This is a genomic window from Pseudomonas sp. P8_229, assembly GCF_034008635.1.
In the GTDB taxonomy this organism is placed as follows: domain Bacteria; phylum Pseudomonadota; class Gammaproteobacteria; order Pseudomonadales; family Pseudomonadaceae; genus Aquipseudomonas.
Genome location: NZ_CP125378.1, coordinates 5,721,516 through 5,779,186, shown reverse-complemented (window position 1 = coordinate 5,779,186; position 57,671 = coordinate 5,721,516). Strand labels below are relative to the sequence as shown.

Sequence of the window (57,671 nt, the reverse complement as noted above, 5' to 3'; positions counted from 1 at the left end):
ACACGGTTTGTTACTGCGGAATAGACAGCAGAAAGTGTGCCACAGGAATCGCGGGGAATCTGTAACGGGTTGAAATGTTTTTGGAATCAAAGGGATGCGGGAAATGCGAGGAATGGTGTTACGTGGAGGTACTGACGGGCTGCGCTACCTTAGGCTACAGATCGCGAGTAGCAGGTTCCCAGTTGGAGCACGGATGTGCGGATTCGGTGCAATGCGATTGAAGTTCGGGTTTGTCTCATAGGTCATCTAGCGAAACCTTAAAAAAGTGATCATTTTCTCGCTCCTCACAAAGCGTGATCAGCTCCTGATCCTTCAGGTTATCCATCATCGCTTCATACTCCTTTTCAGGCGCGCAATAGAAAACAGGCTCGATTCGATGAAGGACTACAACAGGTTCACTGTCACCAGTGGCGACGGTGGCAATGGGATTTCGTTTCAATTCAGAAATACTCGCTACGACATAAAGAACGATGTCCCACCTCCGCTTTGGGATGAGTCAAAAAAGGTATCACGTCCCGACACTCCACATTTCCGGGTTTCGTGTCGGGTCGGTCTTTCATAAAAGTGGGAAAAATCTCGTGAATCCACGGACCACCTGTAATTTCTGACAGTAGACCCGGTCTGCACCCTCCTTTAACGTCATCGAACCTTCGAGGTCGTTGAAAAGGAGTTCTCAATGAGCGCTGCCAATACCATTTCCAATCTGGCCCCGGTCTACCGCAAAGCCCTGAAAACCTGGCGCCCGGTGATCCTGTATTTCGCCAATGAACATTGCCCCGCCTGCGAGTTCGCCGGGCCGATTTTTCGTCAGATTGCCGAGCCGTACCGGCATCGCGCCAATATCTACATGCTTAACACCAGTGAGTCGCCGCGCCATCCGCTGGTCACCGGCACGCCGACGGTGCTGTTCTACCAGGACGGCAGGCTGGTGAAAAAACTCAAGGGGATTGGCACGGAGGAGACACTGGCGGCGGACTTTGCCCGGCATATTGGCAGGACCAAGGCACCAGTGGTGCAGCAAAAACCACGACATGACTTGGGCTGGCTTCGTCGCACCTTGTGTAATCTTTGCACCATCCCCCGTGCGCAGTCACTTCGACACCGCTCAATATCCATGTAGGAGGTGCGGCACGCAGCAGCTCCACAGGGGAGAACCGTATTTAAGCGGTATTACGCACCAGCAACACCCGCGTCACCCGCCGCTCCTCAACGGCTTTGACGGTCATCTGCCAGCCTTCGTACTGCAGCCGATCGCCAATTATCGGCAAGCGATCCAGCAGGCTCATCACCAGCCCGGCCAAGGTCTGATAGTCCTCGGTCGGCTCGGCACCAAACCCCGTGCGCTGGCGAACACGCGTCAGGTTCAATGCGCCGTTGACCACATACCCACCCTGCTCTTCGATCACGTCCGGGCCTTCGATTTCGCTGGCATCCGGCAACTCGCCAGCGATCGATTCGAGAATGTCGGTCATGGTCAGCACGCCGACAAAGTCACCGAACTCGTTGACCACGAAAGCAATGTGGGTCGACGCCGCGCGCATCTGCTCCAGCGCATTGAGGATCGAGTAGCTGTCGAGCAGGTTGATGGTCTTGCGCGCCAGGTGCTCCAGATTTGGCTCGGTACCGGCGAGGTACTCCTTGAGCAGCTCCTTCTTGTGCACGAAGCCCAGCGGTTCATCCACCGCACCGTTGCGAATCAGCGGCAAACGCGAGTAGGAAGAATGCATCAGGCGCGTGCGAATCGTTTCGGCGTCGTCGGCCAGATCGATGGTGTCGACGTCGGCACGTACGGTCATCAGGTTCCGGATCGGCCGCTCGGCCAGTTGCAACACGCCGCTGATCATTACGCGCTCACGACGGTCGAACAGCTCCGCACTTGGCGCTTCGCCATCGTCCAGCAAATCGGAAATCTCCTCGCCCACCTCCTCCGCCTCCAGCTTGCGCCCACCCAGCAGACGCATCACCGCGTGGGCCGTGCGCTCACGCATTGGCCGCAGGCCTTGCATCGAGCGTTTGCGACGAGCGCGGGCGATCTGGTTGAACACCTCGATCAGGATCGAGAAACCAATGGCCGCGTAGAGATAGCCTTTCGGGATATGGAAGCCCAGGCCTTCGGCCGTCAGGGCGAAACCGATCATCATCAGGAAGCCCAGACACAGCATGATCACCGTCGGGTGCGCGTTGACGAAGCGGGTCAGCGGCTTGCTGGCCACGATCATCAGGCCGATGGAAATGATCACCGCGATCATCATCACCGCCAGTTCATCAACCATGCCGACTGCGGTGATGACCGCGTCCAGCGAGAACACCGCGTCGAGGACCACGATCTGCGCCACGATCGGCCAGAACAATGCGTAAGCAGCGTTGGTCGAGCGCTGGCCGACATGCCCTTCAAGCCGTTCGTGCAGTTCCATGGTGGCCTTGAACAACAGGAACACACCACCGAACAGCATGATCAGGTCACGGCCGGAGAAGCTCTTGCCGAACACCTCGAACAACGGCTGCGTGAGGGTCACCAGCCAGGAAATACTCGCCAACAGGCCCAGGCGCATGATCAAAGCCAGCGACAGGCCGATGATGCGCGCACGATCGCGTTGATGCGGCGGCAGTTTGTCCGCCAGGATCGCGATGAACACCAGGTTGTCGATACCCAGCACCAGTTCCAGCACAATCAAGGTCAACAAGCCTAACCAGGCCGTGGGATCCGCTAACCACTCCATAAAATGTCTCGATCTCTCTTCAGTGAATTCAGGCTGCCGGACACGGCAAAGCGCAACGCGAAGGCTCTGGAGCCGCGTTGACAACGATAGTCGGGAGTCGGAAGACCGGATGCTGCGAATGCGTCAAGACCGCGCCATGGCGCGAGGAGAAGGTACGACTGGGAGGCTCCGAAAGGGTGTTCATGCAAATCCTGAATGAAAAATGGCCTTGGAGCGTACAGGCTGAAGTACCTGCTCCCCCAGAGAGAAATCATTTCAAAATCTGTATTAGTTGGAGAAATACGGCGTTCAGACCTAATCATCGCTAGTCGACCAGCGCTCACTGAGCGAAAGCGAGATCAAGCAAGTGATGCGCTTCAGGGGGGCGGATGGCTCAACGAACAAGCCATCGACCGTGGAAGCCAACCGAAAATTTCGGCGACCTGCACACCGGGTCTGGATCAGATGTACATCAGTCGCCGTACTCGCCAGTATCGAGGAGTGATGCATGCTCTCTACTCATGATCCGTGACGATGGATTGCAGTAATGGGTTGATACCCCGCGTGTCAGCCTTCAAAGGAGTAGCGCTGGATAATTGCAGCGTATTTTTTTACCCGATGTTTCGGGTTGCTCTTCTCTTTCAAATTCAGGTCGACATAGACCGCCACAATAGCCTCAAAGCGGTCGTATTCCGCGACGTTTACATTGGTGGACTGGAGGTTGACCAGCGTACCTATCTCGCTCATTTCGATACCATCTGACCTCCTCATGAGGTTCTGGAGCAGATTCGAGAAATAACGTGGTGTCGCCATCGAAATAGCCAATAACGTGAGCAGCGCTTTGTATTCACTCTCTTCAAGCGCCTTCAGATCTTCTGATTTGTGGCTGGCTTTGATCACTCGATAGACATTCAAAAAACGAAGTGCGCGACGCGGTGAGGAACCTATGTATGGAGCAAGTTTTTGCAGTGCTTCTGACTCAGCCAGAGTCATGTTCAACGTTTCCGTCGGAACCTCTTCAGCGCTTTCAGGAACGACCACGGGCGGCTGGCCCGGCGTTGGCAGGACGATACTGGCAGACCCGCTGCCTTTTATCCTGTCCAACTGGCTCTGCAAAAACTGTTCACTCGAAGCACTGTCCATCGGGCGCATCCAATAAGGAATCTGGAAGATCTTCTCCAGATAGTCAGAGACCGAGGCCGTCTCCAGCTGTTCGCCAGCCCCTGCCATCAAATTCGGATAATGCTGGAGCAGTGCCTTGCGTACCCACCGAACATCCACAGCTACCAACACTACAAACAACGGAAAGGTCAGCAGTAAATGCACAGCTTGCAAGACCTCGACGACCTTATCCGGCGGGCAGCGATCCAGATCGTCGATGTACAACGCAATACGTTTGAAGGATTGGACTTCGACAGGCTCGTGCGTCGCCGCAGCATTGAGCTTCTGTCTGTCCTCATCATCCAACAGCGACTTGTTGTCATCCAGAAACTTGTCCATTTTCGCCTTGAATGCCGCTCGTTCGGCTTCGACCGACGCCTTGAGGCTGCCCCCCTCGGCCACATTGAAGGCCAGCTCTTCAAAGTCCTTTCGCACCGTGGCAATCAGCCCGAGATGTTGCGCGTAGTCGCCATCGGTCGCCCGGGCTCTCACGAACTTCTTCAAGCGTCCGGCACCGGTGCCTTGAGAAAAGTCGTGAGTCGCATGCGCCAAATGTTCGCTGGTGGCCTGAACCAGAGCCTTGGCCTCATCAACATCAGCATTCATCCGTGCCAGGTGTTGCTGGGCCTCATCGAGTGTTTTTTCCTGCCCTGCGAGGCGTTGCCTGATGACTTTATCCAGAGCCTCCTTTCCCGCTTCCAGATGAGTCAACGCGCCGTGAACCTTCCCCCAGACCCAGCGCAAGCGCGCGGTCACGGCTACGACTACACAACTCAACAACGTCAGACTTTCGTGCAGGTTTTCCAGAAAAGGTAATTGCCTTTTCAGTAACGCCATCCCTTCTGTCGCGATCCAGGGCAACGCCAGAATGACCAGCGCGAAGATGCCTACGCTCCACCAGTCCAGCAGTTGATTCTTATATCCTCCAGCCAACAACTTTGCCTTCCCGGCCTCGTCGTAAAGCGCGTTGGATACGTCTTGAAAGCCCTTCCCACCCTTGGCCAGGACATCGATCCCGAGTACCTTTGCAGCGTTCTCTAATTCAACTTTCGCGTCTTGAATTTCTTTATCATCATTGTTGGCGCCGAGCACCTTGCTCACCGCAGCAAGATAGACCGAGGGCGATCTGGCCGTATTCGCTTGAGCCACCTCCAGTTCGTTACGGGCCTTGAGCAACTGCTCCGAAGCAGCACGCTGGTCGCGGCGACGGCGAACCAGTTCCTGAGCGGCATCCAGCGTCAACATTCGCGAAGTCGACAGATGCTCCAGCAGTGGGTCAGGCGCTTGGGGATTGTGCTTTGTGTACCAGCGATCCAGTTCAGTAAACAAGTGACTGACCAGACTGGCCCACAGATTGGTTTCCGCGTAATGCCAAGCATTGAAGCGAATCTGCACAACATCGGTGTGAAAAGCCTTTGAGCCGGCCTCGGGAGCCTGAGGACTTGCCTTGCCCTCGCTCAGACGCTCAATGTGCTGATAGATCAAACGCATGAAAAATGACTTGCCGCTGCCCCAGTTGCCAAATAATCCGATTGCCAGCGGTGGCGTGAAATCCTTGGCAACGGCCAGGCGCGCAAAGGCTTTCGCTTCATCGTTGGCACCCAGACGATCATCGAGATCAGCTGCCCACGGGTCATCGTTTTGGGTGATAGCGATGGAAGTTGCAGCTCTTTTCACCTGGCCCGCCTCAAAGGCTCTCGCCAGCTCTGCCGCTTTTAACGTGTCCAGATCTTGCACGCTCGGTAGAGGACCTGTGGGTTTTGTGCCGGTTCTCTTCGAAGCGTTTTTACGTGATTTGCTAGTCTGCTGTTCCAGACTTTCAGGCTGCGGACGCTCTGGTTGCAAGAGTTCCTCCATCGTCTGTGAGGCTGGTGAGTTCACCGGAATACCCGTGCTGACGTCCCGCTTTTCAAATTCATTTTCCGTTCTGTCCATGACGCACTCCGGCTCGTATGACCAATGTAAAAAACAGACTTGAGGGTACGACCGACCTACCTGAATCTCACTAGCGCCCGGCAAAACGCAACCGCGACAACTGCCGCAAATCCCCCTCGACGTAGTAATCGTTGGTCCAGCTGTCATCCACCGCCAGCGGACTCACCTGCTTCAGCTCCAGTTTTTTCGCGAAATAGCGAAAGCGGTAATGCTCGTAGAACCGCAGCAATTCCAGACCATAGCGGTCGGCCAGGTCAGTGTCGCCACGAATGATCAGGAAGTTCTCGTCATTGCCATTGCTGGCCGAGGTGCTGAGGTTGTGGCTGCCGCTGATGATGGTCGGCGCGTCTGTGGTGAAGTCGGTAATCACGGCTTTGGTGTGCACCAGCAGGTTGCCCTTCTGGCCTTTCATGTTTTCCTTCAACCAGCCTTCCAGCCCGGTGTTGAGCAAAGCCGTGGCGGCGAATTCGGCCGTACGGTCGGCGTGAAAACCCGTGATGCTGCTGGCGGTGTTTTGCAGGCCGTAGCGCAGGATATCGTCATGGGGCTTGCCGAGCAGCGCGTTGAGAATCGCGTCCGGCAAGCTGAACGCCGTGACGAACAGCACATCCTTTTTGGCTGCCTCGATGATCTCGACGAACTCGCGCAGATCGGCCCCGCCGCTGCGTGGCGAGAACCCGGCGAACAGCGGTTGCGTGGGGTCCATCGGATTGTGTTCAGTAATCCAGGTGCGCGTGGCGCCGACGTCCGCGGGGTTCGCCCAGACCTCTTCGAACGTTTGCAGATAACGCGTGGCAATCGTCACGTCGTCGAGGGTATGCACCACGTTGGCCTGACGATACACGCCATTGGCGGTGAAATTGGTGCTGCCGCACAGCACCGCTTGCGGCTGACGCTGCCCGGCGCCATCGACACGGCTGAGGACAATGAACTTGTCATGGAAGATCTCGTGGGTGACCCGGCCGCGCTTGTTCGCCGCTGGCAATTTCGCCAGGTTGGTTTCGTTCAGGGTCGTATCGGGGTCTCCCGGTTGGGCGTGATACAGCACGCGCACTTGCACTCCTCGGGCGAACGCGGCGTTCACCGCATCGATGATCGCCTGCAACTGATACTCGTAGATCGCGATATCCAGCGCCCACTGAGCGTCCACCGCACGCTCGATGTACCCCAGCAAACGCTCCAGCAGGCCGTTCTCCAGCCACAGGCGCGCCGCGTCGGGCCAGGCTTCGATGGGCAGGTTCTTGTTGGCGCTGATCTGTGCGTCGAGGTCGGGAAACTTGCGCTGAAAGGCCTGGCTGGCGGCCACGGCGCGGTTGAAGATCACGCTCTGGTTGGCCGGGTGGCCGTCATCGGAAGTGATGCTCAGCTCCAGCGTTTCGCCCAGCTGCGGCGCGTCCGCCGTGCCATAGGCCAGGTGCACGCGATAGTGCATCGTCGTGCCCGGATTGACCGCGTAATCGGCCCAGCGGAATTTCTGCAACGGTGCCTTATCGCTGGGCGTGGCGTGATATTGGGGGAAGGTGTGAGTCTTGCCGGGAAATGTCAGGCTGTTGAACAGAAAGAGCCAGGGCTTGTCGCCCTGCTGCTTCTCGATGGCGAAACCGAGCAGGCCTTTGCGTCGGGGTTCGGCCAGATCCATGGCGAGCAACACGCCGTTGGTGCCGGCGTAGGCTTTGACGCGAAAATCGTCCTGAGGGTTGGCAACCAGTACCCGCATGATTCACTCCTTGTGATTGGGCTGGAGTGGAGCATAGAGCAGCGCTGCGAATTGTGGTCGGCAGATCTGCAACCGAGTGAACCTTTTCGCGAGCAGGCTCGCTCCCACAGGGGAAGCGCTGTTCACCAACCTTGTGGGAGCGAGCCTGCTCGCGAAGAGGCCCTTTCAGGCATCACAGATCATCGATATGCCGATACTGCGCATTCAGCGCCGCCGCAATTTGCTGCGCTCGAGCCAGGCGGATCGGCCCACGCTCGATGTCGATCAACAACCCCGGACACCCCAACGGCGGCAACGCTGGCAAGGCTTTCAAGCGCCCGTCCGTGACCACCAGCAATCGCTGCTGCTCGACGGGAAAGCGCTTTTGTCGCTGCACCAGCCACTGCTGCGCCTGCGCCAACGCCGCCAGCAACGGCGTGCCGCCGCTCGCCCCCAGCGCCTCCAGCCAAGAGCGCAACCCGCTCGACGCCTTCAAGCCCTGCACCTGCCATTTCGGCGCGCTGCCGCTGGCAGTCAGTAATGCCAGACGGGCGCGCTGTCGATAGGCGTCATCGAACAATTGCGCGAGCAAGCCTTTGGCATCGCTCAGCGCCTGATGACGACGAGTCGAGGCCGACGCGTCGACAATTACCAGCCACAGCTCATGGGCGGAGCGCGTGCGCAGTTGGAACTGCAAATCTTCCCGTGTTCGAGGTTGACCGTTGAGCAGCGTACCCGGCCAGTTCACTGAGCCGCTGCGCGCGGCGTGGCGCTGGCCCTGGCGTCCGTGGTCGAGTCGTCCGGCGCGGGGTCTGGCATTCGCCCCCGCGTCGGATCGGGGACGAATGCCAGTTACTTTTTTGGCCAGCTCGGCACTTCGCGGCGTGCGCCAGTAGCCAGCGCCGGAGCGGGCATATCACCCCACTGCCCCTGCCCTTCGCTCGGTTCGGCCTGGGTATTGGCCGAGTTCTGCGCGGGTGGCCGAGGGCTGGACGAAGGCGATTCACGACGGCGATGACGCAGCGCGAATTCCGCCACGGCGTCGATGTCTTGCTCGGCAATCGCTTCGGCGCCGCGCCACGCCGCATGGGCCCGGGCAGCGCGCAGCCAGACCAGATCGGCACGCAAGCCATCGACGCCGGCGGCAAAGCAACGCTCCGTGATCAGTGCCAAGGCCTCGTCGTCCAGTGGAATGCTCGGCAAGGCATTACGCGCCCGCTCGCAACGCTCACGCAGGGCTTGCTGCTGTGTTTCCCACAGCGCGCAGAACGCCTGCGGTTCGCTGTCAAAATCCAGTCGGCGGCGGATGATCTGCCCGCGTTCAGCCGGCGCGGTGTGACCGCTGAGGGCGACGTTCAGGCCGAAACGGTCAAGCAGTTGCGGACGCAGTTCGCCCTCTTCCGGGTTCATCGTGCCGATCAACACGAATCGCGCCGAATGCCGATGAGAAATACCGTCGCGCTCAATCAGGTTGGTGCCGCTGGCCGCCACATCGAGCAGCAGATCCACCAGATGATCGGGCAGCAGGTTCACTTCGTCGACGTACAGCACACCGCCGTCGGCCTTGGCCAGCACGCCGGGGGAAAACTGCGCACGCCCTTCACTCAGCGCGGCGTCGAGATCGAGGGTGCCGATCAGACGCTCTTCAGTGGCGCCCAGCGGCAGCGTGACAAACTGACCGCTTGCCAGCAGGTCGGCGAGGCCACGGGCCAGGGTCGACTTGGCCATGCCACGCGGGCCTTCAATCAGCACGCCACCGATTTTCGGGTCGATGGCGGTGAGGCACAGAGCGAGTTTCAGGTCATCGGCACCGACCACGGCGGAGAGCGGGAAATGCGGGGTGTCGGTCATCTTCAATACTCAGTCATGGTCGGTGATCTATCGAAAAACGTTGGGAGCTAACCTGATCCCCTGTGGGAGCGGGCTTGCTCGCGAAGGCGTCGTGTCAGTCGATATACCTTTCACTGATACACCGCTTTCGCGAGCAAGCCCGCTCCCACAGGGGAACCGCGTTAAGTGTCTTCTTCTATGTCCAGCAGCAGGTTTTCGAGGGCCTCTTTATACACGCCGGGCTCCTGCCACATTCCGCGCTGTTGCGCTTCCAGCATGCGCTCGGTCATGTCGCGCAGGGCATGCGGATTGTGCTCGCGGACAAAGTCGCGGGTCGCCGGGTCGAGCAAATAAGCGTCGGCCAGCAACGCATACTGATGATCGTCGATCAGTTGCGTGGTGGCATCGAAGGCGAACAGGTTGTCGACCGTCGCCGCCAGTTCGAACGCGCCTTTATAGCCGTGACGTTTGACCCCGTCGATCCATTTCGGATTGGCCGCGCGCGAGCGGATCACCCGGTTCAGTTCCTCTTTCAGGGTGCGGATTTTCGGCAGATCCGGCTGGCTGTGATCGCCGTGATAACTGGCCGCCGCCTCTCCGCGCAGGGTTTCCACCGCCGCGAGCATGCCGCCCTGGAACTGGTAGTAGTCGTTGGAGTCGAGCAAGTCATGCTCGCGGTTGTCCTGATTCTGCAACACCGCTTGCACCTGGCTCAGGCGCTGAACGAACTGTTCGCGGGCAGCGGTGCCCTCGTCCGCACCGCCGTAAGCGTAGGCGCCCCAGTTCAGATAGACCTCGGCCAGATCCTCGCGACTCTGCCACAGGCGCCCGTCGATGGCGCCCTGCACGCCCGCTCCGTACGCTCCGGGTTTGGCCCCGAAGATCCGCCAACCGGCCTGCCGCCGCGCCGCGTCTTCATCCAATCCCGATTGCAGCAGAGCCTCGCGCTCGGCGCGCACTTTCGCCGCCAGCGGATTGAGATCGTCCGGTTCGTCCAGCGCCGCCACCGCTTGCACGGCGGCGTCGAACAGGCGGATCAGGTTGGCAAAGGCATCGCGGAAGAACCCGGAGACCCGCAGCGTGACATCGACCCGTGGCCGGTCCAGCAGGCTCAGCGGCAGGATCTCGAAGTCATCGACCCGCTGACTGCCGGTGGCCCACACCGGACGCACGCCCATCAAGGCCATGGCCTGGGCGATGTCGTCACCGCCGGTGCGCATGGTCGCCGTGCCCCACACCGACAGGCCGAGCTGACGCAGGTGATCGCCGTGATCTTGCAGATGCCGCTCGAGAATCAGCGTGGCGGACTGGAAACCAATGCGCCACGCGGTGGTGGTCGGCAGGTTGCGCACGTCCACCGAGTAGAAGTTGCGCCCGGTGGGCAGCACGTCGAGACGACCACGGCTGGGGGCGCCGCTTGGGCCGGCGGGCACGAAGCGGCCGTTCAGGGCATCGAGCAGGCCGCGCATTTCGGCAGGGCCGCAGGCGTCGAGGCGCGGGGCGACGACTTCGCGCAGGTGCTCAATGATCGCACTGACTTCCACCCAACGCGGTCCCTGTAGGAGTGAGCCTGCTCGCGATAGCAGTGTGTCATTCAACACTGAATGGCCTGACTTGACGCCATCGCGAGCAGGCTCACTCCTACAGGGGTCGTGGAGTGTCAGGGCGATCAGTTGAGTGGCGAACAGCTCGAGGCGTTCGCGGGTATCGCCGGCGGTGCGCCAGATTTCGTCGCTGACGGCTTGTAGCTCCTGCGGACGCGGGCCGAGCCACGGATCAGACAACGCGCAATCCAGCGGATCAAACCCCAGCTCAAAGGCTTTGGCCAACGCCCGCAACAAACTCGACTGCGCGCCCTTGCCATCGCCACGCGGAATGCGCAGCAACGCCAGCAGCGTGTCGATGCGCAAACGCCCGGTCGGCGATTCGCCGAAAATGTGCAGGCCGTCGCGAATCTGCGATTCCTTCAGATCACACAGATAGGTGTCCAGACGCGGCAGCCAGATCGCTGCGTCGGCGTCGCTGTCCAGGCCGGCGTCGAGCTGCAGTTCGCGGTCGATCTGCGTCTCGCGCACCAGTTGCAGGATGTCGCGCTGCAGCTCGCGGGCGCGGCGTGGGTCGAGCAACTGGGCTTCGTAATATTCGTCGGCCAGCAGTTCCAGATTGCGCAGCGGGCCGTAGGTTTCGGCGCGGGTCAGCGGCGGCATCAGGTGGTCGATGATCACCGCTTGCGTGCGCCGTTTGGCCTGGGCGCCCTCGCCCGGGTCATTGACGATAAACGGATAGATGTTCGGCAGCGGCCCGAGCAGCGCGTCCGGCCAGCAGTGTTCCGAGAGGCCGACGCCCTTGCCCGGCAGCCATTCGAGGTTGCCGTGCTTGCCGACGTGAACCACCGCGTGCGCTCCGTAGGTGTTGCGCAGCCAGAAATAGAACGCCAGATAGCCGTGGGGCGGCACCAGATCCGGGTCGTGATACACCGCACTCGGATCAACCTGATAACCGCGTGCCGGTTGAATACCGACGAAGGTCAGGCCAAAGCGCAGACCGGCGATCATCATCCGCCCGTCGCGGCACATCGGGTCGTTCTGCGGCGCGCCCCAGCGCTCCGCCACGGCGGTCCGATTGGCTTCGGGCAGCGCATTGAACATCGCCAGATAAGCGTCCATCCCCAAGCTTTGCTGGCACGGACGCAGGTCGATGCTGTCGAGATCATTGCTGACGCCGCCGAGCAATTGCTGGATCAACGCGGTGCCGCTGTCCGGCAGCGGTGCCGTCAGCGGAAAACCTTCAGCCTGCAACGCCCGCAAGATATTCAACGCCGCCGCCGGCGTGTCGAGGCCGACGCCATTGCCGATGCGACCGTCGCGGGTCGGGTAATTGGCGAGAATCAGCGCGATGCGTTTTTGCGCATTCGGCAGCCGCGCCAGATCACTCCAGCGCCGGGCCAGTTCGGCGACGAAATCCATGCGCTCGGGTTGCGCCCGGTAGCAGACCACGTCGGACTGACTGCGCTCGCTGCGCCAGGCCAGATCCTTGAAGCTGATCGGCCGGCTGATGATGCGTCCATCGAGTTCCGGCAAGGCGATGTGCATCGCCAGATCGCGCGGGCCGAGACCTTGCTCGCTGTCGCGCCAACCCGGCTCGTTGTCCTGGGCGCAGATCGCCTGGATCACCGCAATATTGCGCCGGAACGGCCGCAGATGCGGGGCTTCCGGGCTGGATTGAGCGAACCCGGTGGTGTTGAGAATCACCGCCGCTTCGACCGCGTCCAGCCAATTCTCGACCACGCTCAGGCAACCCGGCTCTTTCAGGCTGGCGACCGCGATAGGTAGCGGATTGAGCCCCGTTGCCTGCAAGCGCTGGCAGAACACATCGATGAACGCGGTGTTGGCTGCCTGCAAATGCGAGCGGTAGAACAACACCGCCGCGACCGGTCGATCGGGCAGCCATTCGGCTTGCCAGTCGCTCAGTGCGGCGGTGTTTTTCTGTGGGTGGTAAATCGCCGTGCGCGGCAGCGCTTGCGGCTCGCCCCAGGCGTAGTCCCGTGCCAGCCAGCGGTTGGCCAGACAATAGAAGAAGTCCAGCGCATTGCCCATGCCGCCCTGACGCAGGAACTGCCAGAGGCGGTCGCGATCTTCGGCGGGCACGGTGCTCAAGTCGCTGAGTTCCGGGTCGGGACGATCATCGCCCGGCACCAGAATCACCTGCACACCGCGCTCGGACAACTCCACCAAACGCTCGACGCCATAACGCCAATAGGCGATGCCGCCGTGCAACGAAATCAGGATCACCTTGGCGTGACGCAGCACTTCGTCGACGTACAGATCGACTGAGGCGTGATTCTGCACCTGCATGGGATTGGCCAGGCGCAGGCTCGGGTAATCCTCGGGCAGCTGCTGCGCGGCTTCGGCGAGCAGCGCCAGGCTGGAGTCGCCGCTGCACAGGATCACCAGCTCGGCGGGGGTTTGTCCAAGGTCGGCAATGTTGTCATCCGACACGAAACCGCCGGGCTGGGTCCTGAGCAGGTGCATGGCTTAAACGCTGAGCGCGGCGCGCAGTTGCGCTTCGAGTTGCACGGCGTCGAGCTCCTGACCGATCAGCACCAGACGGGTGACACGCGCTTCATCGGCGCCCCACTGACGGTCGAAGTGTTTGTCGAAACGCGTGCCCACGCCCTGGATCAACAGACGCATCGGCTTGTTCGGAATCGCCGCGAAGCCCTTCACGCGCAGGATGCCGTGCTGGACCACCAGTTGCGTCAGCGCGTCGAGCAACAGACTTTCGTCGGCTTGCGGCAGTTCGATGGAGATCGAATCGAAGGCGTCGTGATCGTGGTCATCGTGGTCGTCATCACCGTCGTGGTGGTGATCGTGATGACTGTGACGGCTGTCGATGTGTTCTTCAGAGCCGGCACCGAGGCCGATCAGCACGTCCAGCGGCAGACGGCCGTTGCTGGCTTCGATGATTTTTACTGCTGGCGGCAGTTCTTCGGCGACTTCAGCGCGTACACGAGCCAGATCTTCCGGGCTGGTCTGGTCGGCCTTGTTGAGGATCACCAGATCGGCGCTGGCCAGTTGGTCAGCGAACAGTTCGTGCAGCGGCGACTCGTGATCCAGGTTCGGGTCGAGTTTGCGCTGGGCGTCGACCTGATCCGGGAACGCAGCGAAGGTGCCGGCGGCTACGGCCGGGCTGTCGACCACGGTGATCACCGCGTCGACGGTGCAGGCGCTACGGATTTCCGGCCACTGGAAAGCCTGAACCAGCGGTTTTGGCAGGGCCAGACCGGAAGTCTCGATCAGGATGTGATCGAGATCACCGCGACGGGCGACCAGTTCGCGCATCACCGGGAAGAATTCTTCCTGAACGGTGCAGCACAGGCAGCCGTTGGCCAGCTCGTAAACGCGGCCGGTGGCCTCTTCTTCGGTGCAGCCGATGGTGCATTGTTTGAGGATTTCACCGTCGATGCCCAGCTCGCCAAACTCGTTGACGATCACCGCGATACGGCGGCCCTGTGCGTTGTCGAGCATGTGCCGCAGCAAGGTGGTTTTGCCCGAGCCGAGGAAACCGGTGACGATGGTGACGGGGAGTTTGGCCAGTGTTTTCATCGGATGCCCTTTGGCAAGGTGGCGGGCATACGGGACGAGATCCGCTGCGAGCGTGTGCGCGGAAGAATTCGCCACCGGATCACCCCGCCCGGTTGTAGTGAGAAATCTGTCACGAGGCAGGTCTCCTGGCTGACGGTGTTCAGGCGCTGGGCCTGGCGTTTGCTGCGCCTTCCCGCTGGCACCTTGGCAGGGCTGGCAGTGGCGTGGCAGCGAACATCACCGTTCACAGTTGCGGGGGCAGCCGCGGCTTTGACCGCGTTCCCTTCTTAGCTTCGGCGTGGGCCGAAGAACCTCGAAAGCGCAAGGCTACGCATCGGGTGGTGACCGGTCAATGTTTGGATTGGGGGCATATCCGTTGTTGCGGTAACGGCCCTCTAATGGTTCCGCCCCTACGGCGGGTCACTTTTGACAAACGCCCGGAATGCCGGCCCAGTCAAAAGTAACCAAAAAGTCTTGCCCCGGCGTACGGCACTTCGCTGAGGCTCAGTGTTCCCTCGCTACGGCGTCCATCAGGGGGCATCGCCTACGGTTTGCTTCGCTGCACCTCCTCTCGATGTGTTTGGCTACGCCGCATGGCGCTGCGCGCCTACCCCCTGATGGACACCTTCGCTCGGCCTGCCGATGGGGCTTTGAGATCAAAGGCAACATCAAAAGCCAGATCCAGATCCAGATCCAGATCCAGATCCAGATCCAGATCAAAAGACCACAGCCTTCGGCAGTTTCTACAGGGGATTGGGTGTGTTCAGTTGGAGTTAATTGGCTGGCAGACCGCTTTCGCGAGCAAGTCGAATCGTCGCACCGCCGCTCCCACAGTGGGATCGGGTGTGCTCAGTTAAAGATTGGTCGGCTGTCAGGCCGCCATCGCTGGCAGGCCAGCTCCCACAATTTTAATTCGTGCACACCCATGCGGCGAAGCCGCCCCACTCAACACGATGAGCGTTAGCTCGAGTAAAGCTTTTGATCTCAAGGCCCGTCGGCAGGCTGAGTGGAGGGATTGATCCGGGGGTGGGAGCGCAGCGACCGTTTGGCGTAGCCAAACACATCGAGAGGAGGTGCAGCGAAGCAAACCGGAGGCGATGCCCCACGGATCAATCCCGGAGCGAAGGAACCCGAGCCACAGCGAGGGCCGAACGTCAGGGTAAAGCCTTTTTGGTTACTTTTTCGGCGTCTGGAAAAAGTGACCCGCCGTAAGGGCGGAACCCTAAGCGGCCGTTACCGCAGCACCGGATCCACCCACAAAATTGACTAAATTCCCCAACCCATGGTCTCCTACACAACTTGTTACGGGTGCCCTTCACAGGGTGAAACGGGAAACCGGTGAATCATGTGCTTTACTCAAAGCCATGTCAGTCCGGTGCTGCCCCCGCAACGGTAAGCGAGCGAAGCGTCAGATCCACTGTGCCAGTGCGGCATGGGAAGGTGATGCTTGCAGGTCGGCCTGACGCCAACCCCTCGTGAGCCCGGAGACCGGCCCGCAACATACAGTGCGCATTGTGCGTCGCTGAACATAACAAACCCGCGGTGGGCGGGCGCTGTTCGAACCTCTGCGTGCCCGACTCGCAGGGGTCTTCATGCGCTCTATTCACCTGCTGACACTCCAGAGGGAAGCGCCATGTCGATCATCAGCAGCACCGGCAGCAACACCGACAAAATCTCCAGCACCGCCACGTTGAGCCAACGCCTGACCGCGGCGATCTTCGCCTCGATCCTGGGGGCCAGCCTCGTCTACTTCGCCGGTTTCTCGCACATCGAAGCGGTGCACAACGCCGCGCACGATACCCGCCACAGCGCCGCGTTCCCGTGCCACTGAGACCTGCCGACATGATCAAGCGTATTGCGCAAACCGCAGGTTTTACCGGCCTGCTGGCCGCCATGCTCCTCACCCTGCTGCAAAGCTTCTGGGTCTCGCCGCTGATTCTGCAAGCGGAAACCTTCGAGAAAGCCGAACCCGTCGCCGCTCATGAACATGCCGAAGGTGCCATGGCCGGCCACACCCACGACGCACAAGCCTGGGAGCCGGAAGACGGCTGGCAGCGTGTGGTCTCGACCACCGGCGGTAATCTGGTGGTGGCGGTCGGTTTCGCCCTGATGCTCGCGGGCCTGTACACCCTGCGTGCACCGACCAAAACCTCGCAGGGCCTGCTCTGGGGGCTGGCCGGTTATGCGACCTTCGTCCTCGCCCCAACCCTGGGCCTGCCGCCGGAACTGCCGGGCACCGCTGCGGCCGATCTGGCTTCACGGCAGATGTGGTGGATCGGCACAGCCGCCTCTACCGCTGTCGGCCTGGCCCTGATCGTGTTCAGCCGTCACTGGCTGATGAAGCTGCTGGGCGTGGCGATCCTGGCCGTGCCACACGTGATCGGCGCTCCGCAACCGGAGGTGCATTCGATGCTCGCCCCGCAAGCGTTGGAAGCGCAGTTCAAAATCGCTTCGCAGTTGACCAACGTGGCGTTCTGGCTGGCCCTGGGCCTGATCAGCGCCTGGTTGTTCCGCCGCAAAAGCGATGGCCTTTACCAGGCATGACCAATGACGGCGCAGCGCCGACCTTCGTGGTCGGCCTGGGCTGCCAGCGCGGCTGCCCGGCCAGTACGCTGCGCGCGTTACTTGACCAGGTCTTGCAGGCGCATCGCATTGAGCTGGCAGCGGTCAAGGCCCTGGCCAGTATCGACTTGAAGCGCGATGAACCGGGTTTACAGGAACTCGCGGCCCAACTGGCACTGCCGCTGTTGTATTTCAGCAGTGAAGAACTGGCCAGTTATCAGCAACGCCTGAGTCATCACTCACAGATCGCCTACGAGCGCACCGGTTGTTACGGCGTGGCGGAAAGTGCCGCGTTGGCCCTCGCTGAACAACTGATTCAGGCACCGGCAAAACTGCTGATTTCCCGGCAAAAATACGCCCAGGCCACGTTGGCATTGGCCGGCTCCGCGTAAAATCCCGATAATCCCCCTCTTTGATCATGAGCAATCTTCATCTGAAGCCTTGCCCTGCCCCGTTTTTCACAGGATGTCTTCATGACCGTCTACTTCATCGGCGCCGGCCCCGGCGACCCGGAACTGATCACTGTCAAAGGCCAGCGGCTGATTCGCAGCTGTCCGCTGATCATCTACGCAGGCTCGCTCGTTCCGGCCGCTGTGCTGGAGGGGCATCAGGCCGAAACCGTGGTCAACAGCGCCGAATTGCACCTGGAGCAGATCATCGAATTGATCAAATCCGCCCACGCCAAGGGGCAGGATGTGGCGCGGGTGCATTCGGGTGATCCGAGCCTGTATGGCGCGATTGGCGAGCAGATTCGCTATCTGCGTGAGCTGAACATTCCGTTCGAGATCATCCCCGGCGTCACCGCTACGGCCGCCTGCGCGGCATTGCTCGGTGCAGAACTGACCCTGCCCGACGTGTCGCAAAGCGTGATCCTGACCCGCTACGCCGACAAGACCGCGATGCCCGCAGGCGAAGAACTCGGCAATCTGGCGCAGCACGGCGCGACCATGGCGATTCATCTGGGAGTCAATCACCTGGAGAAAATCATCGCCGAACTGCTGCCGCATTACGGCGCCGATTGCCCGATTGCGGTGATTCACCGGGCGACGTGGCCGGATCAGGACTGGGTGGTGGGAACACTGGAGGATATAGCCGTGAAGGTGGAGGCCAAGGGGTTTCGGCGCACGGCGTTGATTCTGGTTGGACGGGTGTTGGGCAGTGAGGTGTTCAGCGAATCATCGCTGTATCGCGCGGGGCATGCGCATCTCTACAGGCCCTGAGTCAGATGACTTTTGTGACTGGGTACAAAACCTTTGGCGAGGGGATTTATCCCCGATGGGGTGCGAAGCAGCCCAAAAAATGGAACTGCTACGCAGTTCATCGGGGATAAATCCCCTCACTACAAAGTACGGCGGCATAAAAAAACGGCGCTCACGGGGCGCCGTTTTTCATGTCCGCAGCGAACGCCTTAGTAGTAGGCGTTTTCTTTCTGCGTGTGGTCGGTCACGTCACGTACACCCTTGAGTTCCGGAATTCGCTCAAGCAAGGTGCGCTCGATACCTTCCTTCAGGGTCACGTCGGCCTGGCCGCAGCCCTGGCAACCGCCACCGAACTGCAGCACGGCAATGCCGTCCTCGACCACATCGATCAGACTGACCTGACCGCCGTGGCTGGCCAGCCCCGGGTTGATCTCGGTTTGCAGGTAATAGTTGATGCGCTCGTTGACCGGGCTGTCGGCGTTGACCATCGGCACTTTGGCGTTTGGCGCCTTGATGGTCAGTTGACCACCCATGCGGTCGGTGGCGTAGTCGACGACGGCATCGTCAAGGAACGCTTCGCTGAACGAGTCGATATAGGCGGTGAAGCTTTTCAGCCCCAGCGCGGTATCTTCAGGTTTTTCTTCGCCCGGCTTGCAGTAGGCAATGCAGGTTTCGGCGTACTGGGTGCCAGGCTGGGTAATGAAGACGCGGATGCCGATGCCCGGGGTGTTCTGCTTGGAGAGCAGATCGGCCAGGTAATCGTGGGCGGCGTCGGTAATGGTAATAGCGGTCATGGAAACTCCTCGCAGGCTTGGGCGCAGTTTACGCCAATCATCGCGCCGCACAAAGTCCTAGTATTTTTGTCGGGAAAGCTCAGCAATCGATTGATCAACAGGTTCGCCATCAATCCGCGCTTTAAGCCACTGATAGCAGCGTTTTTCCACCCATTCGTAGCTCATCCATGAGCCCACACCGATGGCCAGGGCGCAGACGATGAACATCAGATACGGGCTGATTCCATAATGTCGCGCGACAAAACCACCGGCCGACAGCACCAGCACGTGCATCAGGTACACCGAATACGAACAATCGCCCAGCAGCTTGAGCACCCGGCTGCGCTCGACATAACGCTCCAGCGCCATGCAGGCCATCACCAACACCGCACTCGGCACACCCCAGCTCAACAGCCTTGGCGCCGGCGTCAGGTGATAGATCGCCGTCAATGCGGCGCCAATTCCCAGCAGCGGCAGCCATAGGCCGGGGCCGATCCAGCCCCGGCGGTAGAGGATGCCGATGCCGATCCCCAGCAAGAACTCGTAAACGATGTCCGAACGATAGAACTCGCTGACCCAGCCAAACGCCTGGCACGTGGCAAACAGCAGCGCCGCGACCACCAGCAGGCGTACCTGCCAACGGAACACCAGCGCACAGGCGAACAGCACGTAGAACAGTATTTCGTAGTTGAGGGTCCAGCCGACGTTCAGCGTTGGGTAGATCCCGTAACCGCCAGGGTTCTGCGCCGGGATGAACAACAGCGACAGCAGCAGATGCCCGACGTCCAGTGTCTGATCCGGCAACAGCGGCCGGGCAACCCACACCAGCAGCGCCATCAGCAGCGTGTACAGCCAGTACGCCGGCACGATCCGCGACAGCCGATACAGCAGAAATTGTCCCGGCCGCAGGACCTTGTCCTCGGTGGACAAGAAGATCACCAGGCCGCTGATGACAAAAAAGATGTCGACCCCGACTGCGCCTTTGTCGATGAACAACTGGCCAATCGGGCCGCGCGCCTTGAAGTCGAAGAAAATCTGCATGAAGTGGTGACAGACCACCGTCCACGCGGCAAGCGCCCGCAGGGCCTGCACTGAAATCAACATTGAGTGCTCCTGCCCACGATTCCTGAGACACCGCTGAACCCTGTGGGAGCGGGCTTGCTCGCGAACGCGGTGTGTCAGGCGACATCCATTTCGAATGAGCTGACACCTTCGCGAGCAAGCCCGCTCCCACAGTTGAGATTTGCGGTGTTGCTAAAGGTTGGGACAGCAGGCCGGCCTCAAACGATCAAAGATTCTGGTAGCGGTTCATGTCCAGCACGCCCTCTTCCACCGGGTCGGTTTCGTGGATGTATTGGCTCAGGTCGTGGAAATAGAACCAGAATTGCGGATGACTGCGGCGAATTCCCCATCGTTCGACGATTTTCTCGAAACGGTTGGCGTCCTTGGCGTTTTCCATCGCATCGACAAACTCCGGTACTTGCTCGGCCGCAATGTTGAACATGAAGTTGGGGTAACTGCTGAGCACACCTGGATAAATGGTCAAGGTGTCCAGCCCCGGCTGATAGCGCAGCGATTCGCCCAACAGGAACGCCACGTTGCTGTGCGCGCGGTTGCGCAGCAGGCTGTAGACCTCGCGCTTGCCGCTGCGGGTTTCGATGCGCAGCATGGTGGCTTCCGGCAATTGATCGATCACTTTCAGACCGGCCGCCGGACGCGAGGTCAGGCGACTCAGCGCCTGCTCGGCGTTCTGCAGCGCCGGGTCGATATTCGGTCGCGAGCAGTAGGCGCCGTCACAACGGTTGATCGGATCCGGCCGCGCATTGAGGTCACCGTAACGCGCCAGCAACTGCATGGCGAAATCATATTTCGGGTCCTTCGAATCGAGTTTCAATGCGCTCGGCTTGTCGTCATCAATGGCCTCGTAATCGAGCCACATCTTGAACTGGCCGCTGCTCTGGTACCAATCGTCGAGATAATCCTCGCGGGAATCGGCCGGCATCAGGCGCAGGAAGTTCTGCTCGGCGCCGTTGCGGATCAGGTCGAAATACAGACGGGTCTGCGCCTGATGGGAGACGTTGCCGAACACATCGAAGTTGACCGCCAACTGGTAATAGGTGCGCTCCAGCAGCGGATAGTCGAACAGCCACATCGTCTGTGGCACTTCGCCGATCAGGCCTTTGGTCACCGAGGCGCTGTCGAAGTGGCGGAAGATGCTCAGCAGCGCGTTGTCGTTGCCGGCCCACAGGGTCGACCAGCTCGGCGGCGGTTGGTCGGCGTAGCTGTCGCGGCGCAGGGCTTCGTATTCATTACGCTTGTTACGGTAGTTGTGCCACAGACTCAGGACACTGCCGACGTCGTCGTTCTGCCCCGGCATCGCCAGCAGCGGCGTGGCCTGCCCGCGATAGTTGGGGTCGGTGATGTACAGGTCATGTTCCGGGGCCTGGAACAGTGCCCAGAAGTTGTCGCGGATCACGTCGGTCGCGATCTGCCCGCGGCACACCGGCCCGCGAATGAACGTGCGCACGAAGTATTCGGCGTTGTCGAGCATGAACTGGTAACGCGCCTGGGCCGGAATCGCCTCGAAGGTGGCGAACGGATTGGCCCGACTCTGCGGGCCGTAACCCGGCAGCGCATTGACCTGCCAGTTGCCGCTGTAGAACAGGCTCTTGACCCGCGCCATCTTCGCCGCGCTCAGCGGATAGGTGATGTGGGTCTTGTGCACGATCACCCCTTGCACCGGCCACAGGCGGTAATACACCTGAGTGCCCGGGTCATCGTTCGGGCGACGGGTGGCGATCAGGTCGATCGGCTGGCCCGTCGGCGTACGCGAACGCACCCACTGGAAGTAATGCCCCGGCTCGCCGTCCTTGAAGTAGATGTGCGCGAGAAACCAGTGCTCGAACAACCAGCGCCCGACCAGACTCTGCCGCGCTCCCGGGGTGTTGAGCAGGTTTTCCCACTGGACGATTTGCAGCGCCTCTTTGGCGCTCGGCGCCAGGCCTTGCTCGTCAATCGGCGCACCGGACGCCAGCCAGCGTTGCAACGTCTGGTATTGCTGATCGGTCAGGCCGGTCACCGCCAGCGGCATGCCTTCTTTCGGGTGGGCGCCGGCGTAGCCTTCAAACTCGGCGGGCATCGCGCACATGTTTTCCCGTTGCAGGCCGAGGGCGATCTCCTCCGGCAACCTGGCATTGGGGGTCAGCGGGGTTTTGTGTCCCAGCTCCAGCATCCGCGCCATCAGCGCGGCCTGACTGCCCTGGGCGTCGAGCACCGAATAGAAGCCCTTCTGCAGCCAGGCGCGTTTGCCGAAGGCGTCATAGAACAGTCGGGTGGTCGGTGCGGCCTGAGTGCGCTCACCGTCGTAGACCGGCATCTTGCTCGCGCCTCTGCCAGCACCTTCGCCGCTGCCCAGATTGAGCTGACAGGCGGAGTCGTAACACGCATGGCAGGCCACGCACTTCTCGGTGAAGATGGGTTGAATGTCACGGGCATATGAAATAGCGGGCGAAATCGAGAGCTCTTGCGCCACCGCGCCAAAGCTTAAGAACAGCAAGAAAATGCTGATGACGCGGTACGACATGCCCTTGATCCCGATCCTGAAAAAAACGCCGCGAGTCTACAGTATGACGCCCGCACCAACATGAACGATATTCATGCAAAAGCGCGACATGCTCCAAAACCGCACAGGTTTGTTATGATCCCGGCCCTTCGTAATGGTCTTTTCGAGTAGTCCAAATGTCCGATCGCAGCGTCCGCCTTCAAGCTCTCAAGCAAGCCCTCAAAGAGCGCATCCTGATTCTCGACGGCGGCATGGGCACGATGATCCAGAGCTACAAACTCGAGGAGCAGGATTATCGCGGCAAACGCTTCGCGGACTGGCCGAGTGACGTCAAGGGCAACAACGACCTGCTGGTGATCACCCGTCCGGACGTGATCGGCGGCATCGAGAAAGCTTACCTGGATGCCGGCGCCGACATCCTCGAAACCAACACTTTCAACGCCACGCGCATTTCCATGGCCGACTACGGCATGGAAGAACTGGCCTACGAGTTAAACGTAGAAGGCGCACGTCTGGCGCGCAAGGTGGCCGACGCCAAGACCGCCGAGAACCCGGACAAGCCGCGTTTCGTCGCCGGCGTGCTCGGCCCGACCAGCCGCACCTGTTCGCTGTCGCCGGACGTCAACAACCCCGGCTACCGCAACGTCACCTTCGATGAGCTGGTGGAGAACTACACCGAAGCCACCAAGGGCCTGATCGAGGGCGGCGCCGACCTGATCCTGATCGAAACCATTTTCGATACCCTCAACGCCAAAGCGGCGATCTTCGCCGTGCAAGGCGTGTTCGAAGAGCTCCACATCGAACTGCCGATCATGATTTCCGGGACCATCACCGACGCCTCCGGCCGGACCCTGTCGGGCCAGACCACCGAAGCGTTCTGGAACTCGGTGGCGCACGCCAAGCCAATCTCGGTCGGCCTCAACTGCGCGCTCGGCGCCAGCGAATTGCGTCCGTACCTGGAAGAGCTGTCGAACAAGGCCAGCACCCACGTTTCCGCGCACCCGAACGCCGGCCTGCCGAACGAATTCGGCGAGTACGACGAACTGCCGTCGGAAACCGCCAAGGTCATCGAAGAATTCGCCCAGAGCGGCTTCCTCAACATCGTCGGCGGTTGCTGCGGCACCACGCCGGGGCACATCGAAGCCATCGCCAAAGCTGTTGCCGGTTACGCACCGCGTGAAATCCCGGACATTCCCAAGGCTTGCCGCCTCTCGGGTCTGGAGCCGTTCACCATCGATCGCAGCTCGCTGTTCGTTAACGTTGGCGAGCGTACCAACATCACCGGTTCGGCCAAGTTCGCCCGCCTGATCCGCGAAGACAACTACACCGAAGCGCTGGAAGTCGCCCTGCAGCAGGTCGAAGCCGGCGCGCAGGTGATCGACATCAACATGGACGAAGGGATGCTCGATTCGAAGAAGGCCATGGTGACCTTCCTCAATCTGATCGCCGGCGAGCCGGACATCTCTCGCGTGCCGATCATGATCGACTCCTCGAAATGGGAAGTGATCGAAGCCGGCCTCAAGTGCATTCAGGGCAAGGGCATTGTCAACTCGATCAGCATGAAAGAAGGCGTCGAGCAGTTCATCCATCACGCCAAACTGTGCAAGCGCTACGGCGCCGCCGTGGTGGTGATGGCGTTTGACGAAGCCGGCCAGGCCGACACCGAAGCGCGCAAGAAAGAGATCTGCAAACGCTCCTACGACATTCTGGTCAACGAAGTCGGCTTCCCGCCGGAAGACATCATCTTCGACCCGAACATCTTCGCCGTCGCCACCGGCATCGAAGAACACAACAACTACGCTGTCGACTTCATCAACGCCTGCGCCTACATCCGCGACGAGCTGCCATACGCCCTGACCTCGGGCGGTGTGTCCAACGTGTCGTTCTCGTTCCGTGGCAACAACCCGGTGCGTGAGGCGATCCACTCGGTGTTCCTGCTGTACGCGATCCGTGCGGGCCTGACCATGGGTATCGTCAACGCCGGTCAGCTGGAAATCTACGACCAGATCCCGCAGGAACTGCGTGACGCCGTTGAAGACGTGATTCTCAACCGCACGCCGGAAGGCACCGACGCCCTCCTCGCCATCGCCGACAAGTACAAGGGCGACGGCAGCGTCAAGGAAGCCGAGACCGAAGAGTGGCGCAGCTGGGACGTCAACAAGCGTCTGGAGCATGCGCTGGTCAAGGGCATCACCACGCACATCGTCGAAGACACCGAAGAATCGCGCCTGTCGTTCGCACGTCCGATCGAAGTGATCGAAGGCCCGCTGATGTCCGGCATGAACATCGTCGGCGACCTGTTCGGCGCCGGCAAAATGTTCCTGCCGCAGGTGGTCAAATCCGCCCGCGTGATGAAACAGGCGGTGGCGCACCTGATCCCGTTCATCGAACTGGAAAAAGGCGACAAGCCCGAAGCCAAGGGCAAGATTCTCATGGCCACCGTTAAAGGCGACGTGCACGACATCGGCAAGAACATCGTCGGCGTGGTGCTGGGCTGTAACGGCTACGACATCGTCGACCTCGGCGTGATGGTCCCGGCAGAAAAAATCCTGCAAGTGGCCAAAGAGCAGAAATGCGACATCATCGGCCTGTCCGGCCTGATCACCCCGTCGCTGGACGAAATGGTCCACGTCGCCCGCGAAATGCAGCGTCAGGATTTCCACCTGCCGCTGATGATCGGTGGCGCGACCACCTCCAAAGCGCACACCGCGGTGAAGATCGAGCCGAAATACAGCAACGACGCCGTGGTCTACGTGACTGACGCTTCGCGTGCCGTGGGCGTAGCGACGCAGTTGCTGTCGAAAGAATTGAAGGCCGGCTTCGTCGAGAAGACCCGTCTGGAATACGTCGATGTACGCGAGCGCACCGCCAACCGCAGCGCGCGTACCGAACGTTTGAGTTACGCCGCAGCGATCGCCAAGAAGCCACAGTTTGACTGGGCGACATACCAGCCCGTCAAACCGACCTTCACCGGCGCGCGGGTGCTGGACAACATCGACCTCAACGTTCTGGCCGAGTACATCGACTGGACGCCGTTCTTCATCTCCTGGGATCTGGCCGGCAAATTCCCGCGCATCCTCGAAGACGAAGTGGTCGGTGAAGCCGCGACTTCACTGTACAAAGACGCGCAGGAAATGCTCGCCAAACTGATCGACGAGAAACTGATCAGCGCTCGCGCAGTGTTCGGTTTCTGGCCGGCCAACCAGGTGCATGACGACGACATCGAGCTGTACGGCGATGACGGCAAGCCATTGGCCAAACTGCATCACCTGCGCCAGCAGATCATCAAGACCGACGGCAAGCCGAACTTCTCCCTCGCCGACTTCGTTGCGCCGAAGGACAGCGAAGTGACCGACTATGTCGGTGGTTTCATCACCACCGCCGGCATCGGCGCCGAAGAAGTGGCCAAGGCTTATCAAGACGCTGGCGACGACTACAACTCGATCATGGTCAAGGCCCTCGCCGACCGTCTGGCCGAGGCTTGCGCCGAGTGGTTGCACCAGCAGGTGCGTAAAGAGCACTGGGGTTATGCCAAGGACGAAGTGCTGGACAACGAAGCGCTGATCAAAGAGCAGTACTCCGGTATCCGCCCTGCCCCGGGCTATCCGGCCTGCCCGGATCACACCGAGAAGGCCGCACTGTTCGCGCTGCTCGACCCTGAAGCTGCCGAAATGCGCGCTGGCCGCAGCGGCGTGTTCCTCACCGAACATTACGCAATGTTCCCGGCCGCAGCGGTCAGCGGCTGGTACTTTGCCCATCCGCAGGCGCAATACTTTGCCGTGGGCAAGGTCGACAAGGACCAGGTGCAGAGCTACACCTCGCGTAAAGGCCAGGAGTTGAGCGTGACCGAGCGTTGGCTGGCACCGAACCTCGGCTACGACAACTGATCCAACGGGTGGATCCCGGCGCCGGTTTGACCGGCGTCGGGAACTGCGCTTTCAGTTTCAGGCGTTGGACAGATGACTTGAAGAGCCCGGGACCGGCGTTTTTACAGCATTGATTGCATCGATTTCCTGCTGCGAAAGCTCGATCATCTTCACGTTGCGTTCGGCCGTACGATCGAACAACCGGGTCAAGTACTCTGGATCGTCGGCACTCAGTCCGTCATCTGCCCCGTCCTCGATCGATTGCAACGCATCCAGTTTCCTGAAGTCTTCGGGGTACTTCTCCTGAAGGTATTCCACCCAGTAATCGCGCTGAATCAAATCCTCCAGAAATTTGTCCGATCGTTCGGCGTTACTGACTTCCGTCCGCGCCTCGACCAGTTGTTGCGGGCTGACGCCCGACGCATACGTCATGTTTTTCGGCTGCCCCGGCAACTCCAGGCCGTCCTCCCAACCTGCGGTCAAACCGATTCGATAACCCAGGCGCATCTCGGCTTCATCGAAACCACTGCGGGCTGCCGCTTTTTTCGCCAATTCATCGACCTTGTCCAGGCGAAACAGTCGCCGCGACAGATTCAACAACACCCCACCTTTTGTGCCTGATCGACCTGACGGCAATTCAAGCAATGCGTTATGGGTGAACACCTTGGTTTCCAGACCACTGAAGGTCAGGATCCGTCCGTCAACGCAGGTGCCGTGGGTGGTCGAGCCGGCGAAGATGACTTCCCTGACCTCGGTGTCGGTCGCGGCGGCTTCCATGACGGTCCATACCCGTCGCGTCAGGTCAGCGTTGGCCACCCTGAATTCGCGCGTGTCCTGCAGTCGTTCCAGCAGATGGAAGAACGCCGCACTGTCCGGCTCGGCAGCCAGTTGTTCCCACAGCGCATCGCGAACCGCCAATTGTTCGGGCGCGAAATTGGCCAGCCATGGGGCTTTGTACTGCGCCTGCGACGGCTCGATCGGCACGATCTCGTCGGATTCAACGCTGTCAGTCGTTTCGGTCAGCCCGCCCGCGCCGTCGTCAACCATCTCTTCCAGATCAGCGCGTGAAAAACCCAGTACCCGGTGACGTTCACCCGCGGCCTGATAAGCCCTGAGTCGCTCAAGACTTTCCTCGGACAAATTGTAGTTGTCGGTCAAGTCCGTACCATTCATCAACGCCTCGTGGGTACCGTCCAGTGCGTCCTCCGGCAGTGTGCTGATGTCGTTGCGGCTCAGATTGAGCATGCGCAGATGCTCCGCCTGCAACGCACCTTCGGGCCAGATGAACAGATTGTTGTTGCGCAAATCGAGCGCTTCCAGTCGCCCGAAATAATTGACATCGAACGACTCCAGGTTGTTGTAACTCACATCCAGCCAGGTCAGATGTTCCAGACCGGAAAGGGCCTCATACAAGTGCTCGGAATCGTAGAAACGGTTACTGGAAAGCTCCAGCCGCTCCAGCGCAGACATGTTGCGCACCGATTGAGGTACAGCCTCCAGCTCATTGCCGCCAAGCTCCAGAGTCCGTAACTGAGTAAAGGCTGCGAGAAAACCGCTGGCGCCCTCGGCACTCAGCCTCGTCCCTGTCAGGTTGAGCGTGCGGACATGCGCAAAGTCGTCTGGTAGCGCCGGGATATCTCCCAATTGCAACCCGTGCAGATCCAGCACGGCTTGCGTCACACCTTGCAGGTTGGGCAACCTTGCCCGCCAACAGGTGAGGATTCGCCAGGCCGCCAGACTGCGGGTCTGCGAGGAGATGACCCAGTCTGTTCCACGGGTCTCGCGGGTGTAAAGCCAGCCATTCAGTTGGCGCACCAGCGTATCAAAAGTCTGGTTCCAGGCGCCGATTCGAGCACCCGTTTCAGCGTTGGTCGCTCCGCTGGCGCGCATCTGCTCAATCAACTGCGATGCTTGTTCGGCACTGAAGGCCGGCTGCATGCGCTGAAGACTGTTGATCATCAACGTCTCACCTTCGCCTGCCGCCGCGTGGGGATATGGCAGCAATTGCCTGGCAATCGAGAGTCCACTCTCCGCTGGAGGAAACGTCAGCGGGACCGGCTCATTGGCAAATGCTTGCAGCGCCCCCTCGGGCAGCCCGAAGTCAAACTCGATCCGCTGTTGCACAGCACGCAGCGCTGCCGTCGCGGCTGGCGTCAAAGGGTTACCGGTCAGATTGCTGTTGAGCACGGCATGGCTGTCCAGAAACGCTTGAGGCAGCGTGGTGATCTTGCTGTTGCGCAAGTCCACCCAGGTCAGCTGAGCGAGCGCTTCAGCACCCGCAGGCCAGGTTTGCAGATCCGTGCCTTGCAAGTTCAGCGCTTTCAAGCGCGTCATGCCAGCGACGGTCAGTCCGGTCAGAGGGTTGTTGTGCAAATCGAGATATTCAAGGGCCGGCATTGATTCCAGGCCTTGCTGCAACCGGGGCGTGTCCGTCAACAGATTATTGGAGAGATCCAACCGTGACAGCCTCGCAAGGCTACCCCGTTCAATCGGCAACTCATGCAGGGCGTTGTCGCTCAGGTCGAGCGTCTGCACCTCCCGAAAGGCCGCCAGGAAGCCGCGCAGTTGCAAGGCATCTACTCGCTGGCCCAACAGAAGCAAGGTACGTACATGTGAGAATGCATCGGCAGGCAATTGCGGAAGCTCGCTGAGCATCAACCCCGACAAGTCCAGCGTCGAGGCGGATACCGTTGAACCATAGCGTTTGAAAAGTCCCTTGCGCCAACTGGTTCTGATGGCATGCGTCGCGTTGGATCGCCCGATTATCTCCCTGATTGACTCTTGCGAGGCCATGCCCGTTTGCAACCAGTCAACAAGCTGCCTGTCGAGGGTTGCAAACTGCTCGCTCACGGTTTCGATGGCTGCGTATCGTTGCTGCTCGTCAGGCCACTGCTCAAAGAAGCGGTCGAAGATGCTCTGCGGCGACGCGCTCAAGCCTTCGCCCAGACGCTTCAATTCGCCTTTGCAGTAATCCCGGACCATCGCTTCGCGGTCAATAAGATGCTCGGGATGTGTCTTGACGTACTCATAGGCGACCTTGAAGTTTTCGCGGGAGAACTTCGACCAGTCAAGTGACAACCCCGACCACAACTTTTCGTGCCCCTCGAGCAGCCCTGCGGGCAAGGTGCTGATCCCGGTGTCCTTGAGGTTCAGGCGTTCGAGATCAGGCAGTTCAAGTACCCCGGCCGGCCATTCGAGCAAGGAATAGGCGACGATCTCCAGCTTGCGCAGTTTGTGCAACGGGCTGACGTCGAAGGCAATCGGCTGGTAACCCGACGAACAGACTGTCAGTTCCTCAATTCGGGCCAGCCTGCCCAACCGTGCCGGCATGTCAGCGGCAAACGGGACCGCGCTGTAAAGCGTCAGACTGGTCAGCCGCTCCATGCCCTGCAAGGCTTGCGGGACATTGCTGAACGTCTCGCTTGTCGCATTGATGGTCAGTTTCTCCAGATGCGGGAAAACGCCCAGCAGCACGTCGGCATTGGTATCGGTGATGCAGCGACCGCGTACATTCAGCTCACGTACGTGAGAAAAGTCTGCTGTCAGAAGCGGTAGTGCCTCATCACATACTAAGTCCAACTGGCCGAAACGTGGATGGACGTGCGCCAGCGGTGAAGTTCGCCAGCTCTGCTTGATGTTGTGCACGACGCTGGACTTGCCACCAATCATCGATTGCAGCGTGGGTTCCGGTGTCGGTTGGCCCTCCCATTCGGCCAGTGTCGCCTCAAGCGCTTGCCATTCGCGGGTACGCCTTTGCAGTAGCTCATAGATTTGTGCGTCGCTCTTGCCCGACGCCAGTTGCTGAAGAATGAACCCGCCCGCCTGCTGATCGGTGAGGGTTGGATAGACATTCTGCACCCGTGGCACCAGCAGCGGATTAACGCCCTGCCCGCGTCCACTGGCGTAATAACCGAGGCCATGCCCCGGCACGCGCAGTGCCGGTTTGAAGGGTTTGCTGACGCCATGGCGCTTGCCGGCCAACCGGGCCAGTTCAGAGCGATGTTGATGGGCATGGTCAATCACCAGTCGACGCAGAGAAGCACTCTGACTGACGTCGGCAAGCCCCAAGGCCTGGCGGGACTTGTCAGGCAAGGCATGCATGACCGAGGCGAAAAAGTTATCGCCCTGGCGAGGAATGCCGTTGAGTTCCTCTGCACGTTCGTTGAAGGCCTGATAGGAAGGCCCCCGTTTGACCAGATATTTGAGCGGGTGGGTGCTTTCATCGCCGAGACTATCGATCAACGGCCCATGGGTGCTGTTCTCGCGCACTTCCAGACGTACATCGGGCGACCAGCCAGGGAGTCTTTCCAGCACCCGAAAAGCCAGCCACCGGCTCTCGGCCGACGCCAGGTTTTCCATGTGCAGCCCGGCGACGGCATGATCGAAGCGCCTGCGCTGCGCGTAATCTCGCGACGCTTCCAGCAGCCTCAGAGGCACGCGCCTGCCACTGTCCAGACGCGCCAGCTCCTCGGCGTCTGCCTGCAGCAACACTCTGATGGCTGCCGGGCTGCCCAACCCGGGCGTCGCCCGTTGCAGTCTGGCAACCCGTGGTTCGTGCGAATGCGGCTCAGCATAGAGTTGCTCGAACATCGCCGGCTGACGGGTCTTCAGGAAATCCGCCAACTGCTTCCTGAATTCAACTGGTCGGGCTTCATTGACACGGGCCGCTTCAGCCCCCAGCAACCGGATAATCTCCGGCTCATCCAGCGTATCCAGAATACGCCCGGGCATCTGTTCACTCAGGACATCGGCGCGAGTGATCCGGATCGGTGCCTTGATACTGTCACCCGGCAATAACGCCTCAGTGCCATGCTTGACGCTAGCTCCGGACCAATCCGGGCCGTCGAAGATCTCAAGTACGCGCCCGGCTGGCCAGCGTGGCATTTGCGGCAGCAACGGCAATGCCCGCAGGAACTGGGCGTCAAGGCTGGTGCCTTGCTCGATCTGGTCGATGATCCGGATCACGCCCTGATCAGCCTCGAACAGGCGCAAGGTATCGGCCAACGCCAGAGGTACAGGCAAATGATCCATGTGCATTTGGCGCAGAGCGTCATCACTGACGCCACTGACATCCGCGATATTGAGCAATTGCTCGTCGGAAAAGGCTTCGGTGCAATGGCCCATGCGTCGCAACAAAGTCAATCGATCCCAGCTCAGCGGCCGCTCCAGCGTATGCCGCCAGGCCCCCAGACGATTGTGTTCGAGGATAGGTTGAAAGGCTGAAGCATCGTTCGGATGGAGAATGCGCCATTGGTTCAACTGTTCGTCGAAGTGCGTCTGGTAGACCCTGCCCTGCTGGCGAATGTACGTCTTGCCATTCAATCGATGCAGGCCTTGCGCATCCGGGACAGACGCTGGATTCAATCCTGCAGGGCTTTCATAGGACGCAATGTCAGGTGTCCATAACCGCCACTGGCCGTCGGGGCGCTCAATCAGTTCAGCGCTCTCGATCACCGCGACGGGCTTGGCCGCGCTCAGTCTGCCAAGGCCTTTTCCGACACCGGCCATGACCCCGATCAACGCGAGGTTTTCCGCCACATCGACCAGGTGCCCCTTGGCGGCCTGACGATCACCTTCAGTCCATTCGACAGCGCCCTCGAGCGACTCGTACAGCAACTGACCGGCCATCACCGTCATCATGATCTCGCCCAGCACCGGTACGAACATCGACACCATGTTCAGCGCGAACATGCCGAATTCCAGCAAATGATTGAGCCTTTTTGCGCGGACATTCGCGTCAACGTCTGCCGTCGGTACGGCGTGAGCACGCGCATCGGCGATGAACTTGTCGCTGTGCTGTTCATAGAGGTACTGCCACAGATCGGTATTGGCCGCCCAGATACCCGCCACGCCTTTGCGGACAATGCCGAACGGATTGAGATAGGGATCTTCCTCCGGTTCACGTTTGCCCGGACGCTCGGGCGGCAGCTCCTTGATCTGTGTAAGAGCAGAGAACGGTGGAATCATCTGGATGACTTTCACCCAGATCGAACGCAACGGATCTACCGGTGCGTCCGCCGAAGATCGGGTGAATTGACTGAAGTAATAAGGACGGTCGGCATAGGCCACGAACTGACTGAAAAAGCGCTGATAGGCCGTCGCCGCCTCATTCGAAGGCACAGCGTCAGGCGCCGTGAATTTGCGTTTGAATACTTCGCGCATCTGCGCTGAGGTGTAGCGTTTGAGCGGATGTTCCGGATCATGGGGGATGTAGACGATGAACTCGTTGGTGTAGCGATTGCGTTCGCTGATGCTGAACACCACACAACCGGTCATCCGGTGTTTCATCAGGCTCAGGTCGCGAAACCACACAGGTTTCTCGCCAACACGCGGATGAATCTCACCGTCGACGACCGACAGAATCATTCTATAGTCGTCCGGTTCGATGTCCTGCTTCAGCAGGGCCTGCTCGGCAGCTGCGCGCAGTGCGGTTTTCTGGCTGCTGATGAATTGCTCGCGCAATGCGCTGGCCGTCTGAAAGAACGCTTTCACGCGCGTCTGGTATCGGGCACCAATATCCAGCGTACGACACAGCGACAGAAACTGACTGACGGTGATCTCGGCCGTCACAGCCTGGAATGTACCGGGGTTCGACGTCTCTACGACAAACCCGGATTCGCGATGAAAGGCCCCCTCTTCGCATTCCGCCGCTTCGAAATTATGCAGGGCTGCCTGCAGCAGTGAGAGTTTCAATACTTCAAAACTGGACACCTCGATTTCCAGTGCACTGACTTCCAGAGCGTGCCTGAGACACAACAGGGTTTTGTTGACGTCGAGCTCGACATTGAATTGATCTTTAAGCGCTTTTATCAGTTGCGCCTCGGCAAATGCCTCGATGCTCTCAAGCGCCGCCATCGTCTTGTCCAGCCGTGACTGGGCAAGAAAGCTTTCAGTGACGCGCGCCTGCACGTCGCGTAATTGCTCAGCAGACAACTGCTGATACCACTGCGGCAACTGCGTGCCGGCACGTTTGATATGGGCACGACGTTCGGCGCTGGCATCGATCAGCCAGCCGGGCACCACGTGCTCAAGGCGCTTGCCGTGAATACTCGCGCTGGCCACAACCTTCGTTTCAACAGGCAACGGGCTGCGAGAATTCTTCGCCACTGCCGGCTGCGTCGGGGGATGAATGGACATTCTGTCGCTCCTGAAAAATGGAACGACAGAACACCATTTCCGCCTCGGCTGACTGCGGTACATAGTTATCGCTTCGGTCGCGAGTTGTTACCGACTGCGTCTGCAGTGACGCGGTGGCAACGGCACAATCCGACAGGTTGGCTATGCTCTCAGGGGAACCTAAACAGACGGGGGATTTATGGACGATCCAGTCGACAACAAACCGCCAACCTTCTGGCAGATGCTGCACAGCGTCATGGCTGCGGCATTCGGGGTGCAGAGCGGGAAAAACCGGGCCAGGGACTTCACCCATGGCAAGCCCAGCCATTTCCTGATCCTGGGCATTCTGTTCACTGCGGTGTTCGCCCTGACACTGTTTGCCATCGTCAAACTGGTGCTGCATTTCGCCGGGGTTTGACGTCGCTCAGTGCATCAGCGTTTGCAGGCCGAACGGGTAACGGTACGAGGCCGGCTTGCCCTTGGCTGAAAGCTGGCGGAAGTTCACGCCATAGTTGGGCGATTTGCCCATCGCCAGCAGTTGTCGGGCCTGGGATTTGTCGATCAATTGCAGCAACGGAATCTGCCGGTCACGCCCCCCGTATCGATCCAGATCGACACCCGACTCATGATCGTGCAACTCGACCAGTGCCCACCCCCCCAAGGTGAAGTGCCCACCCACCAGCGCGCTCAGACGCCCATCGATAACGGCTTGCAGCGCAGCGGGCGAAGTGTTGACCGCACTGAAAAAAACATCGCTGCCAGGCCGCTTCCCTGCTTCGGAAAAAGCCCTCATCGCACCGAAGGCCATTTCATCATTGGCCGACCACACCAGCGATACGTCGGGATAACGCTTGACCAATTGCCTGGCCTGCTCATAAGCGCGCTGTTGAGTCCAACCGCTGTAGACCAGTTGCCGCAACCGGACCTGCGGATGCTCGGCCAAGGCACGCTGCATACCCCGCTCGCGCAGTTGTGCCGACGGTGTGATTTTCAATCCGGAAAAGGCCAGCGCTTCAATCTGTTCGCCATTTTCAACCGGCGGATGCACCTGAATCAGTGCCTTCATCATCAGATATCCACCCTCTTCGTCGTTGGGAATCAGACTGCCAATGCGGTCGGGACGGTCTCCCACCAGGGCTTCCTGATCAGGCGTCAGCACCGCGTTGACCATGAACAGCTTCACGCCGCTGTCCTGGGCCATGCGCAGAATCTGTGGCGCGACGTATTGTTCATTGACGAACATCAGATAGTCGGGGCGATTGGCGCCCTGCAATGCGAGGCGCGCTTGAGCCAGAGTGAGTTCCGGCTGACGCTGGGAATAGAGGATCTGCAAATCGATGCCCAGATCGCGGGCGGCGGCCTGCATGAATTGCGAATAGCTGACCCAGAAGGCTTCTTCGGTCGAGCCCGGATTCAGAAAAAGCACCGATTCCGCCCGCGCGCAGGTTCCCAGAACCATGCCGAAAAGCAGCAGAGCGAGGTGGAAAATCTTCAACATGAACATCCGGGCCCAAGGAAAAATGGCCGCGCATTATAGCCCTCGAACCAGCGGCTATTGACGCCTGATCCCGTTATTTGTCCGACAATCTGTCGGCAGCGGACCCGGATGAGTCGTTTACTGATGACTGACCCAGAATACCGCTGTCCCTACAACGAGAATGATCAGGAACAAAATGGCCCACGCATCGACACTGCTATCGCTTTTTCTTGCCTTGGTCGGGTTGCTCATTGCATCGCCTCTTGTCGGTTTTATCGGTGATTGCAGAAAGACTCGACCACAGTTAAGACGATGATTGTCCGCACGACAAATGTGGGTTAGTTGACAGCCATTCTCGTTAGGCGATTTGGTTCTTTACATATACTCAAACATCACTTTTGCGCATAACTGCAAACGGGTATATTGCCCCGGCTCCGTTAGGGAGTGCGCGGCCGTGCGCGCAGAATTGCAGAGGCACCTTCGGACTCCAGCAAGCGAAAACGCAGCGTTTTCCGAGTAGCCCAAAGCCTGAGAACAGGACTTATATGTACGTATACGACGAGTACGATCAGCGGATCATCGAGGACCGCGTCAAGCAGTTCCGTGATCAGACCCGACGCTATCTGGCAGGTGAGCTGAGCGAAGAAGAATTCCGCCCCCTGCGCCTGCAAAATGGCCTGTACATCCAGCGTTTCGCGCCGATGTTGCGCGTGGCGGTGCCTTACGGCCAATTGACTTCGCGTCAGACGCGCATGATGGCCAAGATTGCCCGTGACTACGACAAGGGCTACGCCCACATCAGTACCCGGCAGAACGTGCAGTTCAACTGGCCGGCGGTGGAAGACATCCCGGACATCCTCGCTGAACTAGCTACCGTGCAGATGCACGCGATCCAGACCAGCGGCAACTGCCTGCGCAACGTCACCACCGACCAGTTCGCCGGTGTCGCGGCCGACGAATTGATCGACCCGCGCCCATGGTGCGAAATCGTCCGTCAGTGGACCACGTTCCACCCGGAATTCGCCTACCTGCCGCGTAAATTCAAGATCGCTGTCAACGGTTCGACCGCTGACCGTGCAGCCATTGAAGTCCACGACATCGGCCTGGAGCCGGTACACAACGAAGCGGGTGAACTCGGTTTCCGCGTGCTGGTCGGCGGTGGCCTGGGCCGTACCCCGGTGGTCGGCGCGTTCATCAACGAGTTCCTGCCGTGGCAGGACCTGCTGAGCTACCTCGACGCCATCCTGCGGGTCTACAACCGCTATGGCCGTCGCGACAACAAGTACAAGGCGCGGATCAAGATCCTCGTCAAGGCACTGACGCCGGAAGTGTTTGCGCAGAAAGTCGACGCGGAAATGGAACACCTGCGCGGTGGCCAGACCACGCTGACCGAAGCCGAGCTGCACCGCGTCGCCAAGCACTTCGTCGACCCGGACTACAAGGCGCTGGACAACCAGACTGCCGCTCTGGCCGAGCTCGACCAAGAACATCCGGGCTTCGCCCGCTGGCGCAGCCGCAACACCCTGGCGCACAAGAAGCCGGGGTATGTGGCCGTGACCTTGTCGCTGAAGCCGACCGGCGTTGCCCCGGGCGACATCACCGACAAACAGCTCGATGCCGTCGCCGATCTGGCCGAGCGCTACAGCTTCGGCCAACTGCGCACCTCGCACGAGCAGAACATCATTCTGGCCGACGTCGAGCAAAGCCAGCTGTTCACCCTGTGGGGCGAACTGCGTGAAGGTGGTTTCGCCACGCCGAACATCGGCCTGCTGACCGACATCATCTGCTGCCCTGGCGGTGATTTCTGCTCGCTGGCCAACGCCAAGTCGATCCCGATCGCCGAGTCGATCCAACGCCGTTTCGACGACCTGGACTACCTGTTCGACATCGGTGAGCTGGACCTGAACATCTCCGGTTGCATGAACGCCTGCGGTCACCACCATGTCGGCCATATCGGCATCCTCGGCGTGGACAAGAAAGGTGAAGAGTTCTACCAGGTCTCCCTCGGCGGCAGCGCCAGCCGTGATGCGAGCCTGGGCAAGATCCTCGGCCCGTCCTTCGCTCAGGAAGCCATGCCTGACGTGATCTCGAAGCTGATCGACGTGTACGTTGAACAACGTACCGAAGACGAGCGCTTCATCGACACTTATCAGCGTATTGGCATCGACCTCTTCAAGGAACGCGTCTATGCAGCGAATCATTAAGAACAACGAGGTCGTCGACGAAACCTGGCACTTGCTGCCCAAGGATTTCAACATCGACGAGATCAGCAACTGCGACGACTTGATCGTTCCGCTGCAACTGTGGCGCGAACACAGCCGCATGCTCAAGGCCCGCGACGGCGGCCTGGGTGTCTGGCTGGACGCCGATGAAGAAGCCGAAGAGATCGGTGAAGACGTCGCCGAGTTTCAGGTGATTGCCTTGAACTTCCCGGCGTTCACCGACGGCCGCAACTACTCCAACGCCCGCTTGCTGCGCGACCGTTATGGTTTCAAAGGTGAGTTGCGAGCAATTGGCGACGTGCTGCGCGATCAGTTGTTCTACATGCACCGTTGTGGCTTTGATGCCTTTGCCGTGCGCCCGGATAAAGACCCGTACGAAGCCCTTGAAGGTCTCAAGGACTTCTCGGTGACCTATCAGGCTGCCACCGACGAACCGCTGCCGCTGTTCCGTCGCCGCTAAGCTTTCGGGTTTACTGCACAAACAAAAACGCCGGTCATTGACCGGCGTTTTTTGTGGCTGACTGTTTTACCAGAAGCGCTGTTGCGTCAGGCGACTCCACCAGCTCAGCAGTACACGATCGACCGATCCGCTGGCCGCCATGCCGATGCGCTCCTGCAGGCTTTTGCGTTCGGCGTAATGCAGGTGGTAGACCTCAGCCTTTTTCGCCCGGTCTGCCAGATATTCATCGCTGGTCTTGAGTTCATCGACCAGTTGCTTGTCCAGCGCTGCAACGCCGAGCCAGACCTCACCGGTAGCCACGTCGTCAATCGCCAGTTGCGGGCGATAGCGGGCCACGAAGTTTTTGAACAACTGATGGGTGATGTCGAGGTCTTCCTGGAACTTCTCCCGACCCTTCTCGGTGTTTTCGCCAAACACCGTCAAGGTACGTTTGTACTCACCGGCGGTGAGGACTTCAAAGTCGATATCGTGCTTTTTCAGCAAACGGTTGACGTTGGGCAACTGCGCGACCACGCCGATCGAACCGAGAATCGCGAACGGCGCGCTGATGATCTTCTCGCCGATGCACGCCATCATGTAGCCGCCGCTGGCCGCGACCTTGTCGATGCACACGGTCAATGGCACCCCGGCCTCGCGGATACGCGCCAGTTGCGACGATGCCAGGCCGTAGCTGTGCACCATGCCGCCGCCGCTTTCCAGACGCAGCACCACTTCGTCCTTCGGTGTGGCGAGGGTCAGCAGCGCGGTGATTTCGTGGCGCAGGCTCTCGGTGGCCGATGCCTTGATGTCACCGTCGAAATCGAGCACGAACACCCGGGATTTGGCCTCGGGTTTGCTCTTCTGCTTCTTCTCGGTCTTTTCCGATTTGGCCTGCCCCTTGCGCAAGGCCTTGAGCTGATCCTTGTCGAGCAGGGTCTGCTCGAGGCGCTCACGCAGGCCCTTGTAGAAATCATTGAGCTTGCTGACCTGCAACTGCCCTGCCGACTTGCGCCGGCCCTTGCTGCGCAATGCAGCAAAACTGGCCAGCACCACCAGAATGGCGACCACCAGGGTTACGGTCTTGGCCAGGAAACTGGCGTATTCGGTGAAAAACTCCACAGAGACTCCTTAAAACAATGCGCGGATGCAAAAACACGCGCGGGATGGCTCCAGCATACCCATGCGCCGCCTCGTCGACCAGCCGTGAAACCTCTGGCAACAGGCCTGTAACAAGCATTTCAAACAAGCGTATGTTTTTTCATTGACAGTACTCCGTCATCCTCATAACCTCGCCAAACCTTCAACGTACCGGGATGACGCGGACGTGGGCAGTATCTATCTGATTCGACATGGCCAGGCCTCCTTTGGTGCAGACGACTACGACGTCCTGTCACCCATCGGTGTGCGCCAGGCAGAAATCCTCGGCCAGCACCTCGTCGAACTGGGAGTCCGTTTCGATCGCTGCCTGGCGGGCGACCTGCGCCGCCAGCAACACACGGCCACCAGTGCGCTGGAGCAATTCACCGCCAAAGGCCTGTCGGTACCGACGCTGGAAACCGACGCCGCGTTCAACGAGTTCGATGCCGACGCGGTGATCCGCGCCCTGATCCCCGCCATGCTGGTGGACGAACCGGAAGCCATCGACATCCTGCGCAACGCGGCGCAGAACCGTACCGAATTCCAGCGCATCTTCGCCTTGGTCATCGAGCGCTGGCTCGCCGGCACCCACGACACCCCGGGCCTGGAAAGCTGGCTGGGTTTCGTCGAGCGGGTGCAAGGCGGGCTGCAGCGCATCCTCGAACAGGCCGACGGCAACCAGAAAATCGCCGTGTTCACCTCCGGCGGCACCATCACCGCCCTGCTCCACCTGATTACCCAAATGCCTGCCAGACAGGCATTCGAACTGAATTGGCAAATCGTCAACACCTCGCTCAACCAGCTGAAGTTCCGCGGTCGCGAGGTGGCTTTGGCTTCCTTCAACAGTCATGCACATCTGCAGCTGCTGAAGGCTCCGGAACTCATCACTTTTCGCTGAGTCCGGATAACTGTGACCCTTGCTGTAATCACCCAGCTCCCATTACCCAAGAAAGGATCGAACCATGACCTCCGTAGCTGATGCCGTAAAAGCGATGCAAGCCAAGTTCAACCCAGCCGCTGCTGCCGGTCTGGACCTGGTCTTCGGTTTCAACATCACCGACGAAGACAAGCAGTACTCGCTGATCGTCAAAGACGGCACTTGCGACATCAAGGAAGGCGAAAACCCAGATGCCAACTGCACCCTGGTGCTGGACAGCGAAACCCTGAAAGGTATCGTCAGCGGTGAAACCGACGGCATGCAGGCGTTCATGGGCGGCAAGCTGCGCGTTGAAGGCGACATGATGCTGTCGATGAAACTGTCCGAACTGTTCCCGTCGTAAGACGTCGTTCGGTTTGCAGAAAATCCCGCCCTGGTGGCGGGATTTTTGCGTTCAGGCATCAAGGATTTCGCTGAAGCACCGACTGCCTTCGCGAGCAAGCCCGCTCCCACAATGGAGCCGGCGGCAACCCGCCAATCCCGAAACAGCCAATCCCCCCGGTGGAAGCGGGCTTGCTCGCGAAAGCGTCAGCTCTGGCAGCAGGTCATCAACCGGCAAATGACGCGGCCAGCAGCTCCTGCGTATAGGGGTGCTTTGCCGCGCTGAAAAGATTGCCGGTCTCCCCCCGCTCCACCACCTGTCCTTCCTTCATCACGATCAGATCATGAGCCAGCGCCCGCACCACCGCCAGGTCATGGCTGATGAACAGGTAGGTCAGACCATGCTCTTGCTGCAAACGCCGCAGCAGCGCCACGATCTGCTTTTGCACCGTGCGATCCAGTGCCGAGGTTGGCTCATCCAGCAGGATCAAGTCGGGCTTGAGCACCAGTGCCCGGGCAATGGCGATGCGTTGCCGCTGCCCCCCTGAAAATTCGTGCGGATAGCGATGCCGCGTTGCCGGATCGAGACCCACTTCACGCAGTACCTCGATCACCGCCTGCGCACGCTGCGCGGCATTCAAATCGCTGTGCACCTGCAATCCCTCGGCAATGATCTGTTCGACGCACAGACGCGGACTGAGACTGCCGAACGGGTCCTGAAACACCACTTGCAGGCGTTTGCGCAGCGGCCTCAGTTGCTTGCCGCTCAACGCCTCCAGCGCCTCACCGGCAAAACGAATGCTGCCCTCGGCGTCGATCAGCCGCAAAATCGCCTGACCCAATGTCGACTTGCCCGAACCTGACTCGCCGACAATGCCCAAGGTCTTGCCGCGTTGCAGGTTCAGATCGATGCCCTTGACCGCCTGCAGGTAAGTCTTCGGCCGCCACCCACCGCCGCCGAGACGGAAGCGCACATTCAGATCGCGCACTTGCAACAAATCCTCGGTGGCGTCGAGACATAAGGCATGCCCGCCAGGTTCGGCATTCAGCAACTCGATGCTGTAAGGATGCTGCGGCGCACGGAACAGTTGTTCGCAGGATGCCTGCTCGACGATCACACCGCCGCGCATCACCGCCACCCGCTGGGCAATCGTGCGCACCAGATTCAGGTCATGACTGATGATCAGCAACGCCATGCCGAGCCGCTGCTGCAGCTCCTTGAGCAACAGCAGAATCCTGCGCTGCACGGTCACGTCGAGCGCGGTGGTTGGCTCGTCGGCGATCAGCAACTGCGGCTCACAGGCCAGCGCCATGGCAATCATTACCCGCTGTCGCTGGCCGCCGGAGAGCTGATGCGGATAGGCCTTGAGCCGTTCCCGGGGGTTCTGGATGCCAACCAGTTCCAGCAATTCAAGAGTGCGCTCACGGGCTTGCGCGCCCGCCAGACCTTTGTGCAGCGCCAGGCTCTCGCCGAGTTGCCGTTCAACCGTGTGCAGTGGATTCAGCGAACTCATCGGCTCCTGAAAAATCATCGCAATGCGATTGCCGCGCAGCTGCCGCAGATAACGCTCATGCACGCCGAGCAGCTCTTCGCCGCGGTAGCGAATGCTGCCGTCGATCCGCGTGATGTTCGGGTCGAGCAGTTGCAGGATGCTGTGGGCGGTCACCGATTTGCCCGAGCCGGACTCGCCGACCAGCGCCAGGCACTCGCCCGGGCGGATGTCGAGGTCGAGGCCGTGCACCACTGGCTGGCCGTTGAATGCTACACGCAGGTCGCGTATTTCGATCAGGTTATCGCTCATATCAACTCCTCGGCTCAAGAGCGCGGATCAAAAGCATCTCGGCAGGCTTCACCGATAAACACCAACAGAGAAAGAATCAGCGCCAACGTAAAAAACGCAGTCAGCCCCAACCACGGCGCTTGCAGATTGCTTTTACCCTGGCCGATCAGTTCGCCCAGCGAAGCGCTGCCGGCAGGCATGCCGAAACCGAGGAAATCCAGCGCCGACAGCGTGGCAATCGCCCCGGTGAGAATGAACGGCAGATACGTCAGGGTCGCGCTCATCGCATTGGGCAGGATGTGCCGGCTGATCACCTGCGCATCGCCAACCCCCAGCGCCCGCGCCGCTTTGACGTATTCAAGGCCACGGCTGCGCAGGAACTCGGCGCGCACCACGTCGACCAGGCTCAGCCAGGAAAACAGCGCCATGATCCCTAGCAGCCACCAGAAATTCGGCTCGACGAACCCGGACAGGATGATCAACAGGTACAACACCGGTAGCCCCGACCACACCTCCAGCAGCCGCTGCCCGAGCAGATCGACCCAACCGCCGTAATAACCCTGCAAGGCACCCGCGGCGATGCCGATCAGCGCGCTCGCGGTGGTCAATGCCAGAGCGAACAGCAATGACACCCGCGTCCCGAAGATCACTCGCGCCAGTACATCCCGCGCCTGATCGTCAGTGCCCAGCCAGTTCTCGCCGCTTGGTGGACTCGGTGCCGGCTCCGTCAGGTCGTAATTGACCGTATCAAAACCGAACGCAATCGGTGCAAACCACAGACGCCCGCCCTGCCCCTCGATAAGCTGCCGCACCTGCGCACTGCGATAGTCAGGCTGAAACGGCAGCTCACCGCCAAAATCCTGCTCGGTGTAGCGCTTGAACGCCGGGAAATACCATTGGTCCTGATACTCGACCAGCAGCGGCTTGTCATTGGCGATCAATTCACCGCCCAGGCTCAGGCCGAACAGCAGCAGAAACAGCCACAACGACCACCAGCCACGCCGATGCGCCTTGAAGCGCGCCCAGCGGCGCTGTCCGATGGGAGATAAGGTCAGCATCAGGCAGTCCTCGCGGTGAAGTCGATGCGCGGATCGACCAGCGTGTAACACAGGTCGCCGAGCAGTTTTATCAGCAGGCCGAACAGGGTGAAGATGAACAGCGAACCGAACACCACCGGATAATCGCGCGACACCGCCGCTTCGTAGCTCAGGCGGCCGAGGCCATCCAGCGAGAAGATCACTTCGATCAGCAGCGAACCGCCGAAAAACACCGTCACCAGCGCCTGAGGAAGACCGGCAACCACCAGCAGCATCGCGTTGCGGAACACATGGCCGTACAACACCTGACGTTCACTCAGGCCCTTGGCCCGTGCCGTCACCACGTACAGCCGCGAGATCTCGTTGAGAAAGCTGTTTTTGGTGAGGATCGTCAGCGTGGCGAATCCGCCGATGACCAGCGCGGTGACCGGCAACACCAGATGCCAGAAGTAGTCCGCGACCTTGGCCCACAGCGACAACTCGGCGAAGTTGTCCGAGACCAGTCCGCGCACCGGAAACCAGTCCAGCGCACTGCCGCCGGCAAACACGATGATCAGCAGCAGCGCAAACAGAAACCCCGGCATCGCATAGCCGATGATGATCGCCACGCTGCTCCAGACATCGAACGCCGAGCCGTTGTGCACCGCTTTGCGAATGCCCAGCGGAATCGACACCAGATAAGTGATCAATGTCGCCCACAAGCCCAGCGACAAGGTCACCGGCAGCTTCTGCCAGATCAGTTCGGTGACACTGGCACCCCGGAAAAAACTCTGGCCGAAGTCCAGCCGCGCGTAGCTTTTGAGCATCAGCCACAGGCGTTCACCGGCGGGTTTGTCGAAGCCGTACTGGCGCTCGATGTCAGCCACCAGTTTCGGATCGAGGCCACGGGTGGCGCGGGATTCGCCACCCATGGTTTCCACATGACCACCGCCCACCGCCGCGCCGACGCCGATGCCCTGCAAGCGCGCAATCGCCTGTTCCACCGGGCCACCCGGCGCGGCCTGCACGATGACGAAATTGACCAACAGAATGGCGAGCAAGGTCGGCACGATCAGCAGCAGACGCCGCAGACTATAACCCCACATGGGCGTACTCCTTTTGCTGTTGCTGCAGCTGCGTGGAGGTCAGCGCGGTCGGGCTGATTTCCCACCAAGTGTCGAGCCCGGCGTCGTACAGCGGCGCCGTCGCCGGGCGGCCGAAACGGTTCCACCATACCGTGGAAATCCCCGGCGGGTAGTAGTTGGGAATCCAGTAATAACCCCACTGCAACACCCGATCCAAAGCGTGGGCATGACGCAACAGGCTGTCGCGGTTGTCGGCCTGCACCAGCCCTTCAAGCAACGCATCGACAGCCGGATCGCGCAGCACCATGTAGTTGTTGGAGCCGGGATCGTCCGCCCCGTCGGCGCCGAAGTAATTGAACATCTCGCGCCCTGGCGCCTGGCTCACCGGATAGCCGACCACGATCATGTCGTAGTCACGATTGCGCACGCGGTTGGTGTATTGCGCGGTGTCGACCTGGCGGATATCGAAACCGATGCCGATCTGTGCCAGGTTGCGCTTGAACGGCAACAGCAAGCGCTCGAAGCCCTTCTGGCCGTTAAGGAAGGTGAACTGCAGCGGCTCGCCACTGGCGTTCACCAATTGATCGCCATGAGGTTTCCAGCCGGCGGCCTCCAGCAATTTCAACGCTTGCAACTGCTCGGCGCGGATGTTGCCGCTGCCGTCGGTTTTCGGTGCTTCGAACACCCGGGTGAAGACCTCGTCAGGAATCTTGCCGCGCCACGGTTCGAGGATTTCCAGTTCCTCGGCATCCGGCAACTCAGTGGCCGCCAACGCACTGTGCGAGAAGTAACTGCGCTGGCGCAGGTACATGCTGCGCATCATCTGCCGATTGCTCCACTCGAAGTCCCAGAGCATGGCGATGGCCTGACGCACCCGGCGATCCTGAAACAGCGGTTTCTGCAGATTGAACACGAAACCTTGCGAACCTTGCGCGGCGCCGGGCGCGAGATGTTCACGAAGCAATTTGCCCTGCTCCAGCGCCGCCCCCGCATAGCCGATGGTGTAGCTGGTCGCGGAAAACTCGCGGTTGTAGTCGAAGCCGCCAGCCTTGAGCACTTGCCTGGAAACATCGGTGTCGGCAAAGAACTCCACGCTCAAGTGATCGAAGTTGTACAGCCCGCGAGTGATCGGCAGGTCCTTGGCCCACCAGTCGGCGACGCGCTGAAACTTCACACTGCGTCCGGCGTCCACCGCGCTGATACGGTACGGGCCACTGCCCGGCGGGATCTCGAAACCGGCGCCCTCGGCGAAGTTGCGCGTGCGCCACCAGTGTTCGGGCAGCACTGGAAGCGTCGCCAGATCCAGCGGCAAGGTGCGGCTGTCGTTGTTCTTGAAGTTGAAGCGCACTTGCGTCGGCGACTCCACCACGACTTCGGCGACATCGCGAAACTGTTGGCGGTATTTGAGACTGCCCTGGGTGGTGAACAGCTCGAAGGTGTAGCGCACGTCTTCGGCGGTGATCGGCGTGCCATCGTCAAACCTGGCCTTGGGATTGAGGTAGAAACGCAGCCAGCGGCGATCTGCATCCAGCTCCATCTGCTGAGCCACCAGGCCGTAGACACTGTAGGGCTCGTCCTTGCTGCGATAAGCCAGCGGCGCGTAGAGCCAGCCGTCGACATCGGCCACGCCGGTACCTTTGTCGATGTAGGGAATCAGGTGATCGAACGGGCCGCTTTCCAGCGAGGAGCGGCGCAGGGTGCCACCCTTCGGGGCGTTGGGGTTGGCGTAGGCCAGGTGCTGGAAGTCCGGGGCGTATTTGGGGGCCTCGCCGTAGACCGTCAGCGCTGGTTGCGGGGCGGCCCAACTGAATGAGGTTAAAAGCGCAACGGCACTGAATAAAATGAGTCTGGAGAACATGGGCAGATCCCTTTACGCGGTGCTGCGACTGGCCTCTTCGCGAGCAGGCTCGCTCCCACATGGAGGGCGGGTTCATCGCAAATCCCCTGAGGGAGCTTGCTCGCGAAGAGGCCAGTACAGTCACCACACATCCTGCCTACCTGTGATGTGCAACAGGCCGGCGACTTTTATAGGGCGGGCTTAGATCAATAAGTGACTAAAACCCGCCCACACTGGGCAAGTCAGAACTTGTAGCTGACCCGCGTGTACAGCGTCCGGCCAAACGGATCGCCGTATTTCGGGTCGTAGCCGCTCTGGAAGGTGTAGGTCTGGTTGCTGAACGGCGGCTCGCGGTCGAACAGGTTCTTCGCGCCGAGGGTTACGCTGAGGGTTTTGCGCCAGGTATAGGTGCCGGCCAGATCCCAGACGTTGTACGAGCCAACGTAATCGTGGGTCTCGCGGTCGGAGTCGTGGTAGCCGCTGGTGTAACGGTTGGTCAGGGCGACGCCGTAGGGGCCGTAGTTCCAGCTGCCGGTCAGGCTGTGACGCCAGCGGGCCACGGCGCCGGCCGAAGCAAAGTCGCCGCCACGGAAATCGCCAAGCTTGTCGATGTAGTCGCCCTTGAGCTGCTGCTGGTACTCGTAACGGCTGACGTACGTGCCTTGCAGGCCAATGCCGAAGTTACCGTACGGGGTGCTCGGCAACCGGTAATCGAAGCTGACGTCGACGCCGTTGGTCTTGATCTTGCCGAGGTTGGCGAGGCCCGTAACGATGTGATCGATGGAGCCGTCAGGCTTGCGGATCAGGCGATCCGGGTACAGCTCCGGGTTCTCGAACACCGCTGACTCCGGGAACTCGGCGATCTGGTTGGCAATGTTGATCCACCAGAAATCCAGCCCGGTGCTCAGGCGCTCGAACGGCTGATAGACGAAACCGAGGGTGACGTTGCGCGCCGTTTCCGGGCTGAGGTCAGTGTTGCCGCCGGTGCGGCTGTAGAACTGCTGGGCGCAGTCGCGGTTGGCGATCCCGCCGTTGCTCGGGTTGCCACCGGCGCACAGCCGTGGATCGTTGTAGTTGGCGACAGTGAACGTGGTGAAGTTGGGGTTATACAACTCGTACAGCGAAGGCGCACGGAAACCCTCACTGTAGGCGCCACGCACCACCAGCTCCTTGAACGGCTGGAAGCGGAACGAATATTTCGGGTTGGTGGTGCTGCCGAAGTCGCTGTACTTGTCATGCCGCACGGCGGCGGACAGTTCGAGGCTGTCGAGCACCGGCACGTTGACCTCGGCGTACTGCGCCGAAACGCTGCGATCACCGGCAACGCTGGCATTCGGATCGACACCCAGGCTTTGCACATCGGCGGCGAACTGCGCGAAGTCCTGATGGAAATCCTCCTTGCGATACTCGCCGCCCAGTGCCAGTGCCGAAGGGCCGGCACCGAACCAGTCGCCAATCTCGCGGCTGACACGTCCGTCAATCGCTTTGACCCGCCCGACCGCCGTCGAGTAATCGCCATCCACCGCGTTGGCTGCCAGCAACGCCTGCCCGGCAGCAGTCTGGGCGCCAAACGGATTGATGATACCGTTGGCAATACCGGCGCTCACGGCGCGGTCGTTGACGTAGCCAGCCTCGATGGCATTGACCACTTTGTTCTGGTTGTACGACGCACCGACGTTGTAATCCCAGCCGACCACGCTGCCGTCGAAACTCAACAGCAAACGCTGGCCGGTGTTGTCGTCTTCATGCTGACGAGCGCCGACTGCGGTTTCGCGCCAGTTCACATCCACCGGTTGTGTCGGGTCGAGGGCGAAACCGTTGGGGCCCGGGGTAATGCCGTTGCCGGGATAGAACGTCGTGCCGGGGCTGATCTGGTTGCCCATCAGCGTGCCGGGGCCGATCTGCGTGCGGTTTTCGTTGCGTGCCCAAAAGTATTCGAGGCTGACGTTGTGGTCGTCCGAGAGCTTGCCGGTGGCTTTGGCGAACGCCGAGGTCTTCTCGGTTTCCGGCACCAGATCGAGGTAGTTCCACAGGCTCTGGCGGCAGATACCATTGCGTGCCAGCAGACCCGGGGCGTTGCAACCTGAACCGGCCAATGGGTTGGTAGCGTTGCTGCCCTGACTCCAGTTGGCCGGCGATGCGGTGCCGGAGGTGTAATCGAGACCGCGTCCGGGCTGGTAGTTGTAGCTGTAGCCACGATCTTCGGCGGCCAGGCGTTGCTGCTTGTCATAACTGACCACGCCAAACACGTTGAAACGGTCATCCTGCAAATCGCCGAAGCCCCAGCTGCCGCTGAAGTTGCGACTTTCACCACCGCCGGCATGGGTCGGCGTGTCGTAGTTGGTGCTGAGTTGGCCTTCGGTGAGGCTGGTCTTGGTGATGAAGTTGATCACCCCGCCGATCGCATCGGTGCCGTACAACGCCGAAGCGCCGTCACGCAGGACTTCGACGCGATCAATGGCGGCGAACGGAATGGTGTTCAGGTCAACCCCGGAGCCATTGATCGCATTGGTCGCGTTGTTACTCAGCCGCCGGCCATTGAGCAGTACCAGCGTCTTGTTCGGGCCGATACCGCGCAAATCGGCATACGACGCCCCGCCGCTGCTCGACCCCACCGAGCGGCCGGAACCGACCGAAGACTGATTGGCGGAAATCCGGCTGACCAGTTCTTCGGTGGTGCTCACCCCCTGCTCGCGCAGTTCTTCAACTCGCAGAATGGTGACCGGTACTGCAGTTTCCGCATCGACCCGACGAATCGCCGTACCGGTGACTTCCACCCGTTGCAACTGGGTCGTGGGTTCGTCGGCAGCGACTGCCGGCAAGGTATTGATCGCCAGCAGCAAAGCCAGGCTCAAACGGGATCTAACGGGTGAAAACTGAATCATGAACAGCCATCCCTGCGTTTTGGTTTATGCAGGGATGTGCAATGGACAGCGGCGTTTTATAGAGCCCGATTTAGATCATTGGGTGATGAGGTTATGCAAAAAAATGGCACGTGTGGATCAAGCCAGCTCCATCTCCCTCAGCAATCTTGTATCCAGCCCAAACCGCTCCTGGGAAACCATCCTGAACTGCCCCTCCGCCAATTCGCAGCTTACCAGCAGATTCCACGAGTGCCGGGTTGCCGCCGAGGGGATCAGTACAAACGGATGCTCAGCCAATAACGCATCGGCGAACAGTTGTTGATTGGGGGATGGCTTGGCGGGGCTCAACCAATAAGGATTCGGCACATCCTCCGGCTGCACGATTTTCACTTTTGCTTCGCTGACGACTTCAAAACACGTGAGCACATAAGGTTCACTGTCCAGCGCATCAAAGCTTTGATGGGCTGCCACCTCCAGAATGGCCGAGGACGGATCGACTGATGCATAAACGACTCGCCGCCCGGGTATGTTCCATCGGCCACCATTGAGATTTGAACCCATCCCGCTGTCCCACGTCCCTCCGTAAACCTCGGCGTCCAGCCGCCAGGCATACCAGTGATCGTCCCAGGGCAAGGGATTCATGTGTAAACCCCGTATATCAGTTGCCCCAGATACTGCTCCACCATCTGAAACCCCAGTGAATGCCGGATCAACTCCACCGGTACGCGTCCGTTCAGGTAGGTGCTGGGTTTGCGCAGCCACTCCTCGGCCCGTGACTGCCTCCCGAAGGCGCGAGTGGCCTTTTCCAGCACCAACGCATATTGGTAGGCGACAACGCTCTGCTGCGGGTCAAGCCGTACCGTTTTACCTTCCTTCAGTAATCGCCGTACGGTGCTGACCGACTTGCCGGTGATGCGTTTGACCATGTCGCCTTGCAGATAAAGCTCAGACGTTGAAAGCATGTTGACGACATCGTTCAGCTCAAAACCTTCGTCGGTCAGGTCAACAATCAGAAAGGCGTCGTCGCCTATGTTCTGGCCATGGACGAGCAAGTCGACAGGTCTGCCCTCCGCCCTCTTCACCCCCGTCAGCCGGGGTACCTTGACGCTGGGCATCGTGACCTCCTCCATGGGGCATCTGGCACGATCGGTGCGCCAGTGAAGGCGATGGGAATAAGCAGGCGTTTCGTATTCGAGGTGGGGAGTTCGCATAATCCATCCGTTATCAGAGGCCTGAACGTCCAAGCCGTTTGCGACTTCAATGTCATGTCCGATGCTATAGATCACGCTTCCGACGACCAACCTGAGAATGTCGTCGGAAATATCCCCGTTTCTGCGAAATCCCGACCTGTTTCCGTAGGACATTACCCACGAATACCGCGCGCTCAACTGCCGAAGTGATAACTCACATCCAGCCACCACTGCCGCCCGTACGGGTCATAGTTACCGGTCGGGTAATACGGCCAGCCAGCCGAGTCATCGTGTTTGATCTGGTTGAGCACGTTGTTCACGGTCAGCCCGACGCTGGCGCGGTCATTGAGTTTGTATCGCGCACTGGCGTTGAACACCGTCCACGGCGACAGGCGCCCGTCACCCGCGCCGTTGGTCACCGACCCATAGCGAATGCCCATCAGCGTCGCCGTGGCCTTCTGGTAATCCCAGGTCAGACTGGCGTTGACCTTGCTGCGCCAGTCGTAATTGGTTTGCGAAGTGCGCCAGTCCTGAGTCGGAGCCTCGTCCGACTCCTTGTAGAAATGCGACAGCACCAGGGTGTAGCCCAGCGCCGAGCTGAACGCGCCGTACTGGCCGGCGCCCCAGCGGATGTTGCTTTTGAAGTCCAGACCGCTGACCCGCTCGCTGGCGGCGTTGATCGCGTTGACTCGCACCCGTTGCAACTGATTCGGATCGATGGCGGCAGTGCCCGGGTTGCGATCAATGCGCGCCAGGGTCGACTGGCAGTTGGCCGAGTTGATGTCCTGCGTACCGTTGCGGCATTCGTTCTCTTGCTGCAACAGGCGGTTTTCGTCGACGGTGGTCAGCAGGTCGTCGATCTCTACACGCCAGAAATCGGTGGAGAAATCGAAATTGCGTGACGGCGACCAGACAAAACCGTAGGTCCAGGATTTACCGCGCTCGGACTCAAGGTTTGGCGTGCCGCTCTGGGTGTAATCGACCCGCCCGCGATCACACGCGCCCTGCACGCCCTGGCTGCAACCGTAGTAGTCGATCTGCGCCGGGTAATAGCCGTTGCTGTCGGACTGGTAGATGTAGTTCAGGTCCGGCGCACGGAAACTGGTGCCATAGCTGCCGCGCAGCAACAGGCTGCTGATCGGGCGCCATTCCAGCCCGAGGTTGTAGGTCTTCTGCTGTTCGGAACGATCGCTGAATTTGTACTGGTCCCAGCGCCCCGCCACTGTTGCCAGCACGGTGTCGGTGACCGGAATGCTGAACTCGCCACCGGCGGCATAACGCTTGCGCGAACCACCGGAGCTTTGCGCCGGGCTGACGCCGTAGAAAGTGCCGTCATTCAGGCCGTCATCCGGGTCGACGCGGTATTCCTGCTTGCCCGCCTCCAGCACGCCGGCGAATCCCACCGGGCCGGCCGGCAAGTCAAACAGATCGCCATTGATCGAAGCGTTGTAGCTGGTCGAGACCGACTTGCTGCGCTGGGTCAGGTTGCTGCGAAACTGCTGCCATTCCTGCGGCGTCAGCGGTCGGTCGAGGCGCGACGTATCGGGAGCGAACACCGGGTAGCCGTCACGCGTACCCAGTTGCGGGCCGAGGTAGAAATCCTGAATCGAGGACAGCGGCGTGTAGCGTGTGGTCCTGACGCTGCGGTATTCCGAGCGGTTGGCCGCCAGATCGTAGCTCCAGCCGGTGTCGGCGATCTTGTCCGAGAGGCCGAGGGTGCCGGTCCATGAGGTGTCGGTCCACTTGCTGTTGTTGCTGGTGCGACCGCCGATTTCCTCTTCACCGTAACGGCGGTACCAGCGCTCCAGATTACCGCTGTTCTGGTTGATGAAATCCGGCGAGGTGAACGTCGGGCCACGGGTGTTGTTCTGGATGTGGTCGAGACCATACATCAAGTCGGCAAACACCTGACCGCTGTCGCTGAAATGCCAGGTGCCACGGGTGTAGCCGTCGTAGTTTTCCTTTTGCGTCTGGATGGTCCAGTAATCGCTGTACATCTGATCGGTGCGGCAGCGGCCACCGTTGTTGAGCAGTTTGTTATCGAAGGTGCCTTGATAGGCGCCGCAGCCGGGGCCCAGGTAGCGGTTGTTGCTCAGGTCGCGGCGGTAACCGACGTCCGCCAGCGGCCCGCTCTGCATGAAGCCACGGTCGTCGGCCCAGATCGGATCGCGATTGGTCAGCTCCACGCCGAACAGACCGTCGAAATCGCCCCAACTGCCACCACCGCTGATTTGCAGGCGCTGGTTGTCACCCCCGCCCCGCTCGCTGGTGCCGCCCTTGAGATTGACGTCGACGCCATTGATCTGCTTCTTGAGGATGATGTTGACCACCCCGGCAATCGCGTCCGAACCGTAGATCGCCGAGGCTCCGCTGCTGAGGATTTCAATCCGCTCGATGACCGCCGAGGGAATGTTCGCCAGGTTGGTGAAGTTGACCTTGCCGTCGTATGGCGTCGGGTAATCGGCGACGCGTCGACCGTTGATCAACACCAGTGTGTGGTTGGGGCCGAGGCCGCGCAGGTTGATCGCGCTGGCCGCCGGTTGCCAGGTGTTGCCGTAGTCCTCGCCCTGGGTCATGCCGGTGTTTTGCGTCTGCGTCGCCAAGGCGTCATAGACGTTCTTGTAGCCGCGCGCTTCCATCTCTTCGTGGGTGATGACGTTGACCGGGGTCGCGCCATCGCTCTGCGCGCGGGCGATGCGCGAGCCGGTGACGGTGACTTTTTCCATGCGGTAATCGGCGCTGGTGGCCGGTGCCACGGCGCTGACTTTTGCCGCCAGCGGCGTGCTCGCCTCGCCTTCGCGCACGCTCAGGCCCTGAGCGCTTTGCTCGACTTGCAGGCCGCTGCCGAGCAGCGCCTTCTCCACCGCCTGACGCCCGCCCAACGCACCGCGTACCGCACTGCTGCGCTTGCCTTGCACCAGGTTCTGGCTGAAGGAAATCGGTACGCCGGTCTGGCGCGAGATGTCCAGCAGCACCTCATCGAGTGGCCCGCTGGCAATGTCGAAGGTGTATACCTGAGCGACCGAATCCTGCGCATGAACCGCGATCGGCCCAAGCCCCAGCGCCAGGGCGGCGGCGAGGGTCAAGCGAGGTAATTGTTGTTTGAATGAAATCATCGAGGGCTTCCCTGTTGAAGGCGTCTGCAGGGAATGAGCAGCGGGCCGGCGCTTTTTATAGGGCGGCGATTAGGCCAAGAAGTTATGAGGCTATAACCGCGCGCCGATGCTGACCCAGTACGGGTTGTGCCAGGTGACGCGGATCGGCAGCGAACGCTCCAGCAGTTGCAGCGTGCGGTCACTGTCATCGAGCGGATAGAGACCGCTCAGGCGCAAGTCGGCCACCTCGGGACTCAGGTGCAGGATGCCCCGGCGATAGCGACGCAGGCTGTCGATCACTTCGCTCAGCGGCCGGTCGTGCACTTCCAGGCGACCTTGCACCCAGGCGCTTTCCTGACCGTTGCTGCGCTGCAGAGCCAGAATGTCCTGCGCGTTGAACGCCAGACTCTCCCCCGCCTCCACCACTTGCCGCGCACCGCCGGCCGTGACCACTTCGACCTGCGAATGCAGCATCACCAAGCGGGTAAAATCGTCGTTCTGCTGCACCAGAAATCGGGTCCCGAGGGCACGCATCCGGCCGTGCTCGGTCTCGACCATAAACGGTCGCGCGCGGTCCTTGGCCACGTCGACCAGCAACTCGCCGCTGCGCAACGCCAACAGGCGCTGCAGCGGATCAAACTGCGCCACCACCCGCGTCCGCGCATTCAGACTCAGCGCACTGCCATCCTCCAGGGTGAAATCGCGCCGCTCGCCGATGCCGGTTGCCAGCTCCCCGGCCTCCGGCAGCCAGCCGTAGCGGCGCCCGAGTAACCCGGCCAGCACAGCGATACCGAGCACACTCAGGCTGCCGCTGAGAAAACGCCGTCGACTCGATGGTGCATTCAGGCTGTGCAGCAGGCTGTTGCGCGGCAGCCCGCGCAGGGTTGGATGACGCAGCAGGTTCAGGCCGCCGCCCATTTGTTCGATGATCCGCTGGTGCCGTGGGTCAGCCGCTCGCCATGCCTCGAACGCCGCACGCTCGCCGCTACTGGCTTCGCCGGACTGCAACAGCGCCATCCACTGCGCGGCCTCATCGATCACCGCTTCGTCCGGCCTCATGCCTGCATCGCCTGATAGCAGCGCTTGAACGCCTCGACCATGTATTGCTGCACGCGGCTGGTAGAGACGCCGAGTTGTGTGCCGATTTCGCTGTAGGTCAAACCGTCCAGTTGATGGTAGAGAAACGCGGCCTTGGCCTTGGCCGACAAACCGTTGAGCACGCGATCGACCGCCAGCAGCGCCTCGATCACCAGCGCCCGCTCTTCCGGCGATGGATGCACCGGTTCCGGCGCCAGCGCCAGGCTTTCCAGATAGGCGCGTTCCAGATCCTGGCGGCGCCAGCCTTCATAAACCAGCCGCCGAGCGATGGTGGTCAGCAGCGCCCTTGGTTCGCGAATCGCGCTCGGGTCCGGCAGGGCCAATACCCGTAGAAAGGTTTCCGAGGCGATGTCCTGTGCACTGTGTGGGCAACCCAGCGTGCGGCCAACGGCAGCGCACAGCCAGCGATAGTCCTTTTGGAACATTTGCCCAATCATCCGGTAATGCGGGTTTTGAAACTCCCCCATGCCTTGCTCCCTGAAACGGGTCCCACCCGCTGCGAAAAACTACCATTCTGCCGGGATCGTCCGGCTCCAGATCAGATGGCGACTGTGCAATAGCGCTGCAGACATTTGAAGTAATTAAAAATCAGGATAAGCAAACTATTGAGAATAAGCCGCTCTGTCGGCGCAGAAATATTGACTGACACAACGTTGACCTTGGTCAGTGGCCCGCCTTGAAGCACTGACTAATCTGCGCGCTCCATCGAAAGCCAAGGACGGCTCACCGAGAGCCCGCGGCTGCCCCTTCAAGGAAGAAAACCATGCGATCACTGAAGATTATTCTGCTGTCCTCGGCATTCAACGGCCTGACCCAACGCGCCTGGCTGGAACTGCGTCAGGCCGGGCACTCGCCCAGCGTCGTGGTGTTCACCGACGAAGCGTCGGTGTGCGAACAGATCGAACACAGCGGCGCCGACCTGGTGCTCTGCCCGTTCCTCAAGGACCGCGTACCTCACGCACTGTGGAGCAACGCCCGACGTCCAGTGGTGATCATCCATCCGGGCATCGTCGGCGATCGTGGCGCCAGCGCGCTGGACTGGGCGATCAGCAACGAGCTGACCCGTTGGGGCGTGACCGCCCTGCAAGCGGTGGAAGAAATGGACGCCGGTCCGGTCTGGGCCACCTGCGAATTCAACCTGCCGTCGGGCTTGCGCAAATCCGAGCTGTACAACGGCCGGGTCAGCGATGCGGCCATTCTCTGCATTCGCGAAGTAGTCGAGAAATTCATTGAAGGCTTTGTTCCGGTCGCGGTGGATTACACCGCCCCGAATGTCCGTGGCCGCCTGCAACCGAACATGAAGCAGGACGACCGCACCTTCAGCTGGCACGACTGCTCGCGCTTCATCAAACGCTGCATTGACGCCGCCGACGGCCAGCCGGGTGTGCTGGCGAGCCTGGCCGGCGGGCAGTATTACCTGTACGACGCGCACCTTGATCAGCGCACCGGCATTCCCGGCCAGATCCTCGCGGTGCATGACGACGCCGTGCTGGTCGCGACCGGCGATCAAAGCTTGTGGATCGGCTCGCTGCGGCGCAAACCACTGCCCGGCGAAGAGACCTTCAAGCAACCGGCGCGGCATGTGCTGACCGGGCAATTGGCCGGAGTGCCGACCCTCGACTGGTCGATCGCCAGCCAACCGTTCAACGACGAGGCGTATCAGCCGATCCGCTATCGCGAATCCGGGCATGTCGGGGAGCTGACCTTCGAGTTCTACAACGGCGCGATGAGCACCGAACAATGTCAGCGCATGGTCGAAGCGCTGCGCTGGGCCAAGTCCCGGGACACTCGGGTGCTGTTGATCAAGGGTGGACGCGGCAGTTTTTCCAACGGCGTGCACCTGAACGTGATTCAGGCCGCGCAGGACCCGGGCGCCGAGGCCTGGGCGAATATTCAGGCGATCGACGATGTCTGCGCCGAACTGCTCAGCGCACGGCAACTGGTGGTCAGCGGCGTGACCGGCAATGCCGGAGCCGGCGGCGTGATGCTGGGGCTGGCCGCCGACATTGTGTTTGCCCGGGCCGACATCGTGCTCAATCCGCATTACAAGAGCATGGGCCTGTATGGCTCGGAATACTGGACCTACAGCCTGCCCCGCGCGGTCGGCCCGGCGATGGCCGAGCAACTGACCCAGGCTTGTCTGCCGGTCAGCGCCACGCAGGCGCTGCAACTGGGCATGGTCCAGGAAATCGGCCCACGCTGCCCGGATGAGTTCTCGCTGTGGCTGCTGCAACGGGCCAACGCAGCGCTGACCGATCCGACCTATGCCGCCGTGCGTGAGCGCAAGTTGCGGGTCGATCAGGTGCTGATCGAGCAATGCCGTGAAAACGAATTGCAGGAAATGCAGGAAGACATGCTCTACAACCGCCACCAGTTCGCCGAAAAGTGCAGCCACTTCGTCTACAAGCGCAAAGCCTGCGGCACGCCGGCGCGACTGGTGGCCGATTGGGCGCGGGTGCGCAAGACCGAGTTGGCGGGTTGAATGTGTGGTGACCGGGCGGGCCTCTTCGCGGGCAAGCCCGGCTCCCACAGGGTTCTGCATCGTTCGCGAAATTTATGTCCAGCGCCAGGCACTGTGGGAGCCGGGCTTGCCCGCGAAGGTGGTGTGTCGGACACATTGGTTTGACAGGGTGACCGCTATCGCGAGCAGGCTCACTCCTACAGGTTTCTGCATCGTTCGCGAAATCCATGCCCACCACACCAGACACCGTGGGAGCCGGGCTTGCCCGCGAAGGTGGTGTGTCGGACACATTGGTTTGACAGGGTGACCGCTATCGCGAGCAGGCTCACTCCTACAGGTTTCTGCATCGTTCGCGAAATCCATGCCCACCGCAGAACCCTGTAGGAGTGAGCCTGCTCGCGATGAACGATGACGCGGTGTCGGGCCGGCACTTACAATGCCCGCACTTCAGACATCGGCCCGCCCATGGACATCGACCTCGCCCGCACCTTTCTGGAAATCGTCCGCCACGGCAGCCTGGCTGCGGCGGCGCAGAAGTTGTTTGTCACGCAAACGGCGATCACCGCCCGGGTGCAGAAACTCGAAAGTCAGCTGGGCAGTACGCTGTTCGTGCGCAACCGCGCGGGCGCGAAGTTGACGGCCAATGGCGAAGCGTTCGTGGTCTACGCCAATCAACTGGTGCAGACCTGGGAGGCGGCGCGGCGTGACCTGCCGCTGTTGGACGGGTATCACAACGTGCTGCACATCGGCGGCGAAGTCAGCCTGTGCAACCCGTTGATGCTCAGTTGGGCCGCACAACTGCGCGAGAAGATCCCCGGTCACGCACTGCGCATGGAAATCCGCGACGGCGAAAACCTGCTGCGCCAACTCGAACTCGGCGTGCTTGATGCCGCGCTGGTCTATCAGCCGGAATACTGGCCCGGCCTGCAAGTCGAGCAGGTGCTGGAAGAAAAACTGATTCTGGTGCGTGCGCCGAACCGCCCGGATCCCTACGTCTACATCGACTGGGGTCCGGATTTCCGTCGTCAGCACGACGCCGCCCTGCCGGACAAAGCCAAGGCGGCGCTGAGCTTCAACCTCGGCCCACTGGCCCTGCAATACATCCTCGAACACGGTGGCAGCGGCTATTTCCGCACCCGCGTAGTGCGCAGCTATCTGGAAAGCGGCGCGCTGGAAGCGGTGACCAAAGCCCCGGAATTCGGCTACCCGACCTATCTGGTGTACGCCC

General features: G+C 60.6%; 37 protein-coding genes and 2 riboswitches (1 of these 39 only partly in view). Of the genes, 13 read left to right on the top strand and 24 right to left on the bottom strand.

All coding sequences use genetic code 11. The annotated features are described in order from the left end of the window. Nucleotides 1–235 precede the first annotated feature (235 nt). Nucleotides 236–439 carry a plasmid stabilization protein gene (locus tag QMK55_RS26005; RefSeq protein ID WP_320328095.1) on the bottom strand — a complete coding sequence of 68 codons (204 nt, stop codon included), beginning with the start codon at nucleotides 437–439 and terminating at the stop codon, nucleotides 236–238. A 237-nt stretch (nucleotides 440–676) separates the two neighbouring features. Between QMK55_RS26005 and QMK55_RS26000 the strand changes: the two genes are divergently transcribed. Continuing rightward, complete coding sequence (locus QMK55_RS26000) at nucleotides 677–1,120, top strand: thioredoxin family protein (protein WP_320328094.1); 444 nt, start codon at nucleotides 677–679, stop codon at nucleotides 1,118–1,120. 40 nt (nucleotides 1,121–1,160) lie between these two features. On the opposite strand, the gene QMK55_RS25995 is transcribed toward QMK55_RS26000, so the two are convergent. From QMK55_RS25995 to cobW, 7 genes are all read right to left on the bottom strand, one after another. Further along, nucleotides 1,161–2,720, bottom strand: a complete 1,560-nt coding sequence (locus QMK55_RS25995) for a TerC family protein (RefSeq protein ID WP_320328093.1) — start codon at nucleotides 2,718–2,720, stop codon at nucleotides 1,161–1,163. A 546-nt stretch (nucleotides 2,721–3,266) separates the two neighbouring features. Continuing rightward, entirely contained in the window at nucleotides 3,267–5,795 is a 2,529-nt protein-coding gene (locus tag QMK55_RS25990) for a P-loop NTPase fold protein (RefSeq protein ID WP_320328092.1), read from the bottom strand. Nucleotides 5,796–5,865: 70 nt separating this feature from the next. Further along, nucleotides 5,866–7,512 (bottom strand): phospholipase D-like domain-containing protein, encoded by a 1,647-nt coding sequence (locus QMK55_RS25985; RefSeq protein WP_102355353.1) that lies wholly within the window; start codon nucleotides 7,510–7,512, stop codon nucleotides 5,866–5,868. Nucleotides 7,513–7,684: 172 nt separating this feature from the next. Next, complete coding sequence (locus tag QMK55_RS25980; RefSeq protein ID WP_413787279.1) at nucleotides 7,685–8,359, bottom strand: vWA domain-containing protein; 675 nt, start codon at nucleotides 8,357–8,359, stop codon at nucleotides 7,685–7,687. After that, entirely contained in the window at nucleotides 8,344–9,342 is a 999-nt protein-coding gene (locus QMK55_RS25975; protein ID WP_320328090.1) for an ATP-binding protein, read from the bottom strand. The genes QMK55_RS25980 and QMK55_RS25975 overlap by 16 nt, the downstream gene beginning before the upstream one ends. Nucleotides 9,343–9,503: 161 nt before the next feature. Further along, nucleotides 9,504–13,352 (bottom strand): cobaltochelatase subunit CobN, encoded by a 3,849-nt coding sequence (cobN, locus tag QMK55_RS25970; RefSeq protein WP_320328089.1) that lies wholly within the window; start codon nucleotides 13,350–13,352, stop codon nucleotides 9,504–9,506. A 3-nt stretch (nucleotides 13,353–13,355) separates the two neighbouring features. Beyond that, nucleotides 13,356–14,426, bottom strand: coding sequence for a cobalamin biosynthesis protein CobW (cobW, locus tag QMK55_RS25965; RefSeq protein ID WP_102355349.1), 1,071 nt, complete (start codon nucleotides 14,424–14,426; stop codon nucleotides 13,356–13,358). 97 nt (nucleotides 14,427–14,523) lie between these two features. Further along, nucleotides 14,524–14,736: riboswitch (cobalamin riboswitch) on the bottom strand. Between the two features lie 958 nt (nucleotides 14,737–15,694). Then, a riboswitch (cobalamin riboswitch) is annotated at nucleotides 15,695–15,917 on the top strand. A 121-nt stretch (nucleotides 15,918–16,038) separates the two neighbouring features. On the opposite strand from cobW, the gene QMK55_RS25960 reads away from it, so the two are divergent. The 4 genes from QMK55_RS25960 (at nucleotide 16,039) to cobM (ending at nucleotide 18,187) form a co-directional block, all read left to right on the top strand. Then, complete coding sequence (locus tag QMK55_RS25960) at nucleotides 16,039–16,236, top strand: CbtB domain-containing protein (protein ID WP_003225486.1); 198 nt, start codon at nucleotides 16,039–16,041, stop codon at nucleotides 16,234–16,236. Nucleotides 16,237–16,247: 11 nt separating this feature from the next. Beyond that, entirely contained in the window at nucleotides 16,248–16,949 is a 702-nt protein-coding gene (locus QMK55_RS25955) for a CbtA family protein (protein WP_320328088.1), read from the top strand. Continuing rightward, nucleotides 16,946–17,359, top strand: a complete 414-nt coding sequence (locus QMK55_RS25950) for a cobalamin biosynthesis protein (RefSeq protein ID WP_320328087.1) — start codon at nucleotides 16,946–16,948, stop codon at nucleotides 17,357–17,359. The genes QMK55_RS25955 and QMK55_RS25950 overlap by 4 nt, the downstream gene beginning before the upstream one ends. An 81-nt stretch (nucleotides 17,360–17,440) precedes the next feature. Beyond that, the gene (gene cobM / locus QMK55_RS25945) at nucleotides 17,441–18,187 is read left to right on the top strand and encodes a precorrin-4 C(11)-methyltransferase (protein ID WP_320328086.1); all 747 of its coding nucleotides are present in this window, start codon (nucleotides 17,441–17,443) and stop codon (nucleotides 18,185–18,187) included. Nucleotides 18,188–18,375: 188 nt separating this feature from the next. Here cobM and nfuA read toward each other — a convergent pair whose 3' ends face one another. The 3 genes from nfuA to QMK55_RS25930 all read right to left on the bottom strand — a co-directional run bounded on the left by nfuA (nucleotide 18,376) and on the right by QMK55_RS25930 (nucleotide 22,522). Then, on the bottom strand, nucleotides 18,376–18,960 hold the full coding sequence (gene nfuA, locus QMK55_RS25940; RefSeq protein ID WP_003225494.1) for a Fe-S biogenesis protein NfuA: 585 nt from the start codon (nucleotides 18,958–18,960) through the stop codon (nucleotides 18,376–18,378). Between the two features lie 57 nt (nucleotides 18,961–19,017). Next, nucleotides 19,018–20,043, bottom strand: a complete 1,026-nt coding sequence (locus QMK55_RS25935) for an acyltransferase family protein (RefSeq protein ID WP_102355345.1) — start codon at nucleotides 20,041–20,043, stop codon at nucleotides 19,018–19,020. A gap of 184 nt (nucleotides 20,044–20,227) precedes the next feature. Then, nucleotides 20,228–22,522, bottom strand: coding sequence for a fatty acid cis/trans isomerase (locus QMK55_RS25930; RefSeq protein WP_320328085.1), 2,295 nt, complete (start codon nucleotides 22,520–22,522; stop codon nucleotides 20,228–20,230). A 155-nt stretch (nucleotides 22,523–22,677) separates the two neighbouring features. Between QMK55_RS25930 and metH the strand changes: the two genes are divergently transcribed. After that, nucleotides 22,678–26,388: a methionine synthase gene (gene metH, locus QMK55_RS25925; RefSeq protein WP_102355343.1), complete on the top strand. Its 3,711-nt coding sequence runs from the start codon at nucleotides 22,678–22,680 to the stop codon at nucleotides 26,386–26,388. A gap of 57 nt (nucleotides 26,389–26,445) precedes the next feature. Here metH and QMK55_RS25920 read toward each other — a convergent pair whose 3' ends face one another. Continuing rightward, a complete protein-coding gene (locus QMK55_RS25920) occupies nucleotides 26,446–33,504 on the bottom strand; it encodes an NEL-type E3 ubiquitin ligase domain-containing protein (protein WP_320328084.1) in 7,059 nt (2,352 codons plus the stop codon). Between the two features lie 178 nt (nucleotides 33,505–33,682). Here QMK55_RS25920 and QMK55_RS25915 point away from each other — a divergent pair, with 178 nt between their 5' ends. Continuing rightward, entirely contained in the window at nucleotides 33,683–33,901 is a 219-nt protein-coding gene (locus tag QMK55_RS25915) for a DUF2970 domain-containing protein (protein ID WP_102355341.1), read from the top strand. 6 nt (nucleotides 33,902–33,907) lie between these two features. Here QMK55_RS25915 and QMK55_RS25910 read toward each other — a convergent pair whose 3' ends face one another. After that, nucleotides 33,908–34,981, bottom strand: coding sequence for an ABC transporter substrate-binding protein (locus QMK55_RS25910; protein WP_320328083.1), 1,074 nt, complete (start codon nucleotides 34,979–34,981; stop codon nucleotides 33,908–33,910). A 524-nt stretch (nucleotides 34,982–35,505) separates the two neighbouring features. On the opposite strand from QMK55_RS25910, the gene QMK55_RS25905 reads away from it, so the two are divergent. Both QMK55_RS25905 and QMK55_RS25900 read left to right on the top strand, forming a co-directional pair. Continuing rightward, nucleotides 35,506–37,164: a nitrite/sulfite reductase gene (locus QMK55_RS25905; protein ID WP_102355340.1), complete on the top strand. Its 1,659-nt coding sequence runs from the start codon at nucleotides 35,506–35,508 to the stop codon at nucleotides 37,162–37,164. Then, nucleotides 37,148–37,642, top strand: a complete 495-nt coding sequence (locus QMK55_RS25900) for a DUF934 domain-containing protein (protein ID WP_008080464.1) — start codon at nucleotides 37,148–37,150, stop codon at nucleotides 37,640–37,642. Before QMK55_RS25905 ends, QMK55_RS25900 begins: the two co-directional genes overlap by 17 nt. A gap of 66 nt (nucleotides 37,643–37,708) precedes the next feature. Here the strand turns inward: QMK55_RS25900 and sohB are convergent, their stop codons facing one another. Further along, complete coding sequence (gene sohB / locus QMK55_RS25895; protein WP_102355339.1) at nucleotides 37,709–38,740, bottom strand: protease SohB; 1,032 nt, start codon at nucleotides 38,738–38,740, stop codon at nucleotides 37,709–37,711. 205 nt (nucleotides 38,741–38,945) lie between these two features. On the opposite strand from sohB, the gene QMK55_RS25890 reads away from it, so the two are divergent. Next, nucleotides 38,946–39,656, top strand: a complete 711-nt coding sequence (locus QMK55_RS25890; RefSeq protein WP_102355337.1) for a histidine phosphatase family protein — start codon at nucleotides 38,946–38,948, stop codon at nucleotides 39,654–39,656. 64 nt (nucleotides 39,657–39,720) lie between these two features. Further along, nucleotides 39,721–40,038, top strand: coding sequence for an SCP2 sterol-binding domain-containing protein (locus tag QMK55_RS25885; protein WP_102355336.1), 318 nt, complete (start codon nucleotides 39,721–39,723; stop codon nucleotides 40,036–40,038). A 205-nt stretch (nucleotides 40,039–40,243) separates the two neighbouring features. Here QMK55_RS25885 and QMK55_RS25880 read toward each other — a convergent pair whose 3' ends face one another. The 10 genes from QMK55_RS25880 to QMK55_RS25835 form a co-directional block, all read right to left on the bottom strand. Further along, nucleotides 40,244–41,818, bottom strand: coding sequence for an ABC transporter ATP-binding protein (locus QMK55_RS25880; RefSeq protein ID WP_320328082.1), 1,575 nt, complete (start codon nucleotides 41,816–41,818; stop codon nucleotides 40,244–40,246). Nucleotides 41,819–41,832: 14 nt separating this feature from the next. After that, on the bottom strand, nucleotides 41,833–42,855 hold the full coding sequence (locus QMK55_RS25875; protein WP_102355334.1) for an ABC transporter permease: 1,023 nt from the start codon (nucleotides 42,853–42,855) through the stop codon (nucleotides 41,833–41,835). Then, nucleotides 42,855–43,919 (bottom strand): microcin C ABC transporter permease YejB, encoded by a 1,065-nt coding sequence (locus tag QMK55_RS25870; RefSeq protein ID WP_320328081.1) that lies wholly within the window; start codon nucleotides 43,917–43,919, stop codon nucleotides 42,855–42,857. The genes QMK55_RS25875 and QMK55_RS25870 overlap by 1 nt, the downstream gene beginning before the upstream one ends. Then, nucleotides 43,906–45,756, bottom strand: coding sequence for an extracellular solute-binding protein (locus QMK55_RS25865; protein WP_320328080.1), 1,851 nt, complete (start codon nucleotides 45,754–45,756; stop codon nucleotides 43,906–43,908). Before QMK55_RS25865 ends, QMK55_RS25870 begins: the two co-directional genes overlap by 14 nt. Before the next feature lie 221 nt (nucleotides 45,757–45,977). Next, complete coding sequence (locus QMK55_RS25860; protein WP_320328079.1) at nucleotides 45,978–48,620, bottom strand: TonB-dependent receptor; 2,643 nt, start codon at nucleotides 48,618–48,620, stop codon at nucleotides 45,978–45,980. A gap of 117 nt (nucleotides 48,621–48,737) precedes the next feature. Further along, nucleotides 48,738–49,241, bottom strand: coding sequence for an RES family NAD+ phosphorylase (locus tag QMK55_RS25855; RefSeq protein ID WP_320328078.1), 504 nt, complete (start codon nucleotides 49,239–49,241; stop codon nucleotides 48,738–48,740). Then, the gene (locus QMK55_RS25850; RefSeq protein WP_178082109.1) at nucleotides 49,238–49,714 is read right to left on the bottom strand and encodes an MbcA/ParS/Xre antitoxin family protein; all 477 of its coding nucleotides are present in this window, start codon (nucleotides 49,712–49,714) and stop codon (nucleotides 49,238–49,240) included. Before QMK55_RS25850 ends, QMK55_RS25855 begins: the two co-directional genes overlap by 4 nt. Nucleotides 49,715–49,983: 269 nt before the next feature. Then, nucleotides 49,984–52,905, bottom strand: coding sequence for a TonB-dependent receptor (locus QMK55_RS25845; protein ID WP_320328077.1), 2,922 nt, complete (start codon nucleotides 52,903–52,905; stop codon nucleotides 49,984–49,986). A 90-nt stretch (nucleotides 52,906–52,995) separates the two neighbouring features. Continuing rightward, entirely contained in the window at nucleotides 52,996–53,943 is a 948-nt protein-coding gene (locus QMK55_RS25840; RefSeq protein WP_102355328.1) for a FecR domain-containing protein, read from the bottom strand. Then, the gene (locus QMK55_RS25835) at nucleotides 53,940–54,449 is read right to left on the bottom strand and encodes a sigma-70 family RNA polymerase sigma factor (protein ID WP_320328076.1); all 510 of its coding nucleotides are present in this window, start codon (nucleotides 54,447–54,449) and stop codon (nucleotides 53,940–53,942) included. The genes QMK55_RS25840 and QMK55_RS25835 overlap by 4 nt, the downstream gene beginning before the upstream one ends. A gap of 296 nt (nucleotides 54,450–54,745) precedes the next feature. Here QMK55_RS25835 and QMK55_RS25830 point away from each other — a divergent pair, with 296 nt between their 5' ends. Further along, a complete protein-coding gene (locus QMK55_RS25830; RefSeq protein WP_320328075.1) occupies nucleotides 54,746–56,464 on the top strand; it encodes a hydrogenase maturation protein in 1,719 nt (572 codons plus the stop codon). Nucleotides 56,465–56,908: 444 nt separating this feature from the next. Then, nucleotides 56,909–57,671, top strand: partial view of a LysR family transcriptional regulator gene (locus QMK55_RS25825; RefSeq protein ID WP_320328074.1) — the 5' portion only. The gene runs 101 nt beyond the window's last position; the window shows 763 of its 864 coding nt (coding positions 1–763); it begins with the start codon at nucleotides 56,909–56,911; its stop codon lies off the right edge, out of view.

What these genes read in the sequence shown, in the direction of transcription:
- QMK55_RS25985 (WP_102355353.1), bottom strand. Translation starts at nt 7,512, where the DNA reads ATGCGGGTACTGGTTGCCAACCCTCAGGACGATTTTCGCGTCAAAGCC.
- QMK55_RS25905 (WP_102355340.1), top strand. Translation starts at nt 35,506, where the DNA reads ATGTACGTATACGACGAGTACGATCAGCGGATCATCGAGGACCGCGTC.
- QMK55_RS25840 (WP_102355328.1), bottom strand. Translation starts at nt 53,943, where the DNA reads ATGAGGCCGGACGAAGCGGTGATCGATGAGGCCGCGCAGTGGATGGCG.
- QMK55_RS25850 (WP_178082109.1), bottom strand. Translation starts at nt 49,714, where the DNA reads ATGCCCAGCGTCAAGGTACCCCGGCTGACGGGGGTGAAGAGGGCGGAG.
- QMK55_RS25870 (WP_320328081.1), bottom strand. Translation starts at nt 43,919, where the DNA reads ATGTGGGGTTATAGTCTGCGGCGTCTGCTGCTGATCGTGCCGACCTTG.
- QMK55_RS25915 (WP_102355341.1), top strand. Translation starts at nt 33,683, where the DNA reads ATGGACGATCCAGTCGACAACAAACCGCCAACCTTCTGGCAGATGCTG.
- QMK55_RS26000 (WP_320328094.1), top strand. Translation starts at nt 677, where the DNA reads ATGAGCGCTGCCAATACCATTTCCAATCTGGCCCCGGTCTACCGCAAA.
- QMK55_RS25920 (WP_320328084.1), bottom strand. Translation starts at nt 33,504, where the DNA reads ATGTCCATTCATCCCCCGACGCAGCCGGCAGTGGCGAAGAATTCTCGC.
- QMK55_RS25865 (WP_320328080.1), bottom strand. Translation starts at nt 45,756, where the DNA reads ATGTTCTCCAGACTCATTTTATTCAGTGCCGTTGCGCTTTTAACCTCA.
- cobM (WP_320328086.1), top strand. Translation starts at nt 17,441, where the DNA reads ATGACCGTCTACTTCATCGGCGCCGGCCCCGGCGACCCGGAACTGATC.
- QMK55_RS25935 (WP_102355345.1), bottom strand. Translation starts at nt 20,043, where the DNA reads ATGTTGATTTCAGTGCAGGCCCTGCGGGCGCTTGCCGCGTGGACGGTG.
- QMK55_RS25955 (WP_320328088.1), top strand. Translation starts at nt 16,248, where the DNA reads ATGATCAAGCGTATTGCGCAAACCGCAGGTTTTACCGGCCTGCTGGCC.
- QMK55_RS25990 (WP_320328092.1), bottom strand. Translation starts at nt 5,795, where the DNA reads ATGGACAGAACGGAAAATGAATTTGAAAAGCGGGACGTCAGCACGGGT.
- QMK55_RS25950 (WP_320328087.1), top strand. Translation starts at nt 16,946, where the DNA reads ATGACCAATGACGGCGCAGCGCCGACCTTCGTGGTCGGCCTGGGCTGC.
- QMK55_RS25830 (WP_320328075.1), top strand. Translation starts at nt 54,746, where the DNA reads ATGCGATCACTGAAGATTATTCTGCTGTCCTCGGCATTCAACGGCCTG.
- QMK55_RS25960 (WP_003225486.1), top strand. Translation starts at nt 16,039, where the DNA reads ATGTCGATCATCAGCAGCACCGGCAGCAACACCGACAAAATCTCCAGC.
- QMK55_RS25860 (WP_320328079.1), bottom strand. Translation starts at nt 48,620, where the DNA reads ATGATTCAGTTTTCACCCGTTAGATCCCGTTTGAGCCTGGCTTTGCTG.
- QMK55_RS25995 (WP_320328093.1), bottom strand. Translation starts at nt 2,720, where the DNA reads ATGGAGTGGTTAGCGGATCCCACGGCCTGGTTAGGCTTGTTGACCTTG.
- QMK55_RS25910 (WP_320328083.1), bottom strand. Translation starts at nt 34,981, where the DNA reads ATGTTGAAGATTTTCCACCTCGCTCTGCTGCTTTTCGGCATGGTTCTG.
- QMK55_RS25835 (WP_320328076.1), bottom strand. Translation starts at nt 54,449, where the DNA reads ATGGGGGAGTTTCAAAACCCGCATTACCGGATGATTGGGCAAATGTTC.
- QMK55_RS25880 (WP_320328082.1), bottom strand. Translation starts at nt 41,818, where the DNA reads ATGAGCGATAACCTGATCGAAATACGCGACCTGCGTGTAGCATTCAAC.
- QMK55_RS25975 (WP_320328090.1), bottom strand. Translation starts at nt 9,342, where the DNA reads ATGACCGACACCCCGCATTTCCCGCTCTCCGCCGTGGTCGGTGCCGAT.
- metH (WP_102355343.1), top strand. Translation starts at nt 22,678, where the DNA reads ATGTCCGATCGCAGCGTCCGCCTTCAAGCTCTCAAGCAAGCCCTCAAA.
- QMK55_RS25845 (WP_320328077.1), bottom strand. Translation starts at nt 52,905, where the DNA reads ATGATTTCATTCAAACAACAATTACCTCGCTTGACCCTCGCCGCCGCC.
- nfuA (WP_003225494.1), bottom strand. Translation starts at nt 18,960, where the DNA reads ATGACCGCTATTACCATTACCGACGCCGCCCACGATTACCTGGCCGAT.
- QMK55_RS25885 (WP_102355336.1), top strand. Translation starts at nt 39,721, where the DNA reads ATGACCTCCGTAGCTGATGCCGTAAAAGCGATGCAAGCCAAGTTCAAC.
- cobN (WP_320328089.1), bottom strand. Translation starts at nt 13,352, where the DNA reads ATGCACCTGCTCAGGACCCAGCCCGGCGGTTTCGTGTCGGATGACAAC.
- QMK55_RS25875 (WP_102355334.1), bottom strand. Translation starts at nt 42,855, where the DNA reads ATGCTGACCTTATCTCCCATCGGACAGCGCCGCTGGGCGCGCTTCAAG.
- QMK55_RS25930 (WP_320328085.1), bottom strand. Translation starts at nt 22,522, where the DNA reads ATGTCGTACCGCGTCATCAGCATTTTCTTGCTGTTCTTAAGCTTTGGC.
- QMK55_RS25855 (WP_320328078.1), bottom strand. Translation starts at nt 49,241, where the DNA reads ATGAATCCCTTGCCCTGGGACGATCACTGGTATGCCTGGCGGCTGGAC.
- cobW (WP_102355349.1), bottom strand. Translation starts at nt 14,426, where the DNA reads ATGAAAACACTGGCCAAACTCCCCGTCACCATCGTCACCGGTTTCCTC.
- QMK55_RS25900 (WP_008080464.1), top strand. Translation starts at nt 37,148, where the DNA reads ATGCAGCGAATCATTAAGAACAACGAGGTCGTCGACGAAACCTGGCAC.